The sequence below is a fragment of the Nocardia sp. NPDC023852 genome (assembly GCF_040639505.1).
Lineage (GTDB): Bacteria > Actinomycetota > Actinomycetes > Mycobacteriales > Mycobacteriaceae > Nocardia.
The window spans coordinates 1-56,897 of sequence record NZ_JBFAAB010000019.1 but is presented as its reverse complement, the minus strand read 5'-3'; the positions used below and the strand labels follow the sequence as shown (position 1 = coordinate 56,897).

Annotated in this window: 53 protein-coding genes and 1 pseudogene; 31 read left to right on the top strand and 23 right to left on the bottom strand. The window is 64.4% G+C overall.

The genetic code is table 11. From position 1 onward, the window contains the following. The first annotated feature begins 92 nt into the window (after positions 1 to 92). The 3 genes from AB0H00_RS23235 to AB0H00_RS23225 are packed head-to-tail and all read left to right on the top strand — an operon-like array spanning position 93 to position 10,025. Positions 93 to 329 carry a hypothetical protein gene (locus AB0H00_RS23235; protein ID WP_357269639.1) on the top strand — a complete coding sequence of 79 codons (237 nt, stop codon included), beginning with the start codon at positions 93 to 95 and terminating at the stop codon, positions 327 to 329. Between the two features lie 28 nt (positions 330 to 357). Then, the gene (locus tag AB0H00_RS23230) at positions 358 to 5,460 is read left to right on the top strand and encodes an amino acid adenylation domain-containing protein (protein WP_357269727.1); all 5,103 of its coding nucleotides are present in this window, start codon (positions 358 to 360) and stop codon (positions 5,458 to 5,460) included. Further along, complete coding sequence (locus AB0H00_RS23225) at positions 5,457 to 10,025, top strand: amino acid adenylation domain-containing protein (protein WP_357269635.1); 4,569 nt, start codon at positions 5,457 to 5,459, stop codon at positions 10,023 to 10,025. Before AB0H00_RS23230 ends, AB0H00_RS23225 begins: the two co-directional genes overlap by 4 nt. Positions 10,026 to 10,111: 86 nt before the next feature. Here AB0H00_RS23225 and AB0H00_RS23220 read toward each other — a convergent pair whose 3' ends face one another. The 7 genes and pseudogenes from AB0H00_RS23220 to AB0H00_RS23190 all read right to left on the bottom strand — a co-directional run bounded on the left by AB0H00_RS23220 (position 10,112) and on the right by AB0H00_RS23190 (position 19,656). Next, on the bottom strand, positions 10,112 to 11,479 hold the full coding sequence (locus AB0H00_RS23220; protein WP_357269632.1) for a SagB family peptide dehydrogenase: 1,368 nt from the start codon (positions 11,477 to 11,479) through the stop codon (positions 10,112 to 10,114). Between the two features lie 29 nt (positions 11,480 to 11,508). Then, positions 11,509 to 12,183, bottom strand: coding sequence for a methyltransferase (locus AB0H00_RS23215; RefSeq protein WP_357269725.1), 675 nt, complete (start codon positions 12,181 to 12,183; stop codon positions 11,509 to 11,511). A gap of 483 nt (positions 12,184 to 12,666) precedes the next feature. Next, positions 12,667 to 15,636, bottom strand: a pseudogene (gene nbtC / locus AB0H00_RS23210) (nocobactin polyketide synthase NbtC); the annotation flags it as partial. 55 nt (positions 15,637 to 15,691) lie between these two features. Further along, the gene (locus AB0H00_RS23205; protein WP_357269629.1) at positions 15,692 to 17,014 is read right to left on the bottom strand and encodes a polyketide synthase; all 1,323 of its coding nucleotides are present in this window, start codon (positions 17,012 to 17,014) and stop codon (positions 15,692 to 15,694) included. A gap of 16 nt (positions 17,015 to 17,030) precedes the next feature. Then, the gene (locus tag AB0H00_RS23200; protein ID WP_357269626.1) at positions 17,031 to 17,789 is read right to left on the bottom strand and encodes an alpha/beta fold hydrolase; all 759 of its coding nucleotides are present in this window, start codon (positions 17,787 to 17,789) and stop codon (positions 17,031 to 17,033) included. 308 nt (positions 17,790 to 18,097) lie between these two features. Further along, positions 18,098 to 19,096 carry an ABC transporter substrate-binding protein gene (locus tag AB0H00_RS23195; protein WP_357269623.1) on the bottom strand — a complete coding sequence of 333 codons (999 nt, stop codon included), beginning with the start codon at positions 19,094 to 19,096 and terminating at the stop codon, positions 18,098 to 18,100. After that, entirely contained in the window at positions 19,096 to 19,656 is a 561-nt protein-coding gene (locus AB0H00_RS23190; RefSeq protein ID WP_357269620.1) for a hypothetical protein, read from the bottom strand. Before AB0H00_RS23190 ends, AB0H00_RS23195 begins: the two co-directional genes overlap by 1 nt. Positions 19,657 to 19,966: 310 nt before the next feature. Here AB0H00_RS23190 and AB0H00_RS23185 point away from each other — a divergent pair, with 310 nt between their 5' ends. The 5 genes from AB0H00_RS23185 to menD are packed head-to-tail and all read left to right on the top strand — an operon-like array spanning position 19,967 to position 27,883. Beyond that, entirely contained in the window at positions 19,967 to 21,562 is a 1,596-nt protein-coding gene (locus tag AB0H00_RS23185) for an AMP-binding protein (protein ID WP_357269617.1), read from the top strand. After that, positions 21,559 to 24,855: an amino acid adenylation domain-containing protein gene (locus tag AB0H00_RS23180; protein ID WP_357269614.1), complete on the top strand. Its 3,297-nt coding sequence runs from the start codon at positions 21,559 to 21,561 to the stop codon at positions 24,853 to 24,855. The genes AB0H00_RS23185 and AB0H00_RS23180 overlap by 4 nt, the downstream gene beginning before the upstream one ends. 1 nt (position 24,856) lies before the next feature. Beyond that, complete coding sequence (locus tag AB0H00_RS23175) at positions 24,857 to 25,132, top strand: phosphopantetheine-binding protein (protein WP_357269611.1); 276 nt, start codon at positions 24,857 to 24,859, stop codon at positions 25,130 to 25,132. Beyond that, complete coding sequence (locus AB0H00_RS23170; RefSeq protein WP_357269609.1) at positions 25,129 to 26,151, top strand: methyltransferase; 1,023 nt, start codon at positions 25,129 to 25,131, stop codon at positions 26,149 to 26,151. The genes AB0H00_RS23175 and AB0H00_RS23170 overlap by 4 nt, the downstream gene beginning before the upstream one ends. Next, positions 26,141 to 27,883: a 2-succinyl-5-enolpyruvyl-6-hydroxy-3-cyclohexene-1-carboxylic-acid synthase gene (gene menD / locus AB0H00_RS23165; RefSeq protein ID WP_357269606.1), complete on the top strand. Its 1,743-nt coding sequence runs from the start codon at positions 26,141 to 26,143 to the stop codon at positions 27,881 to 27,883. The genes AB0H00_RS23170 and menD overlap by 11 nt, the downstream gene beginning before the upstream one ends. A 329-nt stretch (positions 27,884 to 28,212) precedes the next feature. On the opposite strand, the gene AB0H00_RS23160 is transcribed toward menD, so the two are convergent. Continuing rightward, a complete protein-coding gene (locus AB0H00_RS23160) occupies positions 28,213 to 28,932 on the bottom strand; it encodes a siderophore-interacting protein (protein ID WP_357269603.1) in 720 nt (239 codons plus the stop codon). Positions 28,933 to 28,992: 60 nt separating this feature from the next. On the opposite strand from AB0H00_RS23160, the gene AB0H00_RS23155 reads away from it, so the two are divergent. Next, complete coding sequence (locus AB0H00_RS23155; RefSeq protein WP_357269600.1) at positions 28,993 to 29,115, top strand: hypothetical protein; 123 nt, start codon at positions 28,993 to 28,995, stop codon at positions 29,113 to 29,115. Between the two features lie 134 nt (positions 29,116 to 29,249). Here the strand turns inward: AB0H00_RS23155 and AB0H00_RS23150 are convergent, their stop codons facing one another. Next, complete coding sequence (locus AB0H00_RS23150) at positions 29,250 to 30,056, bottom strand: ABC transporter substrate-binding protein (RefSeq protein ID WP_357269597.1); 807 nt, start codon at positions 30,054 to 30,056, stop codon at positions 29,250 to 29,252. Between the two features lie 196 nt (positions 30,057 to 30,252). Further along, complete coding sequence (locus tag AB0H00_RS23145) at positions 30,253 to 30,669, bottom strand: nuclear transport factor 2 family protein (RefSeq protein ID WP_357269594.1); 417 nt, start codon at positions 30,667 to 30,669, stop codon at positions 30,253 to 30,255. 369 nt (positions 30,670 to 31,038) lie between these two features. Here AB0H00_RS23145 and AB0H00_RS23140 point away from each other — a divergent pair, with 369 nt between their 5' ends. Next, entirely contained in the window at positions 31,039 to 31,920 is an 882-nt protein-coding gene (locus AB0H00_RS23140; RefSeq protein WP_357269591.1) for a type IV toxin-antitoxin system AbiEi family antitoxin domain-containing protein, read from the top strand. A 107-nt stretch (positions 31,921 to 32,027) separates the two neighbouring features. Here the strand turns inward: AB0H00_RS23140 and AB0H00_RS23135 are convergent, their stop codons facing one another. Next, positions 32,028 to 34,076 (bottom strand): M13 family metallopeptidase, encoded by a 2,049-nt coding sequence (locus AB0H00_RS23135; RefSeq protein ID WP_357269588.1) that lies wholly within the window; start codon positions 34,074 to 34,076, stop codon positions 32,028 to 32,030. Between the two features lie 363 nt (positions 34,077 to 34,439). Here AB0H00_RS23135 and rplN point away from each other — a divergent pair, with 363 nt between their 5' ends. From rplN to AB0H00_RS23105, 6 genes are all read left to right on the top strand, one after another. Beyond that, complete coding sequence (rplN, locus tag AB0H00_RS23130; protein ID WP_357269585.1) at positions 34,440 to 34,808, top strand: 50S ribosomal protein L14; 369 nt, start codon at positions 34,440 to 34,442, stop codon at positions 34,806 to 34,808. A 2-nt stretch (positions 34,809 to 34,810) separates the two neighbouring features. Continuing rightward, a complete protein-coding gene (gene rplX / locus AB0H00_RS23125) occupies positions 34,811 to 35,128 on the top strand; it encodes a 50S ribosomal protein L24 (RefSeq protein ID WP_040864865.1) in 318 nt (105 codons plus the stop codon). Position 35,129: 1 nt separating this feature from the next. After that, positions 35,130 to 35,696: a 50S ribosomal protein L5 gene (rplE, locus tag AB0H00_RS23120; RefSeq protein ID WP_357269583.1), complete on the top strand. Its 567-nt coding sequence runs from the start codon at positions 35,130 to 35,132 to the stop codon at positions 35,694 to 35,696. A gap of 4 nt (positions 35,697 to 35,700) precedes the next feature. Next, entirely contained in the window at positions 35,701 to 35,886 is a 186-nt protein-coding gene (locus AB0H00_RS23115; RefSeq protein WP_153338789.1) for a type Z 30S ribosomal protein S14, read from the top strand. A 180-nt stretch (positions 35,887 to 36,066) separates the two neighbouring features. After that, positions 36,067 to 37,344 (top strand): Fic family protein, encoded by a 1,278-nt coding sequence (locus tag AB0H00_RS23110; protein ID WP_357269580.1) that lies wholly within the window; start codon positions 36,067 to 36,069, stop codon positions 37,342 to 37,344. Positions 37,345 to 37,452: 108 nt separating this feature from the next. Next, positions 37,453 to 38,025 carry a Uma2 family endonuclease gene (locus tag AB0H00_RS23105; protein WP_357269577.1) on the top strand — a complete coding sequence of 191 codons (573 nt, stop codon included), beginning with the start codon at positions 37,453 to 37,455 and terminating at the stop codon, positions 38,023 to 38,025. A gap of 123 nt (positions 38,026 to 38,148) precedes the next feature. Here AB0H00_RS23105 and AB0H00_RS23100 read toward each other — a convergent pair whose 3' ends face one another. From AB0H00_RS23100 to AB0H00_RS23065, 8 genes are all read right to left on the bottom strand, one after another. After that, complete coding sequence (locus AB0H00_RS23100; protein WP_357269574.1) at positions 38,149 to 38,355, bottom strand: hypothetical protein; 207 nt, start codon at positions 38,353 to 38,355, stop codon at positions 38,149 to 38,151. A 984-nt stretch (positions 38,356 to 39,339) separates the two neighbouring features. Then, positions 39,340 to 39,993 carry a Uma2 family endonuclease gene (locus AB0H00_RS23095; protein ID WP_357269571.1) on the bottom strand — a complete coding sequence of 218 codons (654 nt, stop codon included), beginning with the start codon at positions 39,991 to 39,993 and terminating at the stop codon, positions 39,340 to 39,342. A 65-nt stretch (positions 39,994 to 40,058) separates the two neighbouring features. Further along, positions 40,059 to 40,430 carry a YbaB/EbfC family nucleoid-associated protein gene (locus tag AB0H00_RS23090; RefSeq protein WP_357269568.1) on the bottom strand — a complete coding sequence of 124 codons (372 nt, stop codon included), beginning with the start codon at positions 40,428 to 40,430 and terminating at the stop codon, positions 40,059 to 40,061. A 210-nt stretch (positions 40,431 to 40,640) separates the two neighbouring features. After that, positions 40,641 to 40,814, bottom strand: coding sequence for a hypothetical protein (locus AB0H00_RS23085; protein WP_357269566.1), 174 nt, complete (start codon positions 40,812 to 40,814; stop codon positions 40,641 to 40,643). A 79-nt stretch (positions 40,815 to 40,893) separates the two neighbouring features. Further along, positions 40,894 to 41,094, bottom strand: a complete 201-nt coding sequence (locus tag AB0H00_RS23080; protein WP_357269563.1) for a hypothetical protein — start codon at positions 41,092 to 41,094, stop codon at positions 40,894 to 40,896. A gap of 39 nt (positions 41,095 to 41,133) precedes the next feature. After that, positions 41,134 to 42,342 (bottom strand): colicin E3/pyocin S6 family cytotoxin, encoded by a 1,209-nt coding sequence (locus tag AB0H00_RS23075; RefSeq protein ID WP_357269560.1) that lies wholly within the window; start codon positions 42,340 to 42,342, stop codon positions 41,134 to 41,136. Beyond that, entirely contained in the window at positions 42,342 to 42,629 is a 288-nt protein-coding gene (locus AB0H00_RS23070) for a WXG100 family type VII secretion target (protein ID WP_357269557.1), read from the bottom strand. The genes AB0H00_RS23075 and AB0H00_RS23070 overlap by 1 nt, the downstream gene beginning before the upstream one ends. Continuing rightward, positions 42,629 to 42,937, bottom strand: a complete 309-nt coding sequence (locus AB0H00_RS23065) for a WXG100 family type VII secretion target (RefSeq protein ID WP_357269554.1) — start codon at positions 42,935 to 42,937, stop codon at positions 42,629 to 42,631. Before AB0H00_RS23065 ends, AB0H00_RS23070 begins: the two co-directional genes overlap by 1 nt. Before the next feature lie 312 nt (positions 42,938 to 43,249). On the opposite strand from AB0H00_RS23065, the gene rpsH reads away from it, so the two are divergent. The 11 genes from rpsH to AB0H00_RS23010 all read left to right on the top strand — a co-directional run bounded on the left by rpsH (position 43,250) and on the right by AB0H00_RS23010 (position 49,377). Then, a complete protein-coding gene (rpsH, locus tag AB0H00_RS23060) occupies positions 43,250 to 43,648 on the top strand; it encodes a 30S ribosomal protein S8 (protein ID WP_357269550.1) in 399 nt (132 codons plus the stop codon). A gap of 15 nt (positions 43,649 to 43,663) precedes the next feature. Further along, a complete protein-coding gene (gene rplF / locus AB0H00_RS23055) occupies positions 43,664 to 44,203 on the top strand; it encodes a 50S ribosomal protein L6 (RefSeq protein ID WP_357269546.1) in 540 nt (179 codons plus the stop codon). A 2-nt stretch (positions 44,204 to 44,205) separates the two neighbouring features. Further along, positions 44,206 to 44,613 carry a 50S ribosomal protein L18 gene (gene rplR, locus AB0H00_RS23050; RefSeq protein ID WP_357269542.1) on the top strand — a complete coding sequence of 136 codons (408 nt, stop codon included), beginning with the start codon at positions 44,206 to 44,208 and terminating at the stop codon, positions 44,611 to 44,613. Between the two features lie 43 nt (positions 44,614 to 44,656). Further along, on the top strand, positions 44,657 to 45,319 hold the full coding sequence (gene rpsE / locus AB0H00_RS23045) for a 30S ribosomal protein S5 (RefSeq protein WP_357269539.1): 663 nt from the start codon (positions 44,657 to 44,659) through the stop codon (positions 45,317 to 45,319). Beyond that, a complete protein-coding gene (rpmD, locus tag AB0H00_RS23040) occupies positions 45,319 to 45,516 on the top strand; it encodes a 50S ribosomal protein L30 (protein WP_327112596.1) in 198 nt (65 codons plus the stop codon). Before rpsE ends, rpmD begins: the two co-directional genes overlap by 1 nt. Continuing rightward, entirely contained in the window at positions 45,513 to 45,956 is a 444-nt protein-coding gene (gene rplO / locus AB0H00_RS23035) for a 50S ribosomal protein L15 (protein ID WP_327112598.1), read from the top strand. Before rpmD ends, rplO begins: the two co-directional genes overlap by 4 nt. 180 nt (positions 45,957 to 46,136) lie before the next feature. Beyond that, entirely contained in the window at positions 46,137 to 47,459 is a 1,323-nt protein-coding gene (secY, locus tag AB0H00_RS23030; protein WP_357269535.1) for a preprotein translocase subunit SecY, read from the top strand. After that, positions 47,456 to 48,001: an adenylate kinase gene (locus AB0H00_RS23025; RefSeq protein ID WP_357269532.1), complete on the top strand. Its 546-nt coding sequence runs from the start codon at positions 47,456 to 47,458 to the stop codon at positions 47,999 to 48,001. The genes secY and AB0H00_RS23025 overlap by 4 nt, the downstream gene beginning before the upstream one ends. Before the next feature lie 30 nt (positions 48,002 to 48,031). Then, complete coding sequence (gene map / locus AB0H00_RS23020) at positions 48,032 to 48,829, top strand: type I methionyl aminopeptidase (RefSeq protein ID WP_357269529.1); 798 nt, start codon at positions 48,032 to 48,034, stop codon at positions 48,827 to 48,829. A 30-nt stretch (positions 48,830 to 48,859) separates the two neighbouring features. After that, entirely contained in the window at positions 48,860 to 49,117 is a 258-nt protein-coding gene (locus tag AB0H00_RS23015) for a type II toxin-antitoxin system prevent-host-death family antitoxin (RefSeq protein ID WP_357269526.1), read from the top strand. Beyond that, complete coding sequence (locus AB0H00_RS23010; protein WP_357269523.1) at positions 49,114 to 49,377, top strand: Txe/YoeB family addiction module toxin; 264 nt, start codon at positions 49,114 to 49,116, stop codon at positions 49,375 to 49,377. The genes AB0H00_RS23015 and AB0H00_RS23010 overlap by 4 nt, the downstream gene beginning before the upstream one ends. A 123-nt stretch (positions 49,378 to 49,500) precedes the next feature. Here AB0H00_RS23010 and AB0H00_RS23005 read toward each other — a convergent pair whose 3' ends face one another. From AB0H00_RS23005 to AB0H00_RS22990, 4 genes are all read right to left on the bottom strand, one after another. Continuing rightward, a complete protein-coding gene (locus AB0H00_RS23005) occupies positions 49,501 to 50,298 on the bottom strand; it encodes a class I SAM-dependent methyltransferase (protein ID WP_357269520.1) in 798 nt (265 codons plus the stop codon). A gap of 35 nt (positions 50,299 to 50,333) precedes the next feature. Continuing rightward, positions 50,334 to 50,756, bottom strand: a complete 423-nt coding sequence (locus AB0H00_RS23000) for a DUF4254 domain-containing protein (RefSeq protein ID WP_357269517.1) — start codon at positions 50,754 to 50,756, stop codon at positions 50,334 to 50,336. A 2-nt stretch (positions 50,757 to 50,758) separates the two neighbouring features. Then, on the bottom strand, positions 50,759 to 51,208 hold the full coding sequence (locus AB0H00_RS22995; protein WP_357269514.1) for a DNA-directed RNA polymerase subunit beta: 450 nt from the start codon (positions 51,206 to 51,208) through the stop codon (positions 50,759 to 50,761). A gap of 345 nt (positions 51,209 to 51,553) precedes the next feature. Next, the gene (locus AB0H00_RS22990) at positions 51,554 to 53,077 is read right to left on the bottom strand and encodes a hypothetical protein (protein ID WP_357269511.1); all 1,524 of its coding nucleotides are present in this window, start codon (positions 53,075 to 53,077) and stop codon (positions 51,554 to 51,556) included. A gap of 223 nt (positions 53,078 to 53,300) precedes the next feature. On the opposite strand from AB0H00_RS22990, the gene dtd reads away from it, so the two are divergent. The 4 genes from dtd to AB0H00_RS22970 all read left to right on the top strand — a co-directional run bounded on the left by dtd (position 53,301) and on the right by AB0H00_RS22970 (position 56,841). Then, positions 53,301 to 53,744: a D-aminoacyl-tRNA deacylase gene (dtd, locus tag AB0H00_RS22985; protein ID WP_357269508.1), complete on the top strand. Its 444-nt coding sequence runs from the start codon at positions 53,301 to 53,303 to the stop codon at positions 53,742 to 53,744. Between the two features lie 386 nt (positions 53,745 to 54,130). Further along, entirely contained in the window at positions 54,131 to 55,666 is a 1,536-nt protein-coding gene (locus AB0H00_RS22980) for a hypothetical protein (protein WP_357269505.1), read from the top strand. A 192-nt stretch (positions 55,667 to 55,858) separates the two neighbouring features. Further along, the gene (locus tag AB0H00_RS22975; RefSeq protein WP_357269502.1) at positions 55,859 to 56,320 is read left to right on the top strand and encodes a hypothetical protein; all 462 of its coding nucleotides are present in this window, start codon (positions 55,859 to 55,861) and stop codon (positions 56,318 to 56,320) included. A 26-nt stretch (positions 56,321 to 56,346) separates the two neighbouring features. Continuing rightward, positions 56,347 to 56,841: a YbaB/EbfC family nucleoid-associated protein gene (locus AB0H00_RS22970; protein ID WP_357269499.1), complete on the top strand. Its 495-nt coding sequence runs from the start codon at positions 56,347 to 56,349 to the stop codon at positions 56,839 to 56,841. Positions 56,842 to 56,897: the final 56 nt, after the last annotated feature.

Sequence of the window (56,897 nt, the reverse complement as noted above, 5' to 3'; positions counted from 1 at the left end):
CGTTCGTGGACAGTGCTCGATGAAGTTCTGCGGTGGACTGTGGATACCGAGGCCGTAGGTGCAGGTTCTGCGCTGATTAGGAGATATGAGATATGTCAGAGGAACTCTGCCTGGTCATGCGATCTCGAGTGTCGCGTTCCGCGACTTGTGTGCCGCTCGCGGCCATTCCATATGCGGGTGCCGATCCCTTGCCGTATCCCGTGTTTGCGAAGAACTTAATTCCGCTGGCGACCTTCGGGTCGAATTGGGACATCCCGATCAGGAACGTTCTGGGCGACACCTCTCTTGACGAGGTCGTGCTGACCATGACCGACAACAGCCAGGACTGAGGGGCCAGATCATATGTCGCATATGGATATCTCCAAGGCCGGCGTGACTGCGCTCGATCGACGCAAGGCGCTGCTGAGTCAGAGGATGCTCGAAAGTGGCTTGACCACCACGGAATCTGCTCCCACGGCACGCGTCCATGCTGGCGATCGGATGCCGCTGTCCGCTGGGCAACGGCGGATGTGGTTCGTGCAGATGCGCGACCCAGATAATACCGCCCTCAATATCTGCGTGGCCTATCGGCTGACCGGGGCACTCGACGAAGCGCGGCTGCGCGCGGCTGTCGGGGCCGTCGTCGCCCGTCATACCATCCTGCGAACGACCTACGGGGTGGACGATCAAGGCGAGCCGTACCAGGTCTTCAATGACGACCTCGCGATGCCGTGGCAGTCTCACGATTTGTCTGATCTAACGGAGCAGAGCCGCAATCGGCGAGTAGAGGTGCTGGCCCGCCGGGAGTTCGGTCGCCCCTTCGACTTGGCGTCGGAACTGCCGCTGCGAATCACTCTGATGCGAACCGGGATCGACGAGTTCGTGCTGGTACTTGTGATTCACCATATCTGCTGGGACGACGAATCCTGGGAGGTCTTTTTCGCCGAACTGAGCGCGGCCTACATCGGCGATCACACCATCCCTGATCCCGCGATGCAGTTCGTCGATGTCGAGGTGGTCGAAAGGCCGGCGGACCCTGGTGACGCCGAGGTCGACTACTGGCGCACCGCGTTGCGGCCGATCCCGGAACCGCTCGAGTTACCTGGGTCTGCGGCCGTTTCACCGTCGAAACAGGCCGATCGGTGTGTCCGCCTGCTGCCGAATAATCTGCTCGACCGCATCGACACGTTCGCGCGAGAGCATGCTGCGACCCCGTTCATGGTGCTGCTCGCGGCATTCGGTGCTGTGGTTCATCGCTATACCGCGACCTCGGATTTCCTGGTGTCGGTTCCGGTGATCGACCGGCGTACCGACGCGGCGAAGTCCCTCGTCGGCTATTTCGGCAACACACTGCTGATCCGTGAGACAGTGCGGCCCGACGATACGTTCGCCACGTTCGTGGAGTCGACCAGGGACGTTTGCCTGGGTGCCTTCGCCCACCAGCGGGTCGGGATCGATCGCGTTGTGCGGGAAGTGAATCCGGATCGGATCATGGGCCACGACGGCATGGAGAGGTTGGTGCGTCTCGGTTTCAGCGTGCGGAAGAACGGGGAAGCCCTCGCACTCCCCGACATTGTCGCGGAGCAATTGGATCTCGGCGCTTCAATGGCGCAGGTCTCATTAGCGCTTGCGGTTGTGCGCGATGCCTCCGGTGCACGTGTTGAGGCCGAGTACCGAATCGACGAGCTGGCCGGGCCGCTGGTGGAGCGTTTGCTCGCGCACTTCGTGCAGCTGTTGGAGAGCGCGCTGGCCCAACCCGATCGCCGTATCAGGGAACTCGATCTGCTCGGTGATTCCGATCGCGCGGCGATTCTCGACATGTCGCATGGTGGATTAGTCGACATGTCCCCCAGCACGCTGGTCGCCATGCTGGAAGAGCGAGTTGCGGCAGCACCGCACGCGTGCGCACTGCTATCGGACACCATAGAGCTGACCTATGGGGAATTGAACCGACGTGCGAATCGGCTGGCGCACTGGCTGATCAGTGCAAATGTCGGTGCCGAGGATATTGTCGGGTTGACGTTGCGGACCTCGATCGAGTTCATCGTCGCAGTCTTGGGCGTGCTCAAGGCGGGGGCCGCATACCTGCCGATCGACTCCGCTTATCCGGCCGACCGCATCGCGTACCTCGTCGAGGACGCCCGCCCCAAGCTGATTCTCGGCCACGCGGAGTTGGCCACCGCCGAAACGGCCGCCGCCCGGCTGTCGGAGTCCGATCCCACCGACGCCGACCGTATCCGGCCGCTGCGGCCCGGTCATCTCGCGTACGTCATCTATACCTCCGGGTCGACCGGTAAACCCAAGGGCGTGTCGGTCTCGCACGCTGCAATCGCTGAACATGTCTCGACTTTCGGCGCGGAGTGGGGAATGACCGCGGCGGAGCAAGTTCTGCAGTCGTCCTCCGTGAGCTTCGACGCATCGTTGTTGGATATATTCGTCACGCTTGCGTCGGGTGCCTGTCTGGTCGTCCCCAAGCCGGACGCCTTCGGAGATATTCGATACGTCGCCGATCTGATCACTCGGCACGGGGTGACCGTGCTGCACATGGTGCCCTCGATGCTCAGCACATTCCTGTTGCTGCCGGAGGTGACCGAATGGCGTGCGCTGCGTCGGGTACCAGTGGGTGGTGAGGCGTTGCTGGGTGAGGTTGCCGACAGGTTCGCGAAGATTTTCGACGCGGAGCTGCGGAACCATTACGGCCCCACAGAGGCCGTGGTGTGTTCGACACACTTGACGGTAGTCGGACCGCAGGGCACCGGCATCGTGCCCATTGGTATCCCGAACCAAAACGTCTACGCCTATGTGCTCGATGAGGCCCTGCAGATTGTCCCGAACGGTGTCGTGGGCGAGATCTATCTAGGTGGTGCGCAACTGGCTCGCGGCTATATGGGACGGCCCGACCTCACAGCGGAGCGTTTCGTCGCGGATCCACACATTCCAGGCGGGCGAATGTACCGGACAGGTGACCTCGCTCGTCGCAACGTCCTCGGGGAACTCGTTTTCGTCGGCCGAGCTGACGAGCAGGTCAAGGTGCGCGGTTTCCGGATCGAACTCGGCGAGGTGGAAGCCTCGATCACGACACACCCACATGTCGGGCACTGTGTTGTGGTCCTCGTCGACGACCCAGTGGCCGGGCCGATGCTGGCCGCGTACGTGGTCCCCGCCAGAGGTGACAAGGGGGATGCCGCGGTAGATCTCGAGCAGGTGCGTGCGCACGCCGCAGGAGGTCTGCCGGACTACATGGTGCCCAGCGCTTTCGCCGTGATCGACCAGATTCCATTGACCACCAACGGCAAGCTCGACAAGCGGGCATTGCCAGCTCCGACACGGGTGGTGGACCGCCGCCGCCGGGAGCCGGCGACGGCTACTGAACAGCGGATGTGCGCGATCTTCGCGCGACTGTTCACCATCGATGAAGTCGGCGCCGACGATTCGTTTTTCGAACTCGGCGGTCACTCGCTGCTGGCCGCTCGACTCGTTGCCTTGATCCGCGCCGAGTTCGGTGTGGAACTGGAAGTACGTGCCGTCTTCGATGCCCCGACACCTGCCGGGCTCGCCGCGCGGCTGGTCACTTGGTTCCGTGACGAACTCGGCATCGATATCGACGCACTGGAGCAGGACGAGGGTGTGGACGGCTTCGGGGAAGTCATGGAAGCTGTCGCTGCCGAGCCGGCCGCACGCGCCGCGCGGCCCGGGCTGAGCAGACGGTCCCGCCCGGAGCGTATTCCGCTGTCGTACGCACAATTGCCGATGTGGTTCCAGTATCGGATGGAGGGCGCGAGCGCTGCCGGCACCCTGCCCTTCGTGTTGCGTCTGGACGGTCCGCTCGACACCGCGGCACTGACCGCCGCCGTCGGTGACGTGGTCGCACGGCATGAGGCGCTGCGCACCACATTCCCGGAAGAGGCAGGAGTCCCGTACCAGCTGGTGCATCCCACGATGGAGATACCGGTTGCGATCGTCGAGATCGCCACGGATCGGTTGGCGGAGGAACTGGCCGAAGCCGCTCGGTATCGCTTCGTGCTCGACGGCGAGCCGCTGATCCGCGCCACGCTGCTGGTGCTCGACGCCGATACGCATGTGCTGTCGGTGGTCGCGCACCACATCGTCGTGGACCATTCCTCGCTCGCTGTGTTCCAGGCCGACCTGGTCACGGCGTATCGAGCACGGATCGGTACCGGCAGTGCACCGCGGTGGGCGCCCATGCCGATCCAGTATCCCGATTACGCGCTGTGGCAGAGGGATGTCTTCGACTCCGACCCGGCCGGATCGCCGGCGAGCGGTTACGGCCGGGCGCTGGTCGAATACTGGCGTACCGCAGGATCGGGACTGCCGGACGTGATCACGGTGGCATCCGATCATCCGCGCCCGGCCGTGCTCGGCAACCGAGCTGAGATCGTGGTCCGCACAGTGTCGGCTGCCCGCCGCGGCGATCTCCAGGCACTCGCGGAACAATGCGGCGCCAGCGAATTCATGCTGTATCAGACCGTAGCCGCGACGGTCCTGCACAAGATCGGTGGCGGTGACGACATTCCGATCGGTACACCGATTGCCTGCCGGCTCGACGAGGCCGTCGGGAATCTGGTCGGCTTGTTCGCGAATATGGTTGTGCTGCGCAACGATGTCTCCGGCAATCCGACCTTACGCGACCTGGTTACCCGCGGTCGGAGCGTCGTGCTTGATGCGTTCGACCATCAAGAGCTCCCCATCGAGCGTCTGGTGGAGGTGCTGAACCCGGTGCGGTCGCGCTCTTGGCATCCGCTGTATCAGGTGATGTTCCACTTTCGAGGCGCGGATTGGGTGCCGGAGCCCGTCGAACTCACCGACGACGGGACGACGATCACACCGTTGCCGGTGACCTTCGATATCGCGTTCCGGGATCTGAACCTGAGTCTGGACGTGCAGCCGGACGGCAGCATGGATGTGCGGCTCGGAGTCAATACCGATCTCTACGAGCCGGAGACGGCGCACCTCATCATCGATGCGCTCATAGCGACGCTCGATGCGTTCGCCACCGCCCCGGAGCGGACCGTCGCGGAGCTCGAGGTGGTCCCTGCGGCACAACTTCAGCGTCTGCTCGCCTCCCCGGTTCCTATACCGACTGGCGACAACGAGAGTTCGCGTGCCACCTCAGGTTCGGCGACCGAGACCGCACGGACACTGATTTCGCTGCTCGAGGAGTTACTGGAGATCGATGGGGTCTCCCCCGGCGACGGGTTCTTCGCCCTCGGTGGCGATAGCGTGCAATCCATCCAGTGGTCTGCCCGTGCCGCCGAGCTCGGCCTGGCGTTGACGCCGCAGATGGTGTTCGAATACGTGACCATCGCGGAATTGGCTGCCGCGGTCGACGCCGTCCCGGATCAACCGGCGCCGGAATCGGAGGGCTCGCCGGACGACCCGCGTCATGCGCCGATGAGCGTTTCCGGCCTTGACAGCGACGCTCTGGCTGCTTTGACCGCGTCCTGGCAGGCCAGGTCATGAGCGCGGGTCCCCAGCACGAAGCGCCGCAGATCGAGGACGTCCTCGCGCTCAGTCCCCTGCAAGAGGGCCTGTTCTCCCTGGCGAAGTTGGCAGGCGACGGAACCGATCCATACGCGATGCAGTTCGTCTTCGACATCGATGGTCCGCTGGACGTGGCGTTGCTGCGCCGCAGCGCACAGGCGATGCTCGACCGGTACCCCAACCTGCGAGCTTCGTTCTGGGATCAGGACGTGCCGAGGCCGGTGCAGATTGTGCCGACACACGTGGACCTGCCGTGGTCCGAACGCGATGCGTCGCCCGCAGAGTTCGACGCAATCGCGGAGTCGGAACGGCGTCGCCCCTTCGACCTCAGTCAGGGCCCGGCACTGCGCATCGTGCTGTTGACCGTGCCTTCCGCGACGGCCGAGACCGAGCCGCGCCGGCGTATGATCGTCACCGCCCACCACATCCTGATGGATGGCTGGTCTCTCGCCATGTTCTTCGGTGAGCTGTTTGCGATCTATCGAGCCGATGGATCGACAGTTGGCCTGGCCGAGTCGCGACCGTATCGGGACTACATCGGTTGGCTGGCCGTGCAGGACACCGCGGCGGCGACCAGGGCGTGGGTCGATTATCTCGGGGGCCTCAGCGGTCCACTGATGATCGCTGAAGGGACGCCGGCCGCCCGCGGCACAGCGGTGCCGGACAAGACACGGCTCACTCTGCCAGCGATCGAGACGGCGCGGTTACAGCAGTGGTGTCGTACGAATGGGCTGACACTGAACACCGCCGTCCAGTTCGCCTGGGGATTGCTGCTCGGGCGACTCACCGACCGTCGTGACGTGGTGTTCGGCACCATAATCTCCGGCCGACCCGATCAGCTTTCCGGCGTGGAGCGGATGCTTGGTCTGTTCATCAATACGGTGCCGGTCATCCACCGCCTGGATAGTTTCGCGAGCGTGCTCGACCAGTGTGTGGCGCTGCAGCGCGAAGCCGCGATCATGCGCGACGTCGGCTATCTCAGCCTATCGACGGTGCAGCGCGCGACCGGGCACGCGGCACTTTTCGACACCCTTTTCGTGTTCGAGAACGCGCCGATCGGCGATGTGACCGAACCGGTCGTCACCAGCGAGGGCGTCAGGTTCCTCCCGTTCGAAATGGAGAGCCTGACCCACTACCCGCTCACCGTGGTCTCGCATTTGCTCGAAGGTGATCTGGTCGTCCTGGTGGAGTCCATCGCCGAGGCGATGCCGTATTTCCCGGCCGCGGAGATCGGCGAGCGTCTGCTCGCGGTGCTTCGTCAGCTGCCCGACTGCGGCGACGCCACTCCCGACACGCTTGACGTTCTGACGACTGCTGAGCGAACCGAGTTCACGGTTCCCGCAGGCATGCGGGCACATCCGAGTAATGAATCGGTGTGGGAACTGTTCGAACGTCGGGTTCACGAGACACCGGATATGGTGGCGCTGACCACCGGATCGGGAGGGCAATGCACCTACCGCGAGCTGCACGCTGCGGCCAGTCGGTTGGCGGTCGAACTGAGCGAGCTCGGTGTCGGGCCGGAATCGGTTGTGGCACTCGCGTTACCTCGATCGGTTCAGTCCGTCGCCTGTCTACTCGGAGTGTTGGGTGCCGGGGGAGCTTATGTGCCGGTGGATGTTTCGCTGCCGAAAACGCGGATAGAGTCGATCTTGCGGCAGGCGGGACCGATCCTGCTCGTCACCGTGAACGACAGCCGTGAACTGCTGTACGGGCAGGGTATTCCGCTACTCGTCCTCGATGATCCGTTGGTTTCGGAACGGGTCGCACAGCGACCTGCGGTTGTCCGGCCGGTGCGACGTCATCCCGAGCAACCCGCGTATGTGATCTTCACCTCCGGTTCGACCGGCGAGCCCAAAGGTGTTGTCGGCACGAACTCCGCGCTCACCAGCTACTGTGCCGATCATCAGCACCGTGTCTACCGACCCGCCATGGCTCGGCTCGGTCGACCGCTGCGGATTGCGCACGCGTGGTCCTTGAGCTTCGACGCGTCCTGGCAGCCGATGGCGGGTTTGCTCGCCGGGCAGACGATCCATCTGTTCGATGCCGAAGAGATGCGCGACGCGCAACTCCTTGTGCAAGGGATGGCTCGGTACCAGGTCGACATGATCGACACGACTCCCTCTATGTTCACGCAACTGGCAGCGGCCGGGCTGCTCGATCGGGAACTGGCGGTTCTCGCGTTGGGCGGCGAGGCCATCAACCCGGCACTCTGGGCGCAGCTGCGCGCACTGGCCTATACCGCTGTGTACAACTGTTACGGGCCGACCGAGACAACAGTCGAAGCCGTCATCGCCTCGACCAGTGATTCCGAGAGCCCGACCATCGGTGGTCCGACTGCCGGAATGTCCTGTTACGTCCTGGATTCGAGGTTGCGCCCGGTGCCGCGAGGTGCTGTCGGAGAGCTGTACCTCTCTGGGGGGCAGCTGACCCGGGGCTACGTCGCCAGACCGGGTGCGACCGCGAGCCGCTTCGTGGCCGATCCATTCCAACCGGCGCGACGCATGTACCGCACCGGCGATCTGGTGCGTCAACAGCCCGGTGGCAGCCTGGCGTATCTCGGCCGCGCAGACGCTCAAGTGAAAATCCGTGGGTACCGCATCGAAATCGGAGAGATCGAAACCGCCTTGCGGCGGGTGCCCGGTGTCGACAATTCCGCTGTCGTCGTGGTTCGCCGAGCGGGCAGTGCCAGTCTGGCCGGCTTCGTTGTGTGCCAGCGGGGACATGATCTAGACCCGGCATCGGTGCGTGTTGCCCTCGCGGAGCGTTTGCCCGCATACATGATTCCGGCCCGAATCAGCGTGCTTCCGCAGCTGCCGGTGAATGCGAACGGCAAGCTGGACGGCCACGAACTCACCGCACTCGCCGAGCGAGTACTTCTGGCCGGTGCGCGCGATGACGGGCAGCATCCGGCAACACCGAACACCGCGACCGAGCACGTCTTGTGCGAGATCTTCGCGGAGCTGTTCGATGGGTGGACGCCCGATATCGATGCGGATTTCTTCACCCTCGGGATGGACAGCATCGTGGCGATCTCGCTCGTCACCAAGGCACGGCGGCAGGGAATCCACCTGAGCCCGCGAACGGTGCTGGCCGCGCCCACGATCCGGGAGCTCGCGGCATCTGTCGGAACGACGGCGGTATCCGGATCTGACACCGACTTGGTTGCGCACGGCAAAGTGCTTCCGTTGCCCGTAGTGTCCTGGATGTTCGAGTTCGGTCACTTCCGTCGGTTCACTCAGACGGGGTTGCTGCAGCTGCCAGCCGGAATCCATCGCGCCGAACTGGAGGCGGTGCTGCAGGCGCTGCTCGATGGGTATGACACGCTGAGATCTCGACTATCCGACACCCCCGACGGTCCGCGACTGATCACCCGTGAACGAGGTTGTGTTCGGGCGGCGGATATCTTGACCCGTGTCGAGCCGGAAACATCGCAAGAATTCGAAGCGACGATCGTTGCTGCTGCGCGCGGGGCTTTCGACGAGATCGATCCAAGCACCGGGGACATGATTCGTGCGGTGTGGATCGCGGGTGCCGATGGTGATCTTCTCTTGCTGACGATTCATCACCTAGCTGTGGACGTGGTGTCCTGGCATATCCTCTCGACAGGCCTGGCCGAGGCATGGGCCCTGATCGAATCCGGCGCTTCCCCCAAGGTGCTGCCGGAGTTCACCTCGTACCGACAATGGTCAGATCTGATGTGGCAACGTGCGGTCGAGCCGGAAGTACTCGCACAGCGCGACTATTGGACTCGGCAGCTGATCAGGCCGGATCCGGTGCTCGGACGTCGGTTTCCGGATCCGACCATTGACACGTGGTCGTCTTTGCGAAATACGTCAGCGCCGACGTCCGTGGACATCACCGAGCGGATCCTTGCCAGCTCGACCAAGGAGGAGGGTGTCCGAGAGTTCCTTCTTGCTGCTCTGGTGATGACGCTGACGAGTTGGCGGAATGAGCAGGGGCAGGATGCAGACTCCGGAGTCTTGATCGCCCTGGAGGGACACGGCCGTGCCGACGCAACCCTCGGAACCGATACGACAAACACTGTCGGCTGGTTCACCAGTGTGTTCCCGGTGCGCCTCGGCGTGGGTGCGGCGGCGGTCAGCGTACGGCAGGCGGAATCGGATCCGGGCGCGGCCTCGGCACTGCTGAGTTCAGTTGCCGAACACCTCGCGACGATCCCCAATCAGGGACTGGACTACGGACTGCTGCGATACGTCAACCGTAGTCCGGAATTGGTGGCGGCCCCGCAACCACAGGTCGAGTTCAACTACCTGGGCCGCATGGATCTGGCCGGTCGCGGTGGCAGAGCCTGGTCCTTGCCCGGTGGTAGCTTGCTCGATGCGCTTCCACTCGATCCCGAGCCGGATCTGCCGCTTCGCTATGCCCTCGACATCATCGCCAGTATCAGCGCTACGGCAGACGGTCCGCAGCTGATCACCAATTGGCGCTGGAGTGACCGCCTGTTCGTCGCGAGCGATGCAGAGCGACTGGCAGCGCTCTGGCAACGTAGCATCGTCGCGCTTGCCGCTGCTGTGCGCGACTGAGTATTGCCTCAGCCCGGCGATGTGACACCTGGGCTGAGGCAGGCCGAGGTAACTCGGAGGTGGCAGCAGTCGGGTGCGCCGATGTATCAGGTCGTCGCAGGCGAGCCGATGATCATGCAGCCCACGCCGCATTCCTCGAGTTCGTCGACCTGAACAGCTTCGGTGAACGCGGCCGTGTCGACAAAACCGTGTGCGACCGCACCCAGACCCATGGCGTTCGCAACGAGGTACAGGGTTTGCGTCAGCACACCAACGTCTTTGAGAATGACCGAGTACGAAATGTGCTCGTATGTCCACATGATTCGACCGGGCCGGGCCGCGATGACGAGCATCAGTTGGGGCAGCTGGGCATTGGTCAAGGTGGCCGAGGTCATCCGAAGCAATTGTTGAACAGCTGGATGGTCTTCATCGACCACACGGCATAAGGCATGATCGAACGAGTCATAGTGGTACATACCGGCCGCCAGCCCGTCCACCTGCCGCACCACTGGATACAGTTCGAGCTCGTACAGACTTCCTCCGGACGGGTAGGGGCGAGACACGAGCTCCTCGCCGTCACCGGTGCGGCTGCTGCGGGTGCGGGCGGATCGGTAGAGCAGCTCACCGAGCTCGTCTCGGCTCATCGGGCGAGCGTCGTCGAAATCGCGGCAGGAGTATCGGTCCTCGATCACCATGGTGACGCTTGGTCCCGTCGCACGGAGCCGTTCGAGATCCGGTGCGAACAGCGGAATCGGGTCGGCCGAGCATGGTGCCTTACGGGCAGGTGGTTGCGGGAATTGGCCTTTCGCCCACTTGGTCGGGCCGAGATGTTCCCCGGTCAGCACCCGGTCACCGGCCGTGCTGCGTCGGTGGAACCACAGATCGGGTGCGCTCCAGCTGCGTGGCCCGAACTCGCGCTGCTCGATGGTTGGATCGGCTGTCGTATGGCCGGCCCAGGCCAGATCCGTGATCATTCGTGCCGCCAGCTCCGAGGGCAGGTCTGTCTTCGTCCCCGACCTCGAGCCACATGCCACAATGAGCGCTTCAGGATGATGCAGCACGATGTCGCACCATGACTGGGGGTGCTCGAGCATCATCTCGCCCTGCTCTCGATGGAGCACAGTGAACTTCGACAGCTCTCCAGATGCAGCAGAGACGGCGTCCGGCCGCGCTCGGGGAGTGGCGAACGGGCGGATTGTGTACAAGTCTTCGCTACCCCATCGCACGGTCACCGAGAGCCAGCCGCCTATGACGAGCTGGTCGATCAGCGCGGTGACAGCGGAATCGCCTGCCGTCGAGATATCGGCTGTCGTCACCGTTCCGGAGTTCAACATTCGCAGCGCATGCAGCTGCGAGGCTGACAATCCTGTCAACTTTTCCCGGCGCGGTCCCGCCAGCAGCACTGCTTGGCCGGTCGGAACAACTATGCAGGTGGCGGCAGGTCGCAACGTATACCGGTCGGATCGGTCGGTCACGATGGTTCTCTCCTGGTGCTGGGTGGGCGTCAAGCGGCTGCGTCGCGTACCGCGGCGAAGATTCGCTGGTCGAGCAAGTACAGCGGATGGTCGGCATCAGGCAGCATGAGCATCGGCGTGAGTCCGGCCGCGGTGAGTTGGTCCAGCCATTCGCTCTCTTCCAGGAAGATCCGGTCCGTGCCAGCTCGGACATCGGACAAGCCCGGGTGTGCTTGACCGGGGCGTGGCGACATCAGGAAGTGCATGGAGGTCAGCAACTGACAGTGCGCCCGGCAAGCCTCGATGAAGACGACCGCACCGCCCGGATTGAGCAGGTCGTACAGCTGACGGAGAGTCTTCCCGACATGATGCGCATTGTGCAGGACATTCGCGGCGAGGACGACGTCATAGCGTGGCTGCTGATCGAGGTCGGCATTCATGTCCACGATTTCGTAACGCATCCACGGATGCTCGGCGAATCGTTCGCGAGCCGCGGCGAGGAAGAAGGTCGACAAGTCGGTGAAATGGTAGTCGACGGAAAGCCCGGCGAGACCGGTCGCGACATCGCTGGTGGTACCACCGACACCTGCCCCCAGCTCCAGGATGCGGACTGGGGATCGGTCACTCTCCAGCCGCGCGACGATTTCCGCGACGACTTCGCGGGCCGCGAGATTGAGGTAGCGGCTGATGACGTTGTCTCGGTATGCGGCTTCCGCGGTGAACATGTCACCGTCGGGAAACAGCAGTTCCTGGACGCGGACCCGGTCCTGGGTGAGTTCGGTCAGGTGTTCGTCGGCGCTGTGCAGGAAGGTCGCGAACTCGCGTGAGTAGCCGAGGTCGGCGCACACCTCGAACAGGTCGGACCTAGCTGGTGACGGTACCGCGCGACGTGTCCGATACCCACGGTTTTGGTCGTAATCGAGGCAGCCGTGCGTGCTGAGTTCCCGGAGCCATGCGCGCAACAGCCAGTAATGCCGCGGCGCGAATTCCAGCCGCGTGGCAATCTCGTCCGCGGTGTGTTCCGCGCCGTCGCGCAGCACCGGGTCCAGCGCGCGCATCATGGCGCGTAGCCCGAACGTATCCAAATCGCGTCGAGCGGAACGGATTCGGTCGGAATCGATGTCGTCTGGAACGGCTTGCTCAGCTGCCAGCCGCGCGCGCTCGCCGATGTCTACCGGTTTCGCCGGCGCCTGCGGGTGCGCACCGAACGCCCGTATGACATCGTCGACAGAAGCTCCGCCGAGGAGCTGCGCGACGGGGAAATCGCGATGGAACTCCGCTTTGACACGTCGACGGAATTCCAGTGCCTGCAACGAATCCAAACCGATCGCCACCATGGGCAGCGTCGTGTCGATCGTGTCGACCCGATCGACACCGATGACCTCGCCGAGTAGTTGCACCACCCGGAACGGCAGATCCACCTCGGCGACCGGCGTCCGGTGGTGAGTGACCGGTGCCACCAGCTGCGACAGCACCGGCCCGTAGCCGTAGGCACCCAGCACCGCGTGCGCCCGAGTCCAGTCGAACGCGGCAACGATGACGTTTCTCCGGAATCCACTCGTACCCAACGAGATCGCGTCCGCCGGACGCATCGGAACAGCGCCTGCGCCGGCTAGTTTCGCCGCGCCCGAGGCGCCGAGGTCGAGGTGGACCGTCCATTGCCCCCATTGCACCGACACGCAATCGAGCCCGTCGGCGCGATGTTGGTGCGCGAGCGCGTCGAGCATTCGATTGGCTGCCGCGTAGACGATCTGGCCGCGGCCGCCGAGCGTCGCCGCCAGCGAGGAGCACAGGATCACGCGGCAGTCCGAGGCAAGTACCAGTGAGTCCAGCACATTCGAGATGCCGATGACCTTCGCCCGCAATGCCTGGTCGACTTGCTCGGTGGTGATGTCTGCGAGCGCGATATCCGAATAGTCCACTGCGGCATGGATAAGCAAGTTCGCGGGCGCGTCACGGAGCTCGTTCGCCAACCGCACCACGGCATCGGTGTCGCTCACATCGCAGGATATGACGCTGACTTCCGCGGCAGCGGCCTGACGGATCCGGCGCAGCCGGTCGGCGGTCGCCGCGGTCGCACCCGATCTGCTCACCAGCGCGATCCGCTGCGCGCCATGACGAGCGAAGTGCTCGCCGAACTCTAAACCGAGTTTGCCTGTGCCACCGATGATGACGACATTCCGCGGCGCTGCGCTGCCCGAATCCGGAACGATCCGGGCGGCCTCGGCGAGTCTTTTTGCGTACAGATGGTCGCCGCGCAACGCCAGTTCCGATTCGTCGGCCGTATGTAGTGCCGTGACGATCGCATTCGCTGATTCCGGACGTGCCTGCTCAGGTGAAAGGTCTAGATGACGGAACGTCACGCTGGGATATTCGGTGCCGATACAGCGAAATCCCGCACTGGCTGCGGCGTGCACCGGATGCGGTGGAGAATCGTCGGCCAGCACCGCCTCACCGCCGACGGTCACGAGCCAGCAATCGGCCACCGCACCGGTCAGCCCGGGCCACCAACGCCGATCACCGAAGAATTCCGCGACCTCGGCGGCGGCGGCGCGGCCGTCCAGCTGCGGTAGCTGCGCAAGCAGTACCACGATGGTGTCGAGGTCGCTGTTGTCGCCGGAGTTTTCGACATCGATCACGCGTGCCGTTGCGCCATGGACTTCCGCTTCGGCGCACAGGGCGGCGGCGAGTTCCGCGCAGCCGTGCATGTGATCGACGATCCCGATGGCACGCGGCGGCACCAGCGAGCGCTGAACGAGCCGGACCCACTCCTCGACCAGCAGCTGTGGTGGTGCTGTCGTGTCCGGGCTCGGTTCGGTGGCGGCTTGGCCGGCGGCGGACTGGAGCTGACGAGCGGGCGGTGAGTTGTACGGCAACCACAGTCTCAGCTCGTTCATCCGCACGTTCGGGAAGTCGGGCAGTGGTGGCCGAACGGCGTCGTCGGACTGCTCGCGCAGTCGATCCCACGGATAGTCCAGGTCGTTTACCGCGAGAACGGCAAGGTTGCGGGTGAATTCGCGCAGATCGGTCGCGGTCCGGCTGGAGGTGCCGGTCACGGTAATGGTCTGCTCGTCTGCCAGGACACCCAGGTTCTCCTGGATCGCCAGCTGCAGCGTCGGATGTTCGGCAAGCTCGACGAAGGTATCGACATCCCGGGTGACCGCCGCGGCCATAGCCCGGTCGAATCGAACGGCGTTGCGCAGGTTCCAGAACCAATACTCGTCAACCGCTAGGTCCGAAGTGATCGCGCCGCCGAGGGTGGCGCCGAGGCAATCGGTGTGGGTCTCGAGGAAGTACTGGTTGTCCAGCCGGCTCTTCAATGCTTCGCGTATGTCGTCGCGAAGACTGTTGACCAGTCCGGTATGCGCTGCATACTCGACGCGGATCATCCTGGCGAACCGGCCGCGGTCGGTGAGCGTATCCACGATGTCCTGCACGGTGCCACGCTCACCCGAGATGCCCACCATGTGCGGGGAGTTGACCACCGACAGCTGCGCCCAGCCCGATCTCCGCGCGAGCAATTCCTCACCTTCGTCGCGATCTGCGGCGAGAATCGCCATTCCGTAATCATCGGATGCGATCTTGTCGACGGCATTGGCCCGTGTCCCGACGATGAGGACCGCATCGGCCAGCGTCATCTTGCCCGACACGTACGCCGCGGCGATCTCGCCCTGACTGTGTCCGATGGTGACAGCGGGCTCGATACCCACCGACCGCCACATCGCGGCAAGCCCGGCCATTTGAAGGAACAGCGCCGGCTGGACGACTCGCGCGCTGTCGTCGACCGGGGCCTTGTCGTCGAGAACGTATTCCAGCCGGGACTCGCCGAACAGCTCACGGAACATCGCGTCACAGCGGTCCACTTCGGCCCGAAATGCCGGGGCGGACTCGTAATAAAGCAGGCCCATTCCTGGGCGCTGCCCGCCTTGTCCGGGAAACACGAAGGCGAGTCGATGAGCCGCGGCGGGTGCGGTGGTGTGCACCACTGCAGGGTGCGCACTGCCCTCGGCGATCGCGCGCAGTGCAGCGCTGAGCTCGTCGCGGCCGGTAACCATCGCCAGGGCTCGATATCGGCGTGCGACCCGCGTTCGGAACAGCATTTCGGCGATGCGCGACGGCGAGACCGCGGGACGATCCGCGACGTACGAAAGAATCGCCGCGGCCTCGCCGCGCACCAGGTCAGGTGTATCCGCCGACAGGAGGACCGGAACGGTGCCATCGGGCAGTCGATAGCTAGAAATCGTCGCTCTCCTCACGGACGGGCATCGCAATGATTGCGTGCGCGTTGGATCCCCCTGCGCCGAACGAGGAAACAGCTCCATAGCGGACGCCGTTATTCGGTTCCCACGGTTGCAGTTTCGTGGCCAGCCGCAGGCTCGACCGGTCCCAGTCCACTTTCGTTGTCGGGTTCTCGGAGAACAGGCTGGGCGGGATATAGCCGTGCTGGCCCGCGAGCAGCAGCTTGATCAATCCGAGCAGTCCCGCGGCTGCCTGCGCATGTCCGGCGTTCGACTTCACCGAACCGAGCAGCGGGCTGGATCCCGCCGCGCCGTAAGTGTTCTGCAGCGCGGTGAGCTCGGCCGGATCGCCGGCCCGGGTGGCGGTGCCGTGACCTTCGACCATTCCCACGTCGGCCGGATCGATGCCAGCGATATCGATGGCTTTGCGAACCAGCCGTTCCTGTGCGTGCGCTCGGGGGACGAGTATCGGCCTGCCTTTTCCATTGTGGTTGGTGCACGTGGCGAGGATGCGGCCGTATATCCGATGTCCCAGCCGGCGAGCGCGCGATTCATGTTCGACGAGTACGACTCCCGCGCCTTCACCCCACAGCGTGCCGGTGGCGTCATCGGCGTAGGACCGGCAGTGTCCATCGGTCGAAAGGGCATTGTTCTTGGCGAACTCGTAGAACGCCAGCGGCGATCCCATCACGCACACCGCGCCGGCGAGCGCCCACTCGCACTCCCCGCCTCGTACTGCTGTGGCAGCCAGGTGCAGAGCGGACAAGGACGACGCGCACGCGGAGTCGACGCACATCGATGGACCGGTCAGGCCCAGGCTGTGCGAGATCCGGCCGGCCACGCTCAGTGACGCGAGGCCGACGGCCCGGTGTCCGCTGTAGGGGTTGACCTCGGCGGCTCGCGGGCCGTATTCCATCGGCGACGCACCGATGAAGCAGCCGGCGTCCGCGCCATCGAGGGCGCCCGGGTTGATTCCAGAGTTCTCGAGCGCTTGCCACGCCACCCGCATACCCACTCGCTGCTGTGGGTCCGCCGCGATGGCCTCGCGTTGGGTGATGCCGAAGAAGGCCGGGTCGAATGCTGCGGCGCCGTCGAGGAATCCGCCCGCATCGGAGACCTTTCCCCAGCCATCGTGCCGGGAAACGGACAGTAGATCGTCGATCGGCCAACCACGATCGCGCGGGAACGGGCTGATCAATTCTTTCGATTCCGCGAGTGCCGACCAGAAGGATGCGGGGCTTTCGATTCCGCCGGGCGCTTCTACAGACATTCCGGAAATGACGATATGATCGCGGTCTTGCTTGGTCGATAAAGTCATCGCTGGCCCTCGGTATTCATGGTGTCCGCTCATGTTGTGCCCTGGGCGTCAACAATTCCGCGATAGCGTCGACATGATCGTTCAGATAGAAGTGCCCACCGTCGAACATCGTGACGTGGATATCGTCGGTGTGCTTGCCCCAGCCGTAGAGATCCCGCATCGTGACGACCGGATCCTGATCACCGCAGATCGCGTGAATTCGCGCCGCTATCTTGACGGTTTCATCGCAAGAGTAAGTATCGAAGGCGTGGTAGTCACGCTTGATGACCGGGAGCGCCATTTTCATGACCTCCCGGTTCGCGAAGACATCGGCATTGGTTCCCTCGAGCACCCCGAGATGGTCGAGGATTTCTTGGTCATCTGTCGGATGCGGCGGTTTGTCCGCGACGTGGCAGGGAGCGACTGCCGCCGAGATCGTGAGCTGTCGTACGGCGATTCCCGCTGCTTCGGCGAGCCTGGCGAATTCGAATGAGACCAACGCACCCATGCTGTGGCCGAAGGTGGTGATCGGGAAGCCGCGATGGTGTCCCGATGCCCGAAATGCGGCGAATGCGCCGGCGGCGATCTCAGGGAGGGAAGTCAATCCCGGCTCCCCGACTCGGTCTTGGCGCCCTGGGTACTGAAAGATGATGACGTCGAAACTATCGCTGAATGCCTTGGACAAAGTGCGGTATGCTGATGCGCCGGCGCCGGCGTGCGGAAAGATCAATAGTGGAAGGCGCTCAGGTGAATTCGGCTTGTGGAATTGTCTGATCCACCCCGGTCGGTGCTGCATGCTACTTACTCCACGTCTCAATTGTTCCCGTTCGACGACCCGGCAAAGTCGGAACGGGCACGCGAGCAACAGGGATGAATCCATGAGCTCGTCGACAGGTTCCGCCACGACAACGTCGAGCGAAGATTAGGCAAGGCTACCATAAGTCAAATCGTTAGGGTGGTCGACGGTCGATGAAAAGTAATGGCGGCCAAGGCAATGCGGCCTGCCGAACAGCACCTACCGGGCGGTCGATCGGCGAGTGGTCGTTTTCGCACCGGGCTCCTGCTTCGCCGATTCGCGTGCGGGAGCCGGTGCCTAGCGCCGATTTACATGGCCGCCTTGGCGAGTGCGGGCTCCAGTTCTTTCAGGATGTAGGGCAGCGAGAGTGCCGTCGGCTGATTGAGGCCACTGCCCGAGGCGAGATCGATGAAGACGATGCTCCCCTTTCGCACCGAGGGCAGCGTGCCGTATCCCGGGAGTTGCTTCAGTGGCTCCCCGGTGGCCACCAGTAGGTCCGAATCGAGGTCGCCGAGTCGCTCGGGTGACAGCGACAGCCGTCCCCCGCTGGACGCCTCATCGACCATGTGCTTCGGTAGCCTCAGCCCGAGCCGGGTGAACACCTCCGCGGCCCCGTCATTGGGGTCGGCCAGCACCATCAGTTGGTTCGGGCCTGCCAGCCAGCAGGTGAGATAGGTCTTGCCCGGCAGGCCTGGGTGCCGTCTCGCGACGTCATCGATCTGGCGGTACACGCTGTCGATGACCTCCGTCGCCTTGCCTTCTCTACCAAGAATTTTGCCGACCGTCCGAACCTGATCGGTCCATCGATCGACCTGCATGCTGCTCAGCGCTGGGATGGTCGGTGCGAGTCGGGACAACTTGTCGTACTGGGCCTGGTCGGTGGTGAACCCCGATGCGAGGATCAGATCGGGCTCCAGCGTTGCCAGCTGCTCGGCGAGATCGCCGGTGGTCGTCAGCGCCTTGGCATCCGGCAGCGATTCGGGTTCCCACGGTGGGCGCTTACCACCGGTGATAAGGCTGATGTTGTCGAGGTAGCCGACGGGCGTGACGCCCAACGCCAGCGTGGCGTCCAGCCACTGGGCGTCGAGTGCCACAATGCGTTTCGGTGTGCCGGTGACCACCGTTTCGCCGAGTCGGTGGGTCACGGTGATCGGGTTCCCTGCCGTCGAGTCCGCGGAATCGGCGGACTCGGAGCCGCACCCGGCGCCGAAGGAAACTGCGAGGGCGAGCGCCGCGAGCAACGACCATCGGCGCAGCGGGCGCTGTTGGGGCGGTCGGCCGCTCGACTGAATTACGTTGCTGCCCATCAGATGGTGCACTCGCTCATGGACATCTGCGCGATGCTGCAGACTGCGGTTCGATCGAGCTTCCACCGGCCGTCGAGGTACCGGAAGTCCATGTCGAAGTCGAACGACGATTGCTCGCCGTACCCTGGGATCTGCGGTCCGGTGTAGTTGGCGTGCAGGATCCCGGTCGCGGTGTTGCCGTTCACGTCGATGTCGGACACGGCGAAGTGGATGTATTCCGGTGAGCCGGGCGGAGAGACGAATGCACGCTGTGCCGCCGCCTTGTTGAAGATCGGCACGGCGGCACTGCCAGCCACAGCCGAGTTCGCTTTCTCCGCGTCCGAAGTGTTGACGCTGGTGGCTCTGTTGACCAGTGCGGTGAGTTCCGCTGGTGTCGGATTCGGGACGCTCGGTGCGACCGGGTCCTGAATCTGCTGTGCCACAGCGGGTTGCTGAACGCCTGGCTCGGTCCACAGGGCGGCGGCGTCCGCGGCCGTCAGCGTCGTCCCGAGTACGCCGATCGCCACGGCGAGCGCCGATACGATCGCGGCTCCGGCGAAGCGCTTGCGTGATCTACTCATTGATTCCTCGTTTCCTCACGGCGACCTCGCTACATCGGGCGCCGCGGTTGTCAGACTGCCGGCGACGTGGTTCCATTTAAGTAGGTAAGCCTCGCCTAATCTATCATCGGCTTCTGGTCTTGATAAGCGGCATTTCGGACCGGGTGATGCTCCTCGGGTGCTCGTCGCCCCTGTGTGGCTTGTGGGCCCAAGTGTGACGCCGGACATCTCGGCACCAACAGTTAAGTTTGCATAGCCTAACCTAATTCGGTAAGTTAAGCGAGTCTGGTCCACACCAGGCTCACGGTTACAGGTAGGTGAGGTTGGGCCCATGCTTGATGGATTTGTTCCCTGGCCCGTGGAGTTCGCCTCCCGGTACCGCTCCCTCGGATACTGGCGCGGAGAGACGCTCGACGCCGCTCTTCGGCGCTACGGCAGCGCATTCGGCGATTCCGCAGCCGTCGTGGATTCCGACCGCAGCTGGACATACTCGGAGTTGGATGCCGAGGTGGACCACTATGCGGCCGGCCTGCACGCTCTTGGCATCAGGCCGCGGGATCGGGTGGTCGTGCAGCTGCCTAATCGAGGCGAATTCATCGCCGTCATGTATGCGCTGCTGCGAGTCGGTGCGATCCCGGTGTTCGCCCTGCCCGCGCATCGGGCCGCCGAGATCACCCATTTCGTCGACAGCACCGACGCGGTCGCATACGTGACGGCCGACGTCATCGACGGTTTCGACCACCGCGAACTCGCACGCGCGGTCCGTGGGCAGACCGGGAATCTGCGGCACGTGATCATCTTCGGCGACGCCGCCGAGTTCATTCCGCTGGACTCGTTACGACAGCAGCCGATCGAGCATCCCACAGCCGACCCGTCGGACGTCGCGATTCTCCTGCTCTCCGGTGGCACGACGGGGTTGCCCAAGTTTGTCGCGCGCACCCATGATGACTGGGCTTACAGCGGACGCGCCGTCGCCGCGGCGTGCTCCTACGACGCGACGACGCGCCATATGGTCTGCCTGCCTCTTGGCCACAACTGGACCCTCACCCACGGGCTGCTCGCCACGTTCGATGTCGGTGGCACGCTGATCCTCGCCGAGAGCCCGGATCCAGGAATAACTTTCGACTTGATCGAGCGCCACCGCGTCACCGACACCGGACTGGTGCCCGGAGTCGCGTTGGTATGGGTAGAACTCGCACCCGGCGGCTCCGCCGACCTGTCGAGCCTGCGCCGAGTCGTAATCGGCGGCTCGAAGCTTCCGCTCGAACTCGCCCGTCGCGTCGAGCCTGCGCTGGGTTGCCAGCTGCACCAGGCATTCGGAATGGCCGAGGGCCTGTGCGGATTCCAGGACTCGGACGAGGATCTGGAGACGCGGCTACACGCCCAGGGCAGGCCGGTCTCGCCGGATGACGAGTTGCTGATCGTGGATCACTACGGAAATCCGGTACCCGCGGGGGAAATCGGTGAACTGCTGACTCGCGGGCCCTACACGGTCCGCGGCTACTTCCGCGGTGGTGTCCACAACCGAACCTCGTTCACCGACAATGGTTTCTATCGAACCGGGGATCTGGTCCGCCTGTTGCCGAACGGGCAGGTCGTGTTCGAGGGTCGGGTCAAGGACCAGATCAACCGGGGCGGGGAGAAGATCGCGGCCGAGGAGGTCGAGAACCATCTGCTCGCGCACCCGGCAGTTCGCGATGCCGCGCTGATCGGCGTCCCGGACGAAATACTCGGTGAACGCAGTTGCGCGGTGCTCGTGCCGCATGGCGCCGCACCCGAGCAACCGGAAATCGCTCGATTTCTCACCGAGCGCGGAATTGCCGCGTACAAGATCCCGGATCTGATCCGCATCGCGGACACGCTGCCTCGTACAGCCATCGGAAAGGTCGACAAGAAGAAGTTGCGGCAAGAGGAGGTAACGCGGTGACCACCGGGTTTCCAACGGTCCGGCCCGCGCCTGACGATCGGTTCCGGCCGTTTGCGTTGACCGACACGCAATTGGCGTATGTGCTGGGACGAGACGATGCGTACCACTACGGCGGTGTCGCGGCGCACGGGTACTACGAATACGAAGGCGCCATCGACATCGACCGGTTCACGGCCGCATGGCGCTCGCTGGTCGAACGGCATGATGCGCTGCGCCTGACCATCGATATCGAACGGCGCGAACAGCGGGTGCTGGAATCGGTTCCGCCGTTCCATCCGGTTGTGCGTGATCTGCGCGGGCTCACCGAGAGCGCGCGTGCGGCCCTGCTCGCGGAGCTTCGCGATACGTATTCGCATCTGGTACCGAACCCCGGGACGTGGCCGCTGTTCCATATCGCGGTGAGCCGCCTCGATGACGAGAACAGCCGGATCCACATCGGCTTCGACGGGCTGTGTTTCGATTACCTCAGCTGGCGACTGCTGCTGGCCGAGCTGAGTCTGCGCTACCGTGACCCGGCCGCCGAACTGCCTGAGCTGTCGCTCACCTTCCGGGACTACGTCGGTGCCCTCTCGGAACTCGAGAACGCCGAGCTCTACCGGCGCTCGCAGCGGTACTGGACCGATCGCGTCGCCACTTTTCCCGCGGCGCCGCAGTTGCCCGCGAATCGTTCTACCGACATCTCGGCGACTCGCTTCACCCGCCGCGAGGCCGGTATGCCTCCCGCGCAATGGCGGCAGTTGACCAGACACGCACGCGTACAAGGGCTGACAACCTCAGCGTTGATGATCGCCGCCTTCAGTGAGGTCCTGGCGGTCTGGTCGGGCGAGCACAGGTTCGCGCTCAACATCCCCAGCATGAACCGGATTCCGCTGCACCCGCAGGTCGAGGCGGTCGTCGGCGAGTTCGCTTCGATCTCGGCGCTCGCAGTGGACCACGATAACGATGCGACCTTCGCCGCGCGGGCGAAACGCATCCAGGCAACTCTCTGGGACGACCTCGAGCACAGCCACTACAGCGGGTTGCGCTTCATGCGCGAGCTCACCCGCCATGACGGCAGTTCCGATCGGGCGCGAATGCCGATCGTGCTCACCAGCACACTCGGTTGGTCGGATGGTGCCAGGACACCGTTCGACGGCCAGGTTCGCGAGGTGTACGCGCTGTCGCAGACCCCGCAGGTGAGCCTCGACGTACAGATCCACGAACACGACGACGAGCTGTACTACAACTGGGACACCGTCGATTCCGCCTTCGCGCCCGGCGTGATCGATGCCATGTTCACCGCGTTCCGCCAGCTGCTCGAACGCCTCGCGCGTTCCGCCGAGGTCTGGCAGCAGGCCGACCTGTCGATCGTGCCGCTGGCGGACGCCGAAGTGACCGGTCGGGAGGTCGACACGGCAGCGGCGCTCGTGCCGGAGCTGTTCGTCGAGCGTGTGCGCCGCCAGCCCGATCATCCCGCGCTGATCGACGGTTCGGTGACGATCACCTACGGTGCTCTGCTCGACCATGCCTGTCGCATCGCGAACCGGCTCGCTGCGACATGCGGACGGAGCGACGATCAGCCGATCGTTGCCATTCTGCTGGACAAGGGGTGGCGCCAGTTCGCCGCGGTGTACGGCGTGCTGCTGTCGGGTGCGGCATACCTGCCGATCGATATTTCCGCTCCGCCGGAACGCATTCGCGGCATGCTCGATCGTTCCGGTGTGGTGGCCGCGTTGACGGGTGACGCGACGTCTGCCGCCGTGCGCGCGGTTGCCGAAGACCTGCCACACCTGGCGCTGGTCGATGTCGACGGTGTCGCGGTCCGGACATCGAGCACGCTCGTTCCCGACATATCGATCGACCGTGCGGATCTCGCCTACGTGCTGTACACCTCCGGCTCCACCGGGGAGCCGAAAGGGGTCATGATCGAGCATGGCGGCGTGGTGAACTGCGTCGTCGACACGATGACGAGCCTCGCGATAGGTCCGGCGGACCGGTCGCTCGCGGTATCGGCGCTGCATCACGACATGTCCGGATTGGACGTGTTCGTCATGTTGTGCGCCGGGGCGACGGTCGTCGTGCCGGCCGCCGATCGCCGGCGGGACCCGCGGCACTGGCGCAGCCTGGCCGCGGAATATGCGGTGTCGGTGTGGTGTTCGGTGCCGGCCATGCTGGAGATGCTTCGCGCCGAAGGTGGGACACCACTGACCGCCATGCGGCTGGCGCTGGTCGGGGGTGACTGGGTCGCGCCCACGCTGGTGGACCAGCTGCGCGAGCAGTGCCCGAGCGCGCGGCTGGTCAGCATCGGAGGCCCGACAGAGACCACGCTATGGAATATCTGGCATGCGGTCGGCGACATCGATCCGGCCTGGCGATCGGTACCGTACGGGCGGCCGATCGCAAACACCCGCTACTTGCTCCTCGACCAGGCGATGCGTCCGGTGCCTGCGGGCGTCGTCGGTGAAATGTATTGCGGCGGGCCGGGGATCGCCCGTGGCTATCTCGATGATCCCGAGCGCACCGCGACGTCCTTCACGATCTATCCCCGCACCGGTGAAAGACTCTACCGCACAGGAGATTTCGGTCGGTTGCTGCCGAGTGGGGAGATCGAGTTCGTCGGCCGCAGGGACCGGCAGGTCAAGGTGCGAGGGCACCGCATCGAGCTGGGCGACGTCGAGGCCGCAGTGGCTTCGTTGCCCCAGGTCGACGCGGCGGTGGTGACGCCGGTACCGGCCACGGACGGTCGTGGCTCGCGGGCACTCGTCGCGCACGTCGTCGTGAACCGCGAATTTGCCGTCGAGGAGCTCCGTCGCGATATCGCGGCTGTGCTGCCGCCCCATATGGTGCCCGGCACGATGCGGCTGATCGAGTCGCTTCCGCTGACTGCGAATGGCAAGGTCGACTACCGCGCATTGGTCGCGGCGGCCGCCGAAGCTGCCGGTCCGGTCGAGCGGCGAGACGGTGCGGCGACGCCGCTCGAAGCGGTGCTTGCCCAGGTGTGGCAGGACGTCATGCACGTCCCTGCGGTCGGCATCGGCGACAACTTCTACGCGCTCGGCGGAGACTCCGTCGTTGCTGTCGACGTCACGAGAGAGCTGCGCGAAGTGCTGGCCGACCCGACCATCGACCTGCACCTGCTGCTCGCTTCGCCGACACTCGGCGAACTCGCGCGGAGCCTGCAGGCCCGCGAGAAATCGCCGGGACGGCTGGACGAGATCGCACGGATTTACCTGGAGATCCTCGAACTCAGCGACGACCAGGTGGAGTCCGAACTCGCCGACAATGCGGACCGCACTGTTGCGGAAGGGAATTGACATGTACGAGGCACAGGACGAATCGGTCGCGGCGGCCGCGGACAGGTGGACGATAGAAGACCTGCGAAATGCCGCAGCGAAAGCGCTCGGATTCGCGACATGGTCCCTTCCGGACGACGCCGATCTGTTCGAGCACGGACTGGATTCGCTGCGGATGATGCGGTTGGCCGGCGCCTTGCGCGCAGGGGGATACGACGTTCCTCTGCGTGTTCTAGCCGAAACACCAACTCTCGCAGCATGGTTCGAGATCATCAGAGAATCGGGTGAGCAGCGTTGAGGTCGATCGATGAACCGAATGTCACCGCGAGTCAGTCCGAGTTGCTGAAGCTGCTCATCGGGGGGTGGGTGAGCAGCAGTATCGGCGCGGCCGTCGATCTCGGCCTTGCTGATCTTCTGCGCAGGGGGGCGATGGATGGCGAGGCCGTGGCGGCGGCCATGGGCGTGGCGCCGGAATCGCTGACCCGCCTGTTACGGATGCTGCGTGCGCTCGGCATTGTTGTCCGCGACGACGATCGGCGGTACTCGTTGAGTCCGATCGGCGAGTTGTTGCGCTCTGACCATCCGCAGTCCATGCGAAACCTGGTACGGCTCTACCAGGAACAGTACTTCGCCGATGCCTGGAGTGAGCTGGTGCCGGCGCTGCGTGACGGCGAGCAGCCGTTCACCAGAGCACACGGCGAGACCGTATTCGACTATCTGGGCAGCCGACCGGACGCACTCGCAGTCTACGGTTCGGGCATCGCGGTCGGCAGCATGTTCGTCGCCGACCTGCCGAATGTGTACGACTTCGGCGGGAAATGCGTCGTGGATGTCGGCGGAGGTGACGGCACCCTGCTGGATGTCATTCTGTCGGCGGTCCCGGATTCGACTGGAAGGCTGATCGAACGACAGGCCGTGGTTTCTGCGGCAGTGGACCGGTTGCAGGAATATATCGCTCAGCAGCGGTGTGAAGTGTTCGCGGGAAACTTCTTCGATCCCCTCCCCGCGGGCGGCGATGTCGCTGTGCTGTGCCGAATTCTGCACAATTGGGACGACGAGCGGGCACGCGCGATCCTGGAGAACTGCCGGGCGGCGATGCGCGCTGGCTCGCCCCTGCTGATCATCGAGCGGGTCGTGTCCGACCTGCGGCCCACCCCGGTCGCCACCGCGTTCGATATGCACATGTTCGTGATGACCAGCGGCCGGGAACGAACGGACGAGGAATATCGGCGGCTGCTCGCCAGCGCCGGATTCGAGCTCGTGTCGATCAAAGGCCTGCCGCTGGAGATGAGCCTGGTCGAAGCTCATGCACGCTGATCGGATCAACGGCACAGCGCCCAGTACGGCGCAGGTACAGGCCGGTGTCATCGTCGACGAGCTCATTCGGTGCGGTGTGCACGAGGCCGTGCTCTGTCCAGGATCTCGCAACGCCCCTTTGGCTATCGCGCTGCACCGGGCCGACGCCGATCGGCGTATTCGCCTGCATGTGCGGATCGATGAACGAAGTGCCGCCTACCTCGCGCTCGGTCTGGCCGCGGGCAGCCATACCGTGGTCCCCGTGGTGACTACCTCTGGAACGGCTGTCGCCAATCTGGTCCCCGGAGTTCTCGAGGCGAGCTACGCGGGTGTCCCGCTGATGGTGATCAGCGCGAACCGGCCGGGGGAGGTGCAGGGCACCGGGGCGAGCCAGACCATAGTTCAGCCCGACATATTCGGTCTCGCTGTGCGTTCCGCGATGGTGCTCGCCCAGGCGGACCACCGATATCCGTCCGGTGGCGACCGGCTTGCCCAACACAATGCGCGCTGGAGGGCCACCGTCGGCCGACTCACCGCGGCGGCCCTCGGCCTTCGCGACGGCAATCCAGGCCCGGTTCATCTGGACGTTCCGTTCGCCGAACCACTGGTCGGATCACGTGCCTGGGAGACTCCGCCGGGCCGCCGCGACGGTGGACCGTGGACGGTTGTGGAGCCGACCATCATCGACGCGCCGGTGGAGGTCGATCTCGGCCTGGATACGCTCGTCGTGGCGGGGCAAGGCGCGCCGGTGCTGCCCGAGCTGGCGGGTGTTCCGACGGTCGCCGAGCCGTCGGCGCCGCCGACGGACTGCACGGTGCATCCGCTCGTGATCCGTCAGTTGCATCCCGAGCAGGTAATCGTGGTCGGGCGACCGACACTGCATCGGTCAGTCGTGCAACTGCTCGCGTCACCGACGATCCGGGTAATCGTCGTGGCCCCGGAACGGTCATGGACGGATGTTGCTGGAACGGCCAGCGCGGTCGGGCGCAGCATCCGGGCGACCGGGCGACCTGCGCAGGCGTGGGTCGATGTCTGCCGCGTGGCGACATGTATCGCGTTCTCCGTGGTGCACCGGGCGCTCGACGAAACCGACCAGGTGACCGGCATGCATGTGGCCCGGGCGATCACGCGGCAACTCGGAGTCGGGGACACGTTCGTCGTCGGCTCGTCGAATCCGGTACGGGATGTGTCGATGACCTGGGAACACACCACCGGCGTTCGAGTTGTGTCCAATCGGGGAGTCGCTGGGATCGACGGATTGGTGTCGATGTCGGTGGGCGTCGCGTTGGCGGGCGACCGCACAGTCGCGCTGCTCGGCGATCTTACCTTCGCTCACGACAGTGGCGGATTGCTGGTCGGTCCGTCGGAACCGGTCCCGCGTGACCTGTCGATCGTGGTGGCGAATGACAACGGCGGCGGGATCTTCGGCTTACTCGAGCAAGGGGGCCCGCAGTACGCGGATGTCTTCGAGCGGGTGTTCGGCACACCGCACGGTACGGATATCGCCATGTTGTGTGCCGCGCACGGCGTCCCGCACATTGCCGCGGGCGTCGCCGATCTGGGCGAGGTCCTCAGCTCCGGTGCGGAGTCTGTCGGCGGCTTGCGCGTCATCGAGGTGCGGACCGATCGGGATGGATTGCGCGCGCTGCATGCCGATATTCGGTCGGGGATCGAACGCGACCTTTTCGACGACTCGGTTACCGCCGTCGCCGACGACCAGAAAGGCTCGGACGGTCCGGTGCGGATTGCGTGAACCGCATTCCAGGCGGCTGGTCGATGAGCCGGAGGTACTGACACTTCGCGTACCGACGGCTGGTTCAACCACCCGTTGCCAGCCCGCTTCGAGGTCGACGTGGATTGTGCCGAGTCGAACTCGTCCACCACGATGGCTGTGCTGGCGCCGGGTCGAATGATGAGTCGTCACATGGCGGGGCGCATGTGAGTCGGGCCGACATCGGTCAGCGGCCGGACCAGATCGGAGCCAGCCATCGATGTCGGCCGACGACACTTGTGTTTGCCCGCACCCGACCGCGCTCGCGGCGAGTGCGCGGCGTAACCGGTCCGCCGCAGCGAGAATTCCGGCTATCTCCAGTAGGCCTGTGCCTTGATCGCGTCTTTGGGAAGTGCGTGTTTCGTTTTCAGCATCTTGGTGATCGCGCGAGTGGTCGCACCGTCGCAGGCGACCCAGCCGAACGCGTCCGGCGCACAGGTCAGCGATTCCGCCTGTTCACGAAGCAGTCGCCCGTCATCGATCCGTTGCAGCCAGGTCACCTCGGTGGCCGGGCCGGACCGCACCGGCAAGGTCGGGTCCGATTCGTATTGCCATTCCAGCCATACCCGGGCGGGGATGTCGCCGATGGCGTCCAGCAACGAGTTGATCGCGGGAAGCGAGGCGGTGTCGCCGAAGATGACGAACTCCGAAGGCTTGGGATCAGGGACCGCGAACTTCGATGCGCCCACACCTTTGCCCATCACGCTGGCCTCGATGACATCGCCTACTGCAGCATTCTCTGCCCACCGTGAGGCTGGGCCGTGGTGCAGCGCGAACTCGACATCGAAACTGTCCGTGGCCGGATCGGGATCGACGAGTGTGTAGCCGCGCTGGCGTTCCTTCCCGTCGTGGTCTTGGAACCACATGCGGATCCACTGTGTGGGGTGAACCGGGTGGTCATCGAACAAGCCGTCCGCGGAGAAGCCGAGGCGGCGGTAGTTGTCGGTGATGCTCTTGACCGAGGTGACAGTCAGCCGGTAATCGTCTGCCCGCCATGCCTTCATCATCAGTCCATTGAACCCTTTGCTCATAGAAAGACAGGTTAGCCTAACCAATCTAAGTGCGCCCGTTGTCTCAATGATCGATCCCATGTGGGTGGCCACGAATTGCTCGGTCCCACCGGCGAACCGGCCGAGCCTGGCGTCAACGCCGACACCCTCATCGGACAGGAATTGTTCCCGCGCCTTCTCACCGGTTCGTTCCACCCGGCCTGATAATCGTGTTCGTCGCGGTGGGGGCGGGTGATGATGTTCCTGGCGGTCGCCACTTCCTACTTCGCCGGTGACAAAGGTGGCCACGCGCCCCGCCACCGTTGCAGGTCTCACGACAAGGTCGGACAGTCCCAGCTCTACTTCGCCGCGTTGGTGAGGGCGGGTTTCAGTTTTTCGAGTAGGTAGGGGACGGATAAGGCGGTCGGCTGTGCCATCCCGCTCAGCTCCTGATTAGTGAGGAAGACGACGGAGTTCTTCCGCGCTGCTGGTAGATCGGCGTATCCCGGGAGTCGGCGATATTTCTTGTCCAATCCGGGGGAGCAGCCGGCCAGGAGGAGGTCGGCGTCGAGTTCGCTGACCTGGTCCGGCGGGAGGGACGTAGGGAGCTCGGTGAGGTGTTCGAGGGTGCGCAGGCCGAGTTGGGTGAAGAGGGTGGGGTTGTTGTTCGGCGCCGCCAGCACGATGAGCTGGGTGTCGCTGGCCAGCCAGGTGGCGACGAAGGTTTTGCCCGGCAGCGCCGGGGCGGCGTGGGTGATGGTGGCGATCGTCTTGTCGACGTCGGTGATCAGCGTGTCGGCGGCATCCTGTTCGCGCAGGATTCGGCCCAGCGTCCGCACTTGGTCCTGCCAGGATGCTTCCGCGCTGAGGGCGGGGACCGTTGGGGCTACTCGCGAGAGCTCGTCGTAGGTCTTGCGGTCGGCGATGAAGCCGTCCACCAGGATCAGGTCGGGACGCAGTGCCGCGATCTGCTCGGTCAGCTTGCCGCTCGTGTCCAGGGTTTTCGCCGATTCGACTGCCACATGTGTCCATGGTGTGGCGCCGCCGGCCGCCGGCCCGATGACACCGACCGGCGTCACGCCCAGCGCCAGCGCGTTGTCCGTCCACTGATTACCGAGGGTGACGACATTCTTCGGCAACTTGTCGACAGTCGTCGTGCCCAGCATGTGACTGACCGTGACGGGTTCGTATCTGTCTCGCGTTCTGGTCGGCAGAGTGCACGCGGAAACCATGAGCAGCATCGTGCCGACAATCACTGCGAGCGTCGCAACGCGAGCCAGTCGAACAGACTTCACCGCCGGACCCTTCACGCCGAGGAACGTCGCGGCTGACTCGATCGAGCCCCGCGCGAGCAGGGTCAGCCTAAGCCTCTGGGAGGCCACACGCGTCCGCGATCGCCGCCGTGTCCCAATAGAAGGGGTGCACCTCGCCGATGCGGCCGTCGGTGATGGTGACTGTCTGCAGGATGGGGAAGGTGAGTTCGCGGCCGGTCGCGCGGGCGCGGGCGTGCACGCGAGTGTGTACCACGGTGGTCTCGCCGGTTGCCAGAAAATGCTGTTCCAGCAGGTCGAATGATTGCCACGTACGGCTCATGGCGAGGAAGAAGCGTTCCATGCCTTCGTGTCCGTGCCATGTTCCGCCGTAGGGCAGCCCGTCCGCCTGATGCAGCACCACACAGGGGGCGAAGAACGGTGCGAGCAGCTGGAACGAGGCGCGGCCCGGTCCGCCTGCCGCCAGGTACTCCGCCTCGGCCGCGTACATCCCGGTCAGAACGGTCATCGCATCTATTGTCGATCGCGTCATGTGGCCAGTCTGCCCAGTGCACACCGGCCGAGACCGGCGATAATCGGACGTCGCTTTCCTCCGTGCGCTACCCATCCGAGGCACACGCCCTGAGTTCCCGCGTACCCTCGGGCCCCGCTTCCTCACACTCGCCACCCAGGACACCTATGCCAGCGGCCTCCGCGCCCTGGTAACCGGCCTGCTCCAGGCCCCGTGAGCGGAGTCGAATGGTGCCTCGGGCACCATTCCGAGCCACCATTTCACTACGCTCGCTGAAGAATCCACACCCGGTGGGTTATGCACAGGGGTGCGGATGTGCCTGGCTGGGCGCCGGGACCGAGGCGGCGGGCTAGCCAGGCTGAGGAGATGCGACTCGGTGTGGAGCAGGTGCGGAACAAGCAGTTCGGTGTGTTCACCGCGCGGCAGGTGCTGCGCGAGTACACACGTGCCGAGCTGCGTGCTCGGGTCGACCGCGGGGAGTGGGTGCGGGTTTTCCATGGCGTATACCGCGAGGCCACCACCTCTCCATCACCCGAACTGCGTGTCGAGGCCGCACGGCTGTCGATGGGGCTGACATTGCTCGCCGCCGCCTACAACACCGCCGCCGAGCTACACGGATTCGCTGTCCTGGCGGATCAACCGACTGACGTCCTCGGTATTCAAGCGGCGCGATCCCATCGACTTGTGGTGCACCGCGATCGGGTGGACGTGGAGGAGTTGGAGCTGATCCGCGGCACGTTGACCACGAACGCCGCCCGCACGGCGGTGGATGTCGCGCGCACCCTGACCCGATTGGACGCCCTGGCAACCCTGGATGCCGCACTCCGCGCGGGAGTCTCGTCCACCGCGCTCACCGCCGAACTCGAAAAGCAGGCCGGACGGCGCGGCCGCCGACAAGCCGCCCAGCTGATCGGACTAGCCGACGTCCGCGCCGAGTCCCCCATGGAATGGCGCACCCGGCTGCGCTGCATCGACGCGGGCCTCCCACCTCCGGAGCCGCAAATAGAGGTCCAGACCCGAAACGGTCTCCGCCGCATCGACCTGGGCTGGCGGCGCAGGCGAATCGGGTTGGAATACGACAGCACCGTATGGCATTCGGGGGAAACCGCGGCGCTTCGCGACAACCCCCGCCACAACTGGCTCAGCACCGAAGGCTGGACCCTCTACTACGCCACGGCGGCCGACGTCTACCACCACCCGCACCACTTCACCACCCCGATCCGGCACGCCCTCGGTCGAGGGCAGTGAAATGGTTGCCGTCGGCGCTTGGCGCACCACCATTTCCCTCCGTTCGACCGACCATGTGCCATTGATGTGCTGGTACAGGTCATTGTGGCGCGGAGCTCCGGGTCGGCTTACAACGTGACCCGCTGATCGGCGGGCATGAACAGTTTGTCGCCTTCTTTGACCTCGAAGGTGTGGTAGAACTCCGCGAGGTTCCGAACGACTTGGTTGCAGCGGAATTCGGCGGGGGAGTGAGTGTCGCCCGCGAGATAACGGACGGTGAGTTCCTTGGTCTGCTTCTCACGCCAGCTGCGGGCCCAGGACAGGAACATCGTGCGATAGTCGGGGTTGTCGATCCCGCGGCGCTTCTCCGCAATGCGGAAGGCGGCCAACGTGATCTGAAGTCCGCGCAGGTCAGCGAGGTTCTCGCCGACGGTGAGTTCGCCGTTGACGTGCTGGCTCGGGTCGAGACCCTCGGGAACCAGCACGTTGAACTGGTCGATGAGCTGTTTGGTTTTGGCGTCGAACGCCGCTCGGTCTTCGGGAGTCCACCAATCGCGGCGGTTGCCGTCGCCGTCGTATTTGGAACCCTGGTCGTCGAAGCCGTGGCCGATCTCGTGGCCGATGGTGGATCCGACCGCGCCGAAGTTGACAGCCGGCTCCGCGTCCTTGTCGAAGAACGGCGGCTGGAGGTAGGCGGCCGGGAACACGATCTGGTTGGAGGTCGCCGAGTAGTAGGCGTTCACCGTCTGCGGCGACATCCCCCATTCGGACTTGTCGACCGGGGTCCCGAGCCGGTCGAACGCCCGCTTGCTCTCGAAGTGGTTGATGGCAAGCAGCGATTCGACCAGCTTGCCCCTGGTGATCTTCAGCTTCGAGTAGTCGACCCACTTGTCCGGATACCCGATCTTGGGATCGATCTTGTCCAGTTTCGCGATGGACGCCACCCTGGTTGCCTGCGACATCCACGACGAGTTGGTGAAGTTCTCCCGATAGGCGGCGAGCACGTCGGCCAGCATCTCCTTGGCGCGCTGCTTGGCCTCGGGCGGGAAGTGTTTGGCCACATAGAGTTTCCCGAGCTGTTCGCCGAGGTGGTCGTCGACGATTCCGACGCCGTACTTCCAGCGTTCCGGGCGCTCGTCCTGACCGTTGAGCACCTTGCCTTTGAAGTCGAAGTTCGCGTCGTTGATGGCCTTGGGCAGATAGGGCGCGAAGTCCCGCAGCACACTCAATTTGAGGTAGTCACGCCACGTGGCGATGTCGACCTCGCTCCACAGCTGACCCACCGCCGTGAGGTAGGACGGCTGGTTGACCACCATTGTCGCGAACAGTTCGCGCGGGCGGTCGGTGTTTCCCGTCATCCACGGGTCCCAGTCGAACCCTGGCGCGAGCGCGACCATATCGGCCCAGCTGTACAGGTTGTACGTCGCGTCGGTGTTGCGGTTGCGCACGCTGTCCCAGTGCGCGGGGGCGATCCGCTTCTCCAGATCGAACACCCGCTGTGCCATGCCCGCCGGATCGGCGAACCCGGCGCCCGCGGCGACGCGTTCGAGGAAGACTCGATACTGCGCCAGTACCTCGGCGTATTCCGGCTTCCGGTAGTACTGCTCTCCGAGACCGAGCCCGGACTGGCCAACCGAGGGGATGTAGGCGCTGGAGTTCTTCCGGTCGATGCCGATACCGATGCCGATCAGCCCGCCGATAGGCAGCTCGGCCATCACCTTGGCCAGGTCCGACTTGGCGGCCGCCCCGTCTATCTTGGCGAACAGGCCTGCCAGTGGGGTGATGCCGAGCCGTTCGATCTCATCCCAGTCCACCCTGGCGTCGTGCAAATCTCGGATCTGTTGCTCCTCCGAGCCCTCTTTCGGATCGCGGATTCCTTCGATGATCTCCCGCAACTGCTGCTGTGTGCGCTCGGCCGCCTCGCTGGTCGAGCCGTAGGCGGCCTTGTCCGGCGGCAGCTGGTACTCCCGCAGCCATTTCCCGTTGACGTGCCGGTACAGATCGTCCTGCGGTCGAATCGTCTGGTCCGCCCCGCTCAGATCGACCCCGACGAGCGTCTTGCTCGCCGGTTCGGTGTCGTTCGAGCAGGCGACCAGCGCAGCAGCGGTCGGCACCGCCCCGAGTGCGATGAGAAAGCCACGACGGCCCAGCTGGACCGGACGATCGGTTGATGTCACGAGAATCCTCTCCCCGACGCGGCATCGCCGCAGATGAACATAGAAGCAGCCTCTGCTCGGATCGAGGCTACCGGCGCGGCGCCGGTCGAGCCCGGATTCGTGCCGGATAACCTCGGACCGGACCGCCCGCGCCCCGTCGCCACGTCCCGATTTGGGAACGACCTGCGGATTCCCCTACACTGAACCAGTTGCCTGCGGGAGCTATGCCCGCAATCCGGCAGTGAACCCCCAGTGGTTGGTTCTGCGTTTCTTGCTCAGACCAAGGAAAACCGCTGGCAGGCGCGCGTCCGGAGGGTGACTGACCATGCCCGTCGGGTCGGCAATCCGGCGTGCTAATTCGTCCAGGTCAAGGAGGACGCTGAAGTGATTCAGCAGGAGTCGCGACTGCGCGTCGCCGACAACACGGGTGCGAAGGAGATTCTTTGCATCCGCGTTCTCGGTGGTTCGTCGCGTCGCTATGCCGGTATCGGCGACATCATCGTCGCTACCGTGAAGGACGCCATCCCCGGCGGCAACGTCAAGCGGGGTGACGTCGTCAAAGCCGTCGTCGTGCGCACCACCAAAGAACGTCGGCGTGCCGATGGCTCTTACATCAAGTTCGACGAGAACGCGGCCGTGCTCATCAAGCCGGACAACGACCCGCGCGGTACTCGCATCTTCGGCCCGGTCGGCCGCGAGCTGCGCGAGAAGAAGTTCATGAAGATCGTCTCGCTGGCGCCGGAGGTGCTCTGACCATGAAGGTGCACAAGGGCGACACCGTGCTCGTCATCTCGGGCAAGGACAAGGGTGCCAAGGGCAAGGTCATCCAGGCCTACCCGAAGGAGAACCGGGTTCTCGTCGAGGGCGTGAACCGGATCAAGAAGCACGTCGCGAACTCCGCCAACCAGCGCGGCGCCTCCTCGGGCGGCATCGTGACCCAGGAAGCCCCGATCCACGTGTCCAACGTGATGGTCGTCGACTCCGATGGCAAGCCGGCGCGTATCGGCTACCGGACCGACGAGGAGAGCGGCAAGCGGGTCCGGATCTCCCGTAAGAACGGGAAGGACATCTGACATGACCACGACTGAGAACAAGATCCAGCCGCGCCTGAAGCAGCGCTACCGCGCCGAGATCAAGGACGCGCTGAACAACGAGTTCAACTACGCCAACGTGATGCAGATCCCCGGCGTGGTGAAGGTCGTCGTGAACATGGGTGTCGGCGACGCCGCCCGCGACGCGAAGCTGATCAACGGCGCCGTCAACGACCTGGCCCTGATCACCGGTCAGAAGCCCGAGATCCGCAAGGCGACCAAGTCCATCGCGCAGTTCAAGCTGCGTGAGGGCATGCCGATCGGCGCGAAGGTCACCCTGCGCGGTGACCGGATGTGGGAGTTCCTGGACCGCCTGGTGTCCATCGCGCTGCCTCGTATCCGCGACTTCCGCGGCCTGTCGCCGAAGCAGTTCGACGGCAACGGCAATTACACGTTCGGCCTGAGCGAGCAGTCGATGTTCCACGAGATCGACGTGGACTCGATCGACCGCCCGCGCGGCATGGACATCACCGTGGTGACCACCGCGACCAACAACGAAGAAGGCCGTGCCCTGCTCAAGCACCTCGGCTTCCCGTTCAAGGAGAACTGAGCATATGGCAAAGAAAGCACTGGTCAACAAGGCCAACGCCAAGCCGAAGTTCGCGGTCCGCGGCTACACCCGCTGCCAGCGCTGCGGCCGCCCGCACGCGGTGTACCGCAAGTTCGGTCTGTGCCGCGTGTGCCTCCGCGAAATGGCCCACCGGGGCGAGCTGCCCGGCGTGCACAAGAGCTCCTGGTGAGCTGAACGCTCCCTGGAGCGTCCCCACACTGAAACTGAACGAGGGCACGGACTCCCACGAGTCCGTGCCCTCGTTTGCGTTGACGAGCGGTGATAGTCGATTGGACGAGTTCAACCTCCGAAGTGTGCGTACATTCACTCTTATTAAAGATTATTCGTTAAGCTTTAATAAGGAGGTGTCATGGCCGAGTTTGTCCAGCGGCGGTGGGCGGGCAACCTCGATGGCAGCGGCCTGTCCCGGAGAGATCGTGGGTCCGGCACTTACCAGGTGTACCTGCCCGATCCGCTGGTTGGCCGTCGGATTGTCCTGACCAGCGAAACCGCCGCCGACGTGGTTGACGCAGAGGTGGCGATCACTCGCCTCGCCACCGAGGCGAAAGCCCTCGTCGAGACCGAAGTGTTGTCTCGGTTGCTGCTGCGCGCCGAGGCCATCGCATCGTCACGGATCGAGGGCCTGGTGGTCGGCGCACGTCGACTTCTGCGCGCAGAGGCGGCGCGCCAACTGGAGGGCGAATTATTCGATGTGACAGCCGCCGAGGTCATGGCGAATATCGACGCTATGGCGGTGGCCGCCGATGCGGTCGGTCGTGGTGAGCCGATCACCGAAAATATTTTGCTCGAAGTTCATCGACGATTGCTGGCCGGCACCAGACTCGCGCAGCACGGCGGATGTCTACGCGATGTGCAGAACTGGATCGGTGGCAGCTCCTTCAACCCCTGCGCGGCCGCATTTGTCCCGCCACCGCCGGAATATGTGCCCGAGCTGATGAAGGACCTGGTCCTCTTTTGCAACAGCGACGATCTGCCCGCCGTCGCGCAAGCCGCGATCGCGCACGGCCAGTTCGAAACGATCCATCCATTCATCGACGGCAACGGCCGAACCGGTCGAGCGTTGATCCATCTGATCCTTCGCCGACGCGGCGTAGCCGAGCGCGTTATCGCGCCCGTGTCGCTGATCCTCGCCACGTGGAGCGATAGTTACATCGATGGTCTGACTCGCTTCCGATATGTCGGTGCGCCCAATTCCGAGCAGGCCACCGATGACCTGAACATCTGGGTAGCGCGTTTCGCCGCCGCTTGCACCCGTGCAGCCGAGGACGCGACCGCTTTCGAAGTGCGAGCTGCCGAATTGCAGCAATCGTGGCGGCGTCGAGTGGCGCCGGTGCGGGCAAACTCCGCGCTGGACCTGCTGCTCGGCAAGCTTGTCGGCGCCCCGATTCTCACGGTCGCCACCGCGGCAACCTTGATCGGGCGCAGTTTCCCCGCCACGAATGCCGCCGTCGAGCGTTTGCACGCGGCCGGAATCTTGCGGCAGCTCACCGTCGGCCGTCGCAACAGGGCGTTCGAGTCGCCCGAGGCGATCGCCGCGTCCACCGCGTTGGAACGGCGTCTCGCCAGTCCGGATGGGGATACACAGACTTCGGATCCCACACGCCCGGTGCCGTCGAAGAAGAGGTAGCCCGGCGGTTCGTCCTAGGACCGCTCGACCGGACTCGTGCCTGCAACCTAGCCGGTGCTGCGCTCACCACGGGCCGATCGAATCGATTGGCTTGGGTAGGCTGCGGTCATGACGATCCGGGCATCGGACCATTTGCCGCACGAGATGACCGAGGATCAGTACCTCCAGCTGCCCGAGGGTGTCGCGCGCGAGATCGAGGTCGTGCACGGACATGTGATCGTCTGTGAATCGCCAGTGCCTGAACATAATCGCGTGGCACGCCGCTTGGCCGGCTCGATGGAGGAATTGCCGAGCACTGAACCGTGCATCCGAGTCGAGACCGATATAGATGTCGTGCTCTGGCGAATACCGAAGTTCACCTTTCGGAGACCGGATGTGACGGTGTATCGCTGCTTGCCCGAGCGTGGAGCGAAGCCGGAGGCCGGTGACGCGCTGATCGTCGTGGAGGTATCTTCGCCGTCCACTGCCGCCGAAGACTTCCTGGACAAAAAGGCTCAGTACGCCCGCGCAGGTATTCCGCTCTACCTGGTTGTCGTTCTCGACACCGAATTCGACATCGAAGAGGTGCGGGAATTCCGGCTCGACGCCCACGCCGCCGAATATCGCCTGCACCGCGACGGATTCGTCCGTTTGGAGCATGTGGTGCTCGGCGATATCAGCTTCGCCGACTTGGTCCGCTAACCACCGGACCGTGCAGGAGGAGTACCTCCACGACACGGAGTTTGCGGATGATGCTGCCCGCCGCGCTTTCGCGTGCGGGGCATGACTCGATTGTCGGCTGTGGTCGATATCCGACTGCAGCTCCTACTCGGGTGCGTACAACTCGGGCTCGAAGAGTGCTCTTGCTCCGGCGCGCGTGAAAAGCTTTCGCTGGAGTGAACGCAGGATCGTAATTGCTTCGGCGTCTCGCATCGGGCTGACCAGTTGGAACTCGACTCCAGCGCCGAACAGGTCGCTGCCGAACGCCAGTTCGCTCAGAAACAAGACTCTGGCTGTCTCGACCTCGGTCAATGTCGCATGGTCGGCGACCGCGCGACGGAGCCTATCGACTTCTTCCTTGAACCTGTCGCGGTCGGGAAAGCCAAGCGGCCCGCACCGGAATCGGCGCGTTCGTCGACACCCCGGTCCAGCTGGCCAGTGCTGAGTCCACGAAGTCGTGCTCCCTGGGGGTCAGCGTCGACATATTGAACTCCAACGTTGCCTCTCTTCTTGTGTCGCCATATCACCGATTTCCGCCAGGCTTTCCCGGCGGTGTACCGCCGGTGCCGCCGGGAACGTTCGAAGGTCCGAGTGATGGATTGTCACTCTGCCCGGTTATCCGGATGCACTCGCCTCGCGGGTCATCCGGTCGATACACGGTGCCGTGGTCATCAGTACTAGGGTCGACGATGACTATGAACCCGTCGTAGCTCATCATGACCGGATCACCTTTGTAGTCTGGCGACCCGTAGTCCCGCTGCGGCGAAAGCGCCCGCGAGGGTGCGACTTCGTCTCCTGGGACTACCGGACAGCGCCACTTGTGGCCATGCTCATCTCGGCTGCCGTGTGGTTCGCCTTCGCGCGGGCGAGGTGGGAGGCGGTGGCTTTCACGGTCGGGGTATGGGCGCTGAGCGCGATAATGGTGTACCTCACCAGGAGCTTCTGAGGGCGCGCTTCCGCTGGCAGATCGGGTTTACGCCTAGAGGCGCCACGTGATTACCCGGTACTTGCAGGTGTACGCGCGAGGCGCAGCTCGTCGACCCGACCAACATGAATTACAACAATGTCGACGAGACGTCCCTTGTCGCGCCTCGGCGCCCAGCATCACAAGCCGTCCGAGTCGTCGCGGAAGCACAACGGCCTTCGTTGGCCCTAGAGCAGAGGGAGCCGCTTGCGCCGCCATTTTACGAAACGGCGGTGTGTACGGCCCTGTTTGATCAGGCAGGTAGGTGTCGCTGGCATCGTGCCCGAAGGTGAGACGAATCCCGTTGCCTTGTGGCTTGGCCGGTGCGGAACTCAAAACTCGAGATCCGACCAAGGGATATGGATCGGGAACGGGAAGTCGATGGCTATGGCCTCGGAATCTTTCGGTGACCACTTGCCGGTAAGTAGGTAGTTGGCCGGGTGCAGTGGGTGCACGCCGGGCGGGAGTTTGCCGTGGGTGGTCTCCAGTGCGAAGGCGTAGACCATCGCGATGGCGCTCTTCTCGCGCTCCAGCGTCACCTCCCAGTACCAGGGGATGCCCGCTTTGGCGTAACGCGCCTTTTTTTCCTCCATGTCGGTCTGCGTGTTCGACGGAGACAGTACTTCGCCCACGAGAAGAACATCCTTGGCGCGGATGTCTTGGTAGGGGGTGTCCAGGCAACGATAGGCAAGGAAGTCGGGGGTGACGAAGTCGGACTTTCCGGTTTCGCCGAAGAACACATTGGTTTCGAAGTCGACGCGCCAGCAGCTTTCTGGCTGTTCCGACATGCCCTTGCGTGCGCATTGCTTGAGTGCGCTTGTCAGCGCGAACGTGAACGCTTGATGTTCTGCAGGCCCCCGCCGTAGCCAGACAACCCGCCCGTTCCACAGTTCGATCTGCCCGGCGATCTCCTCGGGTAGCTGCTCGAGCTCCTCCCAGCTCATGAACTCGGGGAGGTCCGGCCGATCGGTTCGCGGACTCGACATGGTGTCATGGTAGTCCCGAGCAGCGACACCCTCCGGCTTGCCGGCGCGCCCGTGTGGCGGGTAGATCAGGGTTGGTTTTCGGGTAGTGCGTCGTTGCCCAAAGCCTCGCGGAGGAACGTCATCGCGGCAGCGGCCTCTGGGGCCTCGGTGTAGGGGCGTGATGCGGTTTCTACCTGGTGCCGCGCGTCCGATTGCGCACGCTGGATCGTCTCCAGTAGCGCTCGCGCGAGCTGGGCTTCGCCGAGCCGGAGCGCCTGTGGCGTGAGCCGCAGGCCAGTGACTTTGCCGTGCGCGTCGACCGAAACGCTCAGCTCGCCGTTACGAGAGCCGGCGCGAACCGCGATCCGCGCGAGAGCCTGCTGCAAGTCGTAATTCTTGCGCCGCCATTCCGCTGCGGCACGGCGTTGCTCTTCATTCCATTGGTCCAAATAATCCACGACGACTCCTGAAGGTCGGATTGACAGGGGCCTCAGGTGATCCTGACCTATTCCTGGTAATATCCCACTTGATAGTCGCATGAGTTATCCATCGCGAAGTCGCCGGCGAATGGGTAGTCGCGCACTAGTAGCTCAGACTGCTTGTCGAGCGCCTCGAGGTGCCACATGTTGCTTCTCCGAATTTATTCGATGTCGGGCCGTATCGGCTATTCAGTCGCTGTGGAGGCCTATGAAATACAAGTGGGATTCTTCGATCTGGATCGGCTCATCTGTGAACTTCGCCAACGTGGTCAGGTTCAGAGGATGAATCGGATTCTCTGCAGATTCGATCGGATATTCACTCTCGTCGAAGTCCAGAATCTCCTTCAGGGTCGGTCCATCCATTCCGTTCAATACATATTCTCGTATGAATTCTTGCGATTCCCCTGAGTATTCCTCTAGATGCCACATTATTACGATCTTGTCAGTCGATTGTAAAGCCCACCTCGTAATCGAACGAATCATCCACCGTGAACGGCTCGGTGATATAGTGGGCAAGTTCTCCGAGCTTCGACACGGGAACATCGTGCTGAGCAGCTTCCACCGGGTACTCGCTGTCGTCGAGATTCAACATTCTCTTCAGCATCGGTCCGTCCATCCCTCGAAGAATGTATTCCTGAACCATCAGGCCAGAATTCTTGTCGAATGCCCCTAAATGCCACATCTATTTTCCCTCGGGTTTTCGTGTCCGGTCAGGTGGCTTTGTCTGCTCGCCTGTCTTGGGGTCATATTCTCCTAGATGCTTTCCATTTTTACTGTACTTCTCGACGGCGCCATGCTGATAATCCCATTCATAGATGTTTCCATCATCGTCTACCCACCGTTTCCGTCGGCCCATACTCTTCGCCCACTTGGCTTTGGGAAACGCCGGTAGATCCTTGGGTGCGGGCTGATAGTGCCAGTTGTTTCCACCTGCGTTCGTGCTGGCATTGAACTGGCTGGGGTTGGCTTCGAGGAGGGGTTGCAGGTCGGTGGCCACGCCAATGGCTGCCGCGCCCGCGGCAACGGTGACGCCTGCCGCGACTGCGGCGGCGGCGTCGAACGCGATGAGTACGGTGACGATGGCGGCGCCGGCCGAGCTGCCTGCAGCAGCAGTCGTCCCTACGGCGCCTGTTCCCGCGGTGAAGATTCCGACCAGAACGCCTGCGATCAGGCCGATGCCGAGCGCCCCGGCGAGGATGGCGAGGATCTTGTGGTGCGCGTCCTCGATCTGCTGTGCCCAATCGTCACATGCGCTGCCGAGACTTTCGTATTGCGTCGCGACTTTCTCGACGCTCGTGAAAACCGCGTCCATCTGGGCAAGGGCCTGTGGCAGCTCGTCCGAGGCAATTTCCTCGAGGTTCAACCACGCCTGTCCGGTTCCGTCGCTGGCAATGCGTAACCCTTTAGCCGCGTCTCTCCACGTTTTCCCGAGCCTCCTCAGCTTGTCGGGGTCTCCGTTCGGCCAAGTGTGCCCTTGCAGCCAGCTGCTGATCAGGCTCCAGCCGAATGGCGGGTCGGTGTCACCGCCGAATGCGCCCTTGAATGCCGACGCGCTCGTGGTCGCAAGGACCGCGGGTGCGGGTTCCGGCGTTTCTGGAGGTGTCTTGTTGAGTCTCTCGGTATTGACGTGATTGACGGCAGTGAAGGCGAGGAGGTCGTGCAGCTTGCCGAACGCGTTGACAATATTTGTTCCAGCGGCCACGGCGTCGGAGGCGGCCGGGTCGTAACTGGTCGTCCAGGTGCGGCCCGCGCTGTCGCTGCCCGCGCAGCCCCAGTCCTTGTCGAGGGCCGCGGCGAGGGTCTTGATGACACCATCGGCGCTGTTTCGGGCGGTTTCGTACAGTGCTGCGGCGCCGTACAGGATGCCCGGGTCCATGGTGATGGGCGCCATCAGGGCCACATTCGCTGGTTGTGAGCTATGTTGGCCAGGTACCGATCGCGCGCGGCTCGGGCGGCGGATTCGAGGCCCTCGAGCGCCGACTTCATGTCGTTCACCTCGCGGTGCCAGGTGTCATGTTTTGTCCGGTGTGCCTCGGCGGCGCTGCCTTCCCACTCGATATGCAGCGCGGCGACTTCACGCTCGACGTCGGCGATGCGTTGCTCGATCCGCTGGCCGATTTGTCGAGCTTTCTCGACGAGGGCCAGAATCCGCTCGGTATCGGCAACGTAGGCGGGCATCAGAGATTGTCCAGGTTGAACTGAACATACGTAATGTCGCTCGCACTGCTCTCGTCGGTTTTCGTGTACCGGTCAGCGGCCTGATGTACCAACGCCGCGTCCTCGCTCAGGGCGGTAGCGATCTTTCGAGCGGAATCCACCCACTCGGTCCACGATGCGGCATGTGTATCGGCCGCCTCACCGATCCAGTCGGAGGACATGAGAGCGTCGGCTTCCTTGCGCAGCGCCTCGATGTCGTCCCAGAACTCATTCACCCTTGCCGTCATACGGTCGGCTGCGGCGTGCATCTGTGCGGGATCGCCGTGCACCGTGCGACGTTATCACGAACGCACACAAGTGATCTGCTGTTGTGCGACGGATCGGGAACGGGTGCTGCGCATGAGGCGAGGGCGCGCCGACCAGGCCGGATTTGGCGGCTAGCTGGGCGTTGCCTACACTAGAGCGGTTGCCTGGGCACCTCCATGTCCGCATGCGTACGGTGTGCCCGGGCGATCGAACCTCATCCGGTCGGCAAATGTCGGCCGGACCATCCGAATTGTTGTAGGCCCACCGCCGCGCATGCCGACGTGCATGTCGGTGTTGCATGGGAACCGCAGCAAGAAAGGTGTCTAGGTCGAACCATGACCATGACTGATCCGATCGCAGACTTCCTGACCCGTCTGCGCAACGCCAACTCGGCGTACCACGATCAGGTGAAGGCTCCGCACTCGAAGCTCAAGGCGAACATCGCCGAGATCCTCAAGCGTGAGGGCTACATCGCCGACTACCGGACCGAGGAGGCGACCGTGGGCCAGACCCTCGTCGTCGACCTCAAGTACGGCCCGAGCCGCGAGCGCAGCCTCGCCGGTGTGCGCCGTGTCTCCAAGCCCGGTCTGCGTGTGTACGCCAAATCCACAAACCTGCCCAAGGTGCTCGGCGGCCTCGGCGTGGCGATCATCTCCACGTCTTCCGGCCTGCTGACCGACAAGCAGGCGGCCAAGCAGCGCGTGGGCGGCGAAGTCCTCGCTTACGTCTGGTAAGGGAGGTCAGGACAAATGTCGCGTATTGGTAAGAAGCCCATCGCAATTCCGGCTGGCGTCGACGTCAGCGTCGACGGACAGGATGTGGCGGTGAAGGGGCCCAAGGGCACCCTCTCGCTGACCATCGCCGAGCCGATCACCGTCGCCAAGGGCGAGGACGGCCAGCTCGAGATCGCTCGTCCGGACGACGAGCGCCGCAGCCGCTCGCTGCACGGCCTCACCCGCACCCTCGTGTCGAACATGATCGTCGGTGTGACTCAGGGCTATGAGAAGAAGATGGAAATCTTCGGCGTCGGTTACCGTGTGGCGCTCAAGGGCCAGAACCTCGAGTTCGCCCTCGGCTACAGCCACCCGGTGCCGATCGAGGCGCCCGAGGGCATCACGTTCGCCGTGGAATCGCCCACCAAGTTCTCCGTGTCCGGAATCGACAAGCAGAAGGTCGGCCAGATTTCGGCGGTCATCCACGGTCTGCGCAAGCCCGACCCGTACAAGGGCAAGGGCATCCGCTACGCAGGCGAGGTCGTTCGCCGCAAGGTCGGAAAGACGGGTAAGTGATCATGGCGCAAACCGAAAACCAGAAGATCAAGCGCATCCCGCGTGGCAAAGATGTCTCGACCACGCGCCGCCTGTCGAAGGTGCGCCGTCATTTCCGCCTGCGCAAGAAGGTCGCAGGCACCACCGAGCGTCCGCGCCTGGTGGTCAACCGCTCCTCGCGTCACCTGCACGCGCAGCTGGTCGACGACTCGATCGGCAAGACCATTGCCGCCGCCTCGACCATCGAGGCCGACGTGCGTGCGCTCGACGGCGACAAGTCGGCCAAGGGCAAGAAGGTCGGCCAGCTGCTGGCCGAACGGGCCAAGGCCGCTGGTGTCGAGGCCGTTGTGTTCGACCGTGGTGGTCACGACTACCACGGCCGGATCGCCGCCCTGGCCGATGCCGCTCGCGAAGGTGGGTTGAAGTTCTGATGACCACACTGCTCAAGACTCGAATGAACGGAAGGAACGTCTGATGCCGGGACGTCAGAGGCGTGACGGCGGAAACGGACCCGCCGGACAGAATGGCAGCGCCCCCGAGGGCGGCCGCGGCGATCGTCGCGGTGGTGGCGGCGACCGTCGTGGTGGCGGCGACCGCCGCGACAACGCCGCCGAGAAGAACCAGCTCGAGCGGGTCGTCGCGATCAACCGTGTCTCCAAGGTCGTGAAGGGTGGTCGTCGCTTCAGCTTCACCGCCCTCGTGATCGTCGGTGATGGCAACGGTCTGGTCGGCGTCGGCTACGGCAAGGCCAAGGAAGTTCCCGCGGCCATCCAGAAGGGTGTCGAGGAGGCTCGCAAGGGCTTCTTCCGCGTTCCGATGATCGGCAGCACCATCACCCATCCGGTGCAGGGCGAGGCGGCGGCCGGTGTGGTCATGCTGCGCCCGGCCTCCCCGGGTACCGGTGTGATCGCCGGTGGTGCGGCGCGTGCCGTGCTGGAATGCGCCGGCATTCATGACATTCTGGCGAAGTCGCTCGGCAGTGACAACGCCATCAACGTTGTGCACGCGACCGTTGCCGCGCTCAAGATGCTGCAGCGTCCGGAAGAGGTCGCGGCTCGCCGTGGCCTGCCGCTCGAGGACGTTGCCCCTGCGGGCATGCTGCGTGCGCGCGCTCAGGCAGCGGGAGGTGCCAGGTAATGGCAGATCTCAAAGTGACCCAGATCAAGAGCACGATCGGCGCCAAGAAGAACCAGCGTGAGAGCCTGCGCACGCTCGGTCTGCGCAAGATCCGGCAGACCGTGGTTCGTGAGGACACCCCTCAGAACCGGGGCCTGATCAACGTCGTGCGCCACCTCGTGACCGTTGAAGAAGTCGGGCAGGAAGGTTCACGATGACCATCAAGTTGCATCACCTGCGTCCGGCTCCCGGCGCCAAGACCGAGAAGACCCGGGTGGGTCGCGGTGAGGGCTCCAAGGGCAAGACCGCGGGCCGTGGTACCAAGGGCACCAAGGCGCGCAAGAACGTCCCGGCCGCCTTCGAGGGTGGGCAGATGCCGATCCACATGCGGCTGCCCAAGCTCAAGGGCTTCACGAACCGGTTCCGCACGGAATACCAGGTCGTGAACGTCGGCGCGATCGCCAAGCTGTTCCCCGAGGGCGGCGAGGTCGGCAAGGCCGAGCTGGTCGCCGCCGGTGCGGTTCGCAAGAACCAGCTGGTCAAGGTCCTCGGCGACGGTGAGATCGGCGTCGCGGTACAAGTGACCGTGGACAAGGTCACCGGCTCCGCGAAGGAGAAGATCACCGCGGCCGGTGGCACCGTCACCGAGCTGGGCTGACGGTACTCTGCAAGCAGTGGCATCGGACGAGTGAAGGCTCGTCCGATGCCACTGTTAGAGTTCAATTGTTGTCTGCCAAAGCCTCGTCGTGGTTTTTCGGCGTCCCTCCCGAGCGGAATCAGGGAACTGGACATCGCTGAAATATCCATGTCATGACCATGTCGTTCGCCAGGAGGATCAGTGCTTTCCGCCTTCGTATCGGCCTTCCGGACTCCGGACTTACGGCGGAAGATTCTCTTCACGCTGGGGTTGATCGCGTTGTACCGCGCCGGTGCTTCGCTGCCGTCCCCCGGCGTCGACTACAAGGCGGTCCAGGAGTGCATCGACCTGGTCTCCGGCGGTGAGTCCGCCGGTATCTACCAGCTGATCAACCTGTTCTCCGGTGGTGCGCTGCTGCAGCTGTCGGTTTTCGCGATCGGCATCATGCCCTACATCACCGCGAGCATCATCATCCAGCTGCTCACCGTCGTCATCCCGCGGTTCGAGGAATTGCGCAAGGAAGGCCAATCCGGCCAGACCAAGATGACGCAGTACACCCGATATCTATCGGTGGCATTGGCGATTCTGCAGGCGACCGGTCTTGTCGCGCTCGCGGCCCGCGGCCAGCTACTGCAGGGCTGCCAGAAGGACATCCTCGCCAATACCAGCGTCTTCGGCATGATCGTCATCGTTCTCGTGATGACGGCGGGCGCGTCGCTGGTCATGTGGTTCGGCGAGCAGATCACCGAGCGCGGTATCGGCAACGGTATGTCGCTGCTGATCTTCGCCGGTATCGCCGCGCGCATCCCGACCGAGGGCAAGTCGATCCTGGACAGCCGTGGTGGTCTGGTGTTCGGCCTGGTGTGTGTCGCTGCCATGGCGATCATCACCGCCGTGATCTTCGTCGAGCAGGGCCAGCGCCGGATTCCGGTCCAATACGCCAAGCGCGTGGTGGGGCGGAAGATGTATGGCGGCTCCTCGACCTATCTGCCACTGAAGGTGAACCAGGCGGGCGTCATCCCGGTCATCTTCGCGTCGTCGCTGCTGTACCTGCCCAACCTGGTGGCGCAGCTGACGTCGTCGCAGAACAACCCGGACCCGAGCTGGTGGCAGAACATCATCCAGAAATACCTGGTGAATCCGGGGAACCCGGTCTACATCGCGATCTACTTCAGTCTGATCGTGTTCTTCACCTACTTCTACGTCGCGATCACCTTCAATCCGGAGGAACGCGCCGACGAGATGAAGAAGTTCGGCGGCTTCATCCCGGGGTACCGACCCGGTAGGCCGACCGCCGACTATCTCAACTTCGTCCTGAGCCGCATCACCCTCCCCGGCTCCATCTACCTCGGTCTGGTCGCCGTGCTGCCGAACCTGTTCCTCGACATCGGTTCCTCCGGTGGCCCCCAGAACCTTCCGTTCGGCGGTACCGCGGTGCTGATCATGGTGAGCGTCGGTTTGGACACTGTGAAGCAGATCGAGAGCCAGCTGATGAATCGAAATTACGAAGGGTTCCTCAAGTGAGAGTTGTACTGCTCGGTCCGCCGGGTGCCGGCAAGGGCACCCAGGCCGTCCTGCTGTCGGAGAAGCTGGGCGTCCCGCACATCTCGACCGGGGACCTGTTCCGCGCGAATATCAGCCAGCAGACCCCGCTGGGGCGCGAAGCGCAGAAGTACATGGACGCGGGCAATCTCGTGCCGAGCGATGTGACCAACCGCATGGTCGAGGCGCGGGTCAATGAGCCCGACGCCGTCAACGGTTTCGTGCTGGACGGCTACCCGCGCACGGTCGACCAGGCCGACGCGCTGGAGAAGATCCTCAAGGACATGGACACCACGCTCGACGCGGTGCTGTGTTTCGTCGTGCCGGAAGACACGGTGGTGGGGCGGATGCTCGCCCGTGGCCGTGCCGATGACAACGAGAGCGTGATCCGCAACCGGCTCCGGGTATACCGCGACGAGACCGAGCCGCTGCTGGAGCACTACGACGGGCTGGTCGTCACGGTGGACGGTGTCGGCGAGGTCGACGAGGTCAACGCGCGGGCGCTGCGCGCCCTGGGCCACTGATGCCGCTCGGGCTGGAGCGCTGAGGCCGGGATGGTCTTCCACCGCAAGAAGAAGGTAGTGCCGTTTCGCACGGCAGGTGAACTGGACGCCATGGCGGCGGCGGGCGCGATCGTCGGCCGTGCCTTGGTCGCCGTGCGCGCGGCCGCCAAGCCCGGGGCATCCACCCTGGAGCTGGACGAGGTCGCCGAACAGGTGATCCGAGATGCGGGCGCGGTGCCGTCGTTCAAGGGCTACCACGGATTCCCCGCATCGATTTGCGCGTCGGTGAACGACCGTGTGGTGCACGGGATTCCGGGTGCCGAGGAGATCCTCACCGAGGGTGATCTGGTCTCCATCGACTGCGGCGCGATTCTCGACGGCTGGCACGGTGATTCGGCCTGGACCTTCGGCGTCGGCACGATCATCGAGGCCGACCGGCTGCTCAGCGAGGCGACCAAGCTGTCGATGGAGGCCGGTATCGAGGCAATGCTGCCCGATAACCGGCTCACCGACGTCTCGCACGCCATCGAGCTGGGCACCCGCGCCGCCGAGAAGGAGCACGGACGTGCCTACGGCATCGTCGACGGCTACGGCGGTCACGCCATCGGCCGGGAGATGCACCTCGACCCGTTCCTCGCCAACGAAGGCGAGCCGGGCAAGGGGCCGAGACTCGTAGTGGGATCGGTTCTCGCGATCGAGCCGATGCTCACCCTCGGCACCACCCAGACCAAGGTGCTCGACGACGACTGGACCGTGGTCACGCTCGACGGCAGTCGTGCGGCACATTGGGAGCACACCGTCGCCGTCACCGAGGACGGCCCCAGGATCCTCACGCTTCGCCCGGAGTAGGCGCTACCGGCGGACTGGCATCAATTCGAGGTGGCATGGCCGAGGCAAATTACCGTCAGCGAGGCACGGAAGCATCTGTTTCCGTTGGTAAAGCGGGTAAATGAGGATCATGACACCGTCGAGATCGTGTCGAAGTCGGGGCAGGGAAATGCTGTCCTCATGTCCAAGGAGGACTACGACTCCCTTATCGCCACGCTGGAGTTGCTGAGTGACGACGGGCCAAGGCTGCTGAAGTCGATCGCACAGGCCCGCGCCGGGCGCGTTCACGAGCATGAGCTGCTCGAGTGAGGGTCGTCTTCACGGAGCTTGTGTGGGAGGAGTACGCGTCCTTTCTACAGCGTGACCGCACTGTCCTGAAGCGTGCGAACGCGGTGATCGCCGACATTGTGCGCGATCCATTCGACGGCATCGGAAAACCCGAGCCGTTGAAGCACCAGCTGGCCGGTTTCCGGTCGAGGCGGCTCACTCAGGAACATCGAATCGTCTACCAGGTCGCCGGCGAGGACATCGTCATCGTCCGGGGCGGCGGCAACTACGGCAAGTCCTAGGCCCGAATTAGCAACTGGTTCACGATGCTATCGCCGGCACCACAGTTGAGCCGGGCCGCAACCTTCGGCGTCGAATCAGTATGCCGGTCGCATGGGGGCACATCCGTCCAGCGGTTCCGATTGTCAATCGTCGAGGTCGGCCCGGCCTGCGCGGATCACCTGGGTTCGCAGTGGCATGTCGAACTCACCCTCGACCGTTTCCGGCCTGCTGCGCAGATAGTCCGTGATACGGCCGAGCACGTCGGTTCGTTGTTGGGCCGAAACTACCAGCGTGTACGAATACGTCCCGATGGTCGCGGCGAGCGATTCGGCAGTCCGCCGATGGGCATGCGGGAACTCGGCGTGCTCGAAATCCTGGAATAACGCGTGCGCGGGCAGCTCGTCGTCACCCGATTTCGGCAGTGGGGACGACGTATCCGATCGGGCGACGCGCGCTAGCCCGGCGACCCAGTCGACCCGCATGTCGTCGGTATTCCAGAGCGCTGCGAACACCCCGCCGTCGCACAGTACCCGCGCCAACTCGGGGAAGGCGCGCTGCTGGTCGAACCAGTGGAACGCCTGCCCGGCCACGATCGCGTCAACCGAGCTGTTCGGCAGCGGAATAGACTCCGCCGCACCGTCGTACGTGGTTACCTCGGGTAGCCGCCGGACCAGCTCGGCGCGCATTTCGGCATCGGGTTCGACCGCGATCACGGTAGCGCCGGCTGCGAGCAGTCCCTCGGTGAGCTTGCCGGTACCTGCGCCGAGGTCGAGAACGACCGGAGCCTGCTTGTGCGCAATAGGTTTCAGTGCCCACTGGATGGCGGCCGCTGGGTAGTCCGGCCGGTGCTCGGCGTAGGCGGCGGCGTGCGCGCCGAAGGAGTTCGCCCGCTCGGCACGCAAGGAAGTTGCCGCGACGTCATGCTCGATCGAATTCCCCATGCGTCAACCCTACGGGCGGGGCGCGGCGGCCGCCCCTACGATGCGCCGGGTAGTCGTCGGATGCCCGCGCAGACTTCGGCCGCCAGATCGTCATAGCCGACGGCAAGCTCGCCGAGGCGCTGCCAGGCCTCCCGGAGGTCCCATTCGGAGGCTCTGGCGAGCGCCGCGTAGGCGTGCGCGGTGAACTTGGCCAGGCGGTCGATCACAGCGCCGATGGTCTCGGTGTGCACGTGTGCCGCGCCGTGTGCGGGTGGCACCTGCACAGTGATCCAGCGGTCGATATCGCGAATCAGCCTCGTGCGCAACGCGTCGATCTCGTCGGCGTCCGCATCGGTCATGGCGAGCCTGCGCTCGTGCAGTGTCGTCAGCTCATGCGCACAGCGCAGCATCGGGTTGCCCTCCGACAGCTCGCCTCTGCACGCTTGCAGTACTTGATGTTTTGCGGGCAGGGACGCCATCGTTATCGTTTCCCTGCTCTCATGCACGAGCGGACGGTGTCGACGATGGACGAGCCGAAAGGGCGGAAACCGTTCCGCGGAGGCACGATCCATCGCCGGTACCTGACGTGGGCATCGACGGGGGAGGGCAGTGCGATCTCGCCGCCGCTGGGCACGATCGACACGTTGAGACGGAACAGTTCGGCGAACAGCCGGACGTCGTCGGATAGATCAGGCCGGATCAGGAAGGTCCATCGTCCGGACCGCACGTGGGAAATGATCGGGCCCCATTCGATTCGGCGGTGGGCGAGTTCGTCGCGGACCTGCTGCCCGAGCGCGGCGGGCATCGTGATCGCACCGACGAAGCCGGCCCGGACGACGATTCGGCCGATCTCGGGGTGGACTCCGGCGGGCAGATCGCAGGTGTGTCGGTAGTAGGCGCATCGTGCGGTCGGTGTATCCGCTAACGCCATTTGGTCCATGGGGCCTCGGCTAGCTTCGTCTGTTTTCTCGGGCCGTCCCGTCGGTGCTGCGGCGTCGGTACTGTGATCCGGCGCACCATCTGGGCGCTGTCTCAGTAGAGCACTCGATGGAAGGGGATAAACATTCCGTTCAATTTGTTCTCGAGAATTCCTCTGCGCTTCGATGGCCGACAAGTGCGGTGACCAGGGACATTCGACGCAAATTTCCTGTATTCAGCTAGTCTCGCTAACTGCTGGTCAAATGACCTGCGCGCGGGAGAAGTCGGGGCCGCGGGGCATTCTGTCCATCGCCGTTCGCTATCGCAGCACAAATCTGCCGCGATCCTGCGGCCCGGCTCAGGGCGTCGTTCGGAAGAACAGCGCCCGGTCGCCGTGCTCGGCCAGTGGCGTGGTGACGCTGATCTGCCGCAGGCCGCTGTCGGGCAGGTAGGTGAGGTTCGAGAACATCTTCGTGTTGCCGAAGGCGGCACGGAGCTTGGTCTCGGTCGCCCGGTCGGCGTTGTAGTCGGCGAGGGTCTTGAAGTCCAGTGGCGCGAGCGGCTTGTCGAGCGGTGCCTGCCCGGCCGGACGGCCGAGCGCGGCATACTGGGTGGCCGCGCCGTGCTCGTACCAGCACAGCTCGTAGGCCACGTTCTCGGTGACCGTGATCGCCGCCACCGGCCAGTCCTGGGAAAGGCGCAGTGCCAGTGGATGTTTCGCCACCGGCGTGAGCTCCCAGTTCAGGCTCATGACCGTCACCCAGCCGCCGTAAGGCTGATCGATCAGCACGATGTCGTCGCCGAGGGCGCTCGCGGTGTTCACCTGGGGATCGGCGATCTTCCAGTTGTCCCCGTGCGCACCGAGGTAACTGTCACGGTCGAGAGGGTAGGCGTCGTCGATCGCGTAGGCCGCGATGATCGCGGCGCGCACTTGGGCGACGGTATCGCGTTCCGGGCAGTACACGCTCAGCGCCCCGAAGGTGGCGCCGATCTGCACCGGCATCGAAGGCGGGTCCGGCTCCGAACCCGGCGTGAGCGGTCGCAGGCCGACCAGGGCCAACTTCCAGTTGATCTCCTCGACGGTCGACAGGTCGCCGGAGGACTTGAACATGACCTGCTGCTGGGTCAGCCGCCCGGCCTGTTCGAGCGTGCGGCAGCCCAGCTCGAGCAGAGCGCGATGCGATTTGGGCGTGAGATCCAGATCTTGAATCCCGCACGCGCGCAATCGGATCGACATGCTCGTGGAGGTCAGGACCGAATACCGTTCGCGATACATGGCGATGGCTTGTTTGCGCGAGCGACCGACCATCAGCGTCCGCAGCAGGGTGCTCAGGCTGGCGAGGTACTTGCCGGAGAGGTCCGGATTCGCGGCGGCGAGTGCGGCGCGTATGCGGGCCGCCTCCTCGGTCGCCGCCACCGCGGCGGCCTGGTCGAGTCTGCCCAGCCAGACGCCGCACTTGGACAGCCCGTCGGCGCAGGGACCGGCGACTTCCGGATGTGCCCTGGCCACATGCCGGTACACGTCGCATGCGCGGCGAATCGTCGTCGTCGCGAGTTCCCTGCGACCGCTGTGCCGCGCTGCCTGCTCGAAGGATCGGAGCGCATCATTCAGCTCGCCCGCGAGGCGTGCCGTCAGAACCTGGCCCCTGGAGAGCAGGCGCAGGCGGATCGCCACCGCTTCCTCGGCGGGCGCAAGCGCCTCCCTGGTCCGATCCCGGGCCGACCCGTTGGTCTTGGTGGCGATCAGGCCCTTGGCGAGTTCGCCGAGGGAGGTGGCGAGCCGCAGATCGGATTCGACCGAACGGTCAAGGGCCGCATACCGATCGTCGCCGATCCGGCGCTCCAGCGCGTCCAGATCCATCGCGATCCTCGTTTCCAGCATGATCCTCCGCCAACGCGCGGCGGCCCGCGCAACGCTTCTTTTCTGAGCGAGTCTGTCACGGTTGCCGCCCGCGCGCACCTGCATCCGTCGAGGCTCGGTAGGCCCGAGCGCTGGGCTGTGGGGGTCATGGTGGAGCCGAGCGCGAGCGCGTTGGAGTCATGAGCGCGTCGGCGCAGGCCACCCAGGGGCTGTCCGGGCCTTGGGCAAGGCATGATCGAGAGTCGTGCGAGCCCTCTTGCAGCGCGTGACCTCGGCGCAGGTGACCGTCGACGACCAAGTGGTCGGTCGCATCGACCCGGCGGATCACGGTGTTCCACACGGTCTGCTCGTTCTGGTCGGCGTGACGCACTCCGACACCGCGGCGAACGCGAAGGCGTTGGCCGACAAGGTGTGGCGGCTGCGAATTCTGGAGGGCGAGCGCTCGGCCGCGGATCTACGCGCTCCGATCCTGGTGGTCAGTCAGTTCACCCTATACGCGGCCACCGCCAAAGGCCGGCGCCCCTCATGGTCCGCAGCTGCTCCCGGCGCCACCGCGGAACCCCTCGTCGATGTCTTCGCGCAGGCGCTGCGTGAAATGGGCGCCACGGTCGCCACCGGTCGGTTCGGCGCGCATATGCGGATCGAGCTGGTGAACGACGGTCCGGTCACCCTGCTGCTGGAGATTTGAGCGAATCGGCGGTGCTTCGCGCCAGTGGCTGTCGACTCGTTCATGCTCGCGCCGCCTATGCTGTTCGGGCCATCGTCATCTCGGCGGCGGCCGGAGGCCCCGGGTATCCCGGTATCCGGAGTATCGCAATGATCTGGCCGGGTGCCGTCGAACCCCCGGCTTCTTCGCGTCGCGCCGAGGTTGAACCTGTAGGGGTCCGCACATTCCCTCTGTTGGGAAATATCCTGGCCAGGCTATGTAAACTTGGCCACTGGTTCGGTGGATGAGGAGGGCGTCGTGGTCGGGGGCCAGCGGCTGGTGAAGAGGTCGGAAGAGGGCGCGAAAATCCTCTCTCATACTGTTTTGGTTCCAGTAAATGCATCACACGCGCGGTCAGGATCTGAGTAGTGAGCGATCAAGACAAGGAAAACCCAGGCCCGGAGGACAAAGCCGAGGCGCCGGATGTGGGCTTCAGCCTCGCCCCGGATGATTCGGCGGAGCCCGCTGAGCCGGAGGCCGTCGAGGACGCTGCCGACGAAGACGTAGCCTCCGAGCCGCAGGACGAGGCGCAGGTGCTGGCGCGCCGCGCCGCCGACGGGCTCGCCGAGGTAGGACCGCCCGGATGGCAGCAGTTGGACGCGGTGTTCGCGCTGACCGTCGCGTCCGAGGTGGCGCAGGTCGTCTACGCCGATGGCGAACGGTCGGTGCGGGTGGAGCCGCCGGCAGCGGTGCTGGAGCTGGTGCGGCAGCAGCGTGCGCTGGTAGCCGAGCAGGACGGTGAACCGTGGTGGCGGCTGTTGCTGCGGCTGAGTGCGGACGGCGAGTTCGAGGTCGATTACGACTTCGGTGACGAGCCGTTCCCGGACGGTCAGCTGTTCGAGCCGGAGGCCTACCGGGCGGACCTGGACGAGTATCCGCGCGACGACCTGCCGGTGTGGCTGGCAGCCTATGTCGGCCACAACAACCGGCAGTCGCGAACCCCGCAGGACGCCGCCGAGGACGCGCGCACCGATCGGGCTGCGCGGGTGTGGCCGGTGTTGGCGGAGAACGAATTTCCGGACTTCCCGGAGATGTGGGCGCGGTGGGCGGTGATCTCCGCGTCGTTCGTCGCGGCCGGATCCGATTGGGGCCCTCGTGTGATGCCGTCGATGGGCTGGTTCGAAAGCTCTCGCCGCGGCGGGTCCACGCTGTACTCGCTACCCGGCGGGCGAGCAGTGCTGTCCGGTGGCGTATGGGAGTCGCCGAACCTGAACGCCACCTACAACGATGGCGCCGATATGCCGAACTTCTATGCCGGAGCGCCGGATTGGGTGGCCAACCCGGTGCTCAACCCGCGCGCTGCCACCGGGTTGATGTCGTTCTGCTACTGGTGGGACGCGGGCCGCTGGTATCGCGGCGAATCGCCAGCCGCGGAGCACTGCGCCACCGCGGTACCCGGTGTGTGGACCGCCGACACGGTCGCGGGGATTGTCGCAGGCCTGGTTGCGCAGCAGCCCACCGCAGCGCAGCGCGCCGCCGCCGCGGCGCTGGTATCAGCCGCGGAAGTCGGTGTGGTCACCAGGGATACGGTGATCAACGTCTTCGGTGACGACGGTCGCTACGACATCGACGGCGCCATGTACCAGTTGTCGCTGGCCGGTGTGGTCATGTCGCTGCCGGAGCGAATGCCGGAGGAAGAGGCCATCTTCCGGGTCCGCAGCTACATCGAGGGGCGTCAACTGGACACCACCGGCTATCCGCTGGAACAGTTGGTCGCCGATCGGTTCAGCTGTGGCTGGATGGTGTACGTGCCGGTGCCTCGTGGCGAGATCGCGATCGGCCGGGCCATCTTCTACATCGCCGACGACGGCGTCCTGGAGCACTCGTCCTCGTCGGTCGCCCCGACCACCTTCGTCGAAGGCTTCGAGCAGCGCTACCAGGAACGGCAAGGTTCCCGCGCCTGACCTGGTCCCGAGCTGTCTGGGTGTGGCATTCAGCGAGTGACCATATGCCGCATTCAGACAGTGCTCGGCGGGGAAGAATGCGCCGTTGAACCCTGGTGAGGGTTTGATCGTTCCCTCATGTGGGAAATCCGATGGGCTGGTTCGTGTAAAAATAGTTCAAATAGCGAAGCCTGACAGATCGAGGTGGGTGCCATGGCCGATACGTTCGCCTTCAAAAGCGGGCACGCGGGGAAGATCCAGAAGGAGATGGTGGATCTCGCCGATGAGGTCAATGTGGTCAGTGCCGAGATGGAGGCGGTGTTCCAGGAGTACTGGGGATGCTGGGGCACCGGCGAGACCGGCCGCACCATCGCTGACGGCGAGAACAATGATGGTCTGATCGCGGGCTATAAAAGCCAGGTCGAGGTCTTCAAGTCCTACGAGGATTTCGCGAACGGTCCCGAGGGGTTCGGGCCGGCTTTCGGGGAAGCCAAGAAGAAGCTCATTGCGATGGAAGAGCACAATAGGCAAATACTCGAGTACAACAAGGATATACGCGCATTCAACGAGCAAGTGCGTGATCAGTCGCAGAGCAGAGAAGCGCTCGACCGCGCTAGGCAAGCGCTCGAGCGCAGGGGAGAAGTACTCGAGCGCGCGGGCAAGCTACGGAAGTGAGCGAGCCAGGCGTGGGCAATGAGGAGATGTCGGCGGCGCGGTTGACGGATCTGGTCGATTCCGTACAAGCCGGAATGAAGTCGATCGAGAATATGCAGCGGCAGTGGATGCTGCTCACCGCGACGGGATCGGCGGCGAACAAGCGTGTCACGGTGTCGATCAACGCCGAAGGCACGGTCATCGAAACCCATTTTGCCGACGATATCGGCGACTTGAGCTATGCGGAGATCGCGAAAGCCGTCACCGAAGCCGCGCAGAATGCCACCACCGAAATGCAGCGCAAAACCGCGGGATTGACGGCTTCGCTGCAGGAGCAGAGCTCTCGGGTTCCGAAGCTTTCCGAGCTCGCGCCTGGTGCTCTCGATATCCTCGATTTGGTGCCTGCGGCGCCGCGGGTTTCTCTCGCGCCGCTCGGCTCGCCGGAACGGCTCGCGGCTGAATCCGAGGCTATGGAATTCACTGGTACGGAACAGCTCGACCGTGATGCGTCGCAGTCCGGGGTGACTGACTCGTCTTGGTGATGATGGTGCGCCGGTTGGGGGTGTGTGGTGGCGTTTAATGTCGAGGGCCCGGCATT

Excerpts from the sequence above, each read along its gene's own strand:
- AB0H00_RS23175 (WP_357269611.1), top strand. The coding sequence starts at position 24,857 with ATGTACGAGGCACAGGACGAATCGGTCGCGGCGGCCGCGGACAGGTGG.
- rpmD (WP_327112596.1), top strand. The coding sequence starts at position 45,319 with ATGGCAGATCTCAAAGTGACCCAGATCAAGAGCACGATCGGCGCCAAG.
- AB0H00_RS23225 (WP_357269635.1), top strand. The coding sequence starts at position 5,457 with ATGAGCGCGGGTCCCCAGCACGAAGCGCCGCAGATCGAGGACGTCCTC.
- AB0H00_RS23195 (WP_357269623.1), bottom strand. The coding sequence starts at position 19,096 with ATGGGCAGCAACGTAATTCAGTCGAGCGGCCGACCGCCCCAACAGCGC.
- AB0H00_RS23075 (WP_357269560.1), bottom strand. The coding sequence starts at position 42,342 with ATGGCGCCCATCACCATGGACCCGGGCATCCTGTACGGCGCCGCAGCA.
- menD (WP_357269606.1), top strand. The coding sequence starts at position 26,141 with ATGCACGCTGATCGGATCAACGGCACAGCGCCCAGTACGGCGCAGGTA.
- rpsH (WP_357269550.1), top strand. The coding sequence starts at position 43,250 with ATGACCATGACTGATCCGATCGCAGACTTCCTGACCCGTCTGCGCAAC.
- map (WP_357269529.1), top strand. The coding sequence starts at position 48,032 with ATGGTCTTCCACCGCAAGAAGAAGGTAGTGCCGTTTCGCACGGCAGGT.
- AB0H00_RS23105 (WP_357269577.1), top strand. The coding sequence starts at position 37,453 with ATGACGATCCGGGCATCGGACCATTTGCCGCACGAGATGACCGAGGAT.
- AB0H00_RS22970 (WP_357269499.1), top strand. The coding sequence starts at position 56,347 with ATGTCGGCGGCGCGGTTGACGGATCTGGTCGATTCCGTACAAGCCGGA.
- AB0H00_RS23205 (WP_357269629.1), bottom strand. The coding sequence starts at position 17,014 with ATGACTTTATCGACCAAGCAAGACCGCGATCATATCGTCATTTCCGGA.
- AB0H00_RS23215 (WP_357269725.1), bottom strand. The coding sequence starts at position 12,183 with ATGTTCACCGCGGAAGCCGCATACCGAGACAACGTCATCAGCCGCTAC.
- AB0H00_RS22995 (WP_357269514.1), bottom strand. The coding sequence starts at position 51,208 with ATGGCGTTAGCGGATACACCGACCGCACGATGCGCCTACTACCGACAC.
- AB0H00_RS23110 (WP_357269580.1), top strand. The coding sequence starts at position 36,067 with ATGGCCGAGTTTGTCCAGCGGCGGTGGGCGGGCAACCTCGATGGCAGC.
- AB0H00_RS23095 (WP_357269571.1), bottom strand. The coding sequence starts at position 39,993 with ATGTCGAGTCCGCGAACCGATCGGCCGGACCTCCCCGAGTTCATGAGC.
- AB0H00_RS23140 (WP_357269591.1), top strand. The coding sequence starts at position 31,039 with ATGCGACTCGGTGTGGAGCAGGTGCGGAACAAGCAGTTCGGTGTGTTC.
- rplR (WP_357269542.1), top strand. The coding sequence starts at position 44,206 with ATGGCGCAAACCGAAAACCAGAAGATCAAGCGCATCCCGCGTGGCAAA.
- AB0H00_RS23185 (WP_357269617.1), top strand. The coding sequence starts at position 19,967 with ATGCTTGATGGATTTGTTCCCTGGCCCGTGGAGTTCGCCTCCCGGTAC.
- AB0H00_RS23200 (WP_357269626.1), bottom strand. The coding sequence starts at position 17,789 with ATGCAGCACCGACCGGGGTGGATCAGACAATTCCACAAGCCGAATTCA.
- AB0H00_RS23070 (WP_357269557.1), bottom strand. The coding sequence starts at position 42,629 with ATGCCCGCCTACGTTGCCGATACCGAGCGGATTCTGGCCCTCGTCGAG.
- rplF (WP_357269546.1), top strand. The coding sequence starts at position 43,664 with ATGTCGCGTATTGGTAAGAAGCCCATCGCAATTCCGGCTGGCGTCGAC.
- AB0H00_RS22990 (WP_357269511.1), bottom strand. The coding sequence starts at position 53,077 with ATGCTGGAAACGAGGATCGCGATGGATCTGGACGCGCTGGAGCGCCGG.
- AB0H00_RS23000 (WP_357269517.1), bottom strand. The coding sequence starts at position 50,756 with ATGGCGTCCCTGCCCGCAAAACATCAAGTACTGCAAGCGTGCAGAGGC.
- AB0H00_RS23085 (WP_357269566.1), bottom strand. The coding sequence starts at position 40,814 with ATGGATGGACCGACCCTGAAGGAGATTCTGGACTTCGACGAGAGTGAA.
- AB0H00_RS23190 (WP_357269620.1), bottom strand. The coding sequence starts at position 19,656 with ATGAGTAGATCACGCAAGCGCTTCGCCGGAGCCGCGATCGTATCGGCG.
- AB0H00_RS23080 (WP_357269563.1), bottom strand. The coding sequence starts at position 41,094 with ATGGTTCAGGAATACATTCTTCGAGGGATGGACGGACCGATGCTGAAG.
- rplE (WP_357269583.1), top strand. The coding sequence starts at position 35,130 with ATGACCACGACTGAGAACAAGATCCAGCCGCGCCTGAAGCAGCGCTAC.
- AB0H00_RS23235 (WP_357269639.1), top strand. The coding sequence starts at position 93 with ATGTCAGAGGAACTCTGCCTGGTCATGCGATCTCGAGTGTCGCGTTCC.
- rpsE (WP_357269539.1), top strand. The coding sequence starts at position 44,657 with ATGCCGGGACGTCAGAGGCGTGACGGCGGAAACGGACCCGCCGGACAG.
- AB0H00_RS23150 (WP_357269597.1), bottom strand. The coding sequence starts at position 30,056 with ATGCTGGGCACGACGACTGTCGACAAGTTGCCGAAGAATGTCGTCACC.
- AB0H00_RS23005 (WP_357269520.1), bottom strand. The coding sequence starts at position 50,298 with ATGGGGAATTCGATCGAGCATGACGTCGCGGCAACTTCCTTGCGTGCC.
- AB0H00_RS22975 (WP_357269502.1), top strand. The coding sequence starts at position 55,859 with ATGGCCGATACGTTCGCCTTCAAAAGCGGGCACGCGGGGAAGATCCAG.
- rplO (WP_327112598.1), top strand. The coding sequence starts at position 45,513 with ATGACCATCAAGTTGCATCACCTGCGTCCGGCTCCCGGCGCCAAGACC.
- AB0H00_RS23145 (WP_357269594.1), bottom strand. The coding sequence starts at position 30,669 with ATGACCGTTCTGACCGGGATGTACGCGGCCGAGGCGGAGTACCTGGCG.
- AB0H00_RS23160 (WP_357269603.1), bottom strand. The coding sequence starts at position 28,932 with ATGAGCAAAGGGTTCAATGGACTGATGATGAAGGCATGGCGGGCAGAC.
- rplX (WP_040864865.1), top strand. The coding sequence starts at position 34,811 with ATGAAGGTGCACAAGGGCGACACCGTGCTCGTCATCTCGGGCAAGGAC.
- AB0H00_RS23115 (WP_153338789.1), top strand. The coding sequence starts at position 35,701 with ATGGCAAAGAAAGCACTGGTCAACAAGGCCAACGCCAAGCCGAAGTTC.